The organism is Geodermatophilus arenarius, from assembly GCF_042654585.1.
GTDB classification, from domain to species: domain Bacteria; phylum Actinomycetota; class Actinomycetes; order Mycobacteriales; family Geodermatophilaceae; genus Geodermatophilus; species Geodermatophilus arenarius.
This window is the reverse complement of sequence record NZ_JBHSGR010000014.1, coordinates 56,605-114,059: the sequence shown is the minus strand read 5'-3', so window position 1 is coordinate 114,059 and position 57,455 is coordinate 56,605. Positions and strand designations below refer to the sequence as shown.

Here is a 57,455-nt window from a genome sequence, read left to right as displayed (position 1 = left end):
ACCGTCGCTCCCCGTGACCACCCCGGACCGCCCCGCCCTGCTGCGCTCGCTCTACCGGGCGTTCACCGCCCGCGACCTGGACGCGGTGGTGGCCGCCATGGCGCCGGACGTGGACTGGCCCAACGGCTGGGAGGGCGGCCGGGTGCACGGGCACGACGGCGTGCGGGACTACTGGGAGCGGCAGTGGGCGCAGGTCCGCCCGCTGGTGCGGCCGACCGGCGTCGAGGAGCGCCCGGACGGCTCGGTCGCGGTCACCGTGGCGCTGACCGTGCGCGACCCCGGCGGCACCGTGCTCTCGCGGGAGACGGTGCGCCACGTCTACCGGTTCAGCGGCGACCTGGTGTCGCGGATGGACCTCGAGCAGGTGGGCGGGGAGGGGTAGACGCGGCCCCCGGCCGGGGCGGGCCGGGGGCCGCGCCCGCTCACGGCACGAGGATCGCGCGTCCCCGCACCTTCCCGGCCTCGAGGTCGCGGAGCGCGTCCACGGCCCGGTCCAGCGGGTACCGCTGGGTGTGCAGGGTGACCTTCCCGGCCTGGGCGAGCACCATCAGCTCGGCCAGGTCGGTGTAGGTGCCGACGATGTTGCCGACGACGTTCTTCTCCCCGGCGACGAAGTCCAGCGTCGGGATGCGCAGCTCGCCGCCGTACCCGATGACGTAGTACGAGCCGGCCGGGCGGGTCATGCGCCAGCCGTCCATCTCCGCGCCCTGCTCGGCGACGAAGTCGAAGACGACGTCCGCGCCCCCGCCGGTCAGCTCCTGGACGGCCTGCACCTGGCCGCCGTCGGCGACGACGGTCTCGTCCGCGCCGATCTGCCGGGCGAGCGCCAGGGCGTCGGGGTTGCGGTCGACGACGACGACCCGGGTGGCCGAGAGCGCGGCCAGGCACTGCACGCCGATGTGGCCGAGGCCGCCGGCGCCCAGGACGACCGCCGTCGTGCCCGGGTACAGCAGCGGCAGGGCCTTGCGCACCGCGTGGTAGGCGGTGATGCCGGCGTCGGCGAGCGCGGCGACGCCGGCCGGGTCGGTCGACGGGTCGAGCTTGACGCACGCGCGGGCGGTGGTGCGCAGGTACTCGGCCATCCCCCCGTCGTCGTTGCTCAGCCCGGGGAAGAACGCGTTCTCGCACTGCATGTCCCGGCCGGCGCGGCAGGCCGCGCACAGGCCGCAGCTGGGCTGCGGGTGCAGGATCACCGTGTCGCCGACGGCGACGTTGGTGACCCCCTCCCCCACGGCGTGCACCCAGCCGGCGTTCTCGTGCCCGATCACGTAGGGCAGGTCCGGGTTCTGCAGGTCGGCCCACTGGCCCTCGAGGATGTGCAGGTCGGTGCGGCACACCCCGGCGCCGCCGATCTTCACGATCACGTCGAGGGGGCCCCGGAGCTGCGGTTCGGGGATCTCGTCGATCGAGGGGTCGGCGTGGTACTCGTGCACGCGCACGGCCTTCATCTAGCGCACCTCCAGCGGGAGCGGGGGACGGTCGTACTGCTCGCCGTCCCTGGTGTACATCCGTCGGCCTCCGTCGGCTCCGGGCGTGAGCTGGGTCACGTGCTCGCCGCCGACGCTAGCGCGGGACGCGACCGCCGCGAGCGGGCCCGGCGTCTCACCTGGAGACGCCGCGCCCGCCGCCGCGGCGGGTACCTCCCCGTGGCACGGGACACCGGCGTCCTGCCGTCCGGAGGTGCCCGTGGACGAGCTGGTCCGGCACCGGAGCCGCTGCCCGACCCCGTGCCGGCCGGCCGGGGCAGCGCCCCGCGGGTGCGCGCGTCGTGGCGGCGCAGCCAGGGCTACGGCGTGCCGTCCGACGAGGTCGTGCCCGTGTTCACCGGCACGCCGGACACCGGCCCCCCGCTGTACGAGTGCGCGCACCGGGTGCTCACCGACCTGCAGACGACGATCGCCGACAAGCCGGTGGGCCTGATGCTCGCCGACCCCGCCGGGTTCGTGCTGGCCCCGATCGGCGACGACACCTCGGGACGTCGCCCCGCGGCTGGAGCTGTGGACCCCCGAGCTGCGCGACGGCGACACTGCGTGATCGTCTCCGGGCTGCACCGGCTGCCGGCGTGGGCCGCGGGCGAGCTGGCGCAGGGGCTGGCCACGGTCCGCCGCGCCGGGCGCCCGCAGCCCGCGGTGCTCACCGCGCCGGAGTACCGCGCGGCAGGAGCGGCACCGGGACGTGTCGTTCACCCCGCGCGCGGCCCGGGCGCTGGCCGCCTGCGGCTGGCCGGGCAACGTCGCCCAGCTGCGGCGGGTGTGCGGGAGGCGGTGGCCCGCGCCGACGTCGTCGACGTGCGCCACCTGGCGCCGGAGGTGCTCGACGGCGGCGCGCGGGCGCTGTCCCGCCTGGAGCGGCTCGAGCGCGACGAGATCGTGCGGTGCCTGACCGAGCCGGGCACCACGATGACCCGCGTCGCCGAGGAGCTCGGCATCGGCCGGGCGACCCTCTACCGCAAGATCGCCCAGTACGAGATCACCGTCCCCCAGCGCTGACCCCGCGACGTGCCGGAACGGCCCCGGTGCAGCACCGGGACGGCCCCGTCCCGGGGCTCGTCCCGAGCGTGCGGGCGCTGAGGAGGACGGGGGCCTTCGTCAGTCGTCGTCGGTGCGGTAGCCCAGGTTGGGGGCGAGCCAGCGCTCGGCCTCGGCGAGCGTCCAGCCCTTGCGGCGGGCGTAGTCCTCGACCTGGTCGCGGCCCAGCCGGCCCAGGTTGAAGTACCGCGCCTCCGGGTGCGAGAAGTACAGCCCGCTGACCGCGGCGCCCGGCCACATCGCCATGGACTCGGTCAGCTGCAGCCCGATCGAGGCCTCGACGTCGAGCAGGTCCCAGATCGTCTGCTTCTCGGTGTGCTCGGGGCAGGCCGGGTAGCCGGGCGCGGGGCGGATGCCGCGGTAGCGCTCGGCGATCAGGGCGTCGTTGTCCAGCCGCTCGTCGGCCGCGTAGCCCCAGAACTCCCGGCGCACCCGCTCGTGCAGCCGCTCGGCGAACGCCTCGGCCAGCCGGTCGGCGAGCGCCTCGAGCATGATCGCCGAGTAGTCGTCGTGGGCGGCCTTGAACGCCGCGACCCGCTCGGCCGAGCCGAGGCCCGCGGTGACGGCGAAGGCGCCGACGTGGTCGCGCAGCCCGGTCTCCTTCGGCGCCACGAAGTCGGCGAGCGACCTGCGCGGGGTGCCGTCGCGGCCCTCGGTCTGCTGCCGCAGCTGGTGCAGCACCGCGCGCACCCGCGTGCGGGACTCGTCGGTGTAGACCTCGATGTCCTCGCCGTCGACCCGGGCCGCCGGGAACAGCCCGAACACGCCGGAGGCGGTGAGCCAGCGCTTGGCGACGATCCGGTCGAGCATCGCCTGCGCGTCGGCGTACAGCCGCCGCGCGGCGTCGCCGGTGGCCGGGTTGTTCAGCAGGTCGGGGAACCGGCCGCGCATCTCCCAGGCGGTGAAGAACGGCTGCCAGTCGACGTAGCCGCGCAGCTCCTCCAGCGGGTAGTCGCGCAGCACGCGGGTGTAGCCGACCTCGGCGTGCGCGTGGTCGCAGGAGGGCCCGGTGCACACGTCGCGGGTCTGCTGCAGCAGCATCCGCGGCCGCGGCGGGGTGTAGGCCGACCAGTCCAGCGCCGGGGCGGCGGCGCGGGCGGCGGCCAGCGGCAGCAGCGTCCGGGTGTCGGTGCGCGCGGCGTGCCGCTCGCGCAGCGTCTCGTACTCGGTCTCGGTGGCCGCCAGCAGGCCGGGGCGCTGCTCGTCCGACAGCAGCGCCGCGACGACGGGCACCGACCGCGACGCGTCCTTCACCCAGATGACCGGGCCGTGGTAGCGCGGGGCGACCTTGACCGCGGTGTGCGCCCGCGACGTCGTGGCCCCGCCGATGAGCAGCGGCACCTCGAAGCCCTGCCGCTCCATCTCGCCGGCCAGGTTGACCATCTCGTCCAGCGAGGGCGTGATCAGCCCGGACAGGCCGATGACGTCGGCGCCGACCTCCTTGGCGGTGTCGAGCACCTTCTGCGCCGGCACCATGACGCCGAGGTCGACGACGTCGTAGTTGTTGCACTGCAGCACGACGCCCACGATGTTCTTGCCGATGTCGTGGACGTCGCCCTTCACCGTCGCCATGACCACGGTGCCGTTGGTGCGGCGCTCGTCCCCGCTCCCCGTGTCGCCGGGCTGCTTCTCCGCCTCGATGTGGGGCACGAGGTGGGCCACGGCCTTCTTCATCACCCGCGCGGACTTCACCACCTGCGGCAGGAACATCTTCCCGGCGCCGAACAGGTCGCCGACGACGTTCATCCCGCCCATCAGCGGGCCCTCGATGACCTCGATCGGCCGGCCGCCGCGCGCGGCGATCTCCCGCCGCAGCTCCTCGGTGTCGGCCTCGACGAACTCGTCGATGCCCTTGACCAGCGCGTGGGTGATCCGCTCCTCGACCGGCAGCGCCCGCCACTCCTCGGCGGCGGCCTCCTCGGCGGCGCCGGAGGCGGCGTACTCGCCGGCGATCTCCAGCAGCCGCTCGGTGGCGTCGGGCCGGCGGGCCAGGACGACGTCCTCGATGCGCTCGCGCAGCCGCTCGGGGACCTCCTCGTACACCTCCAGCGCGCCGGCGTTGACGATGCCCATGTCCATGCCGGCGGCGATCGCGTGGAAGAGGAACACCGCGTGGATGGCCTCGCGGACGCGGTTGTTGCCGCGGAAGGAGAACGAGACGTTGGAGACGCCGCCGGAGACCAGCGCGTGCGGCAGGTTCTCCTTGATCCAGCGGGTGGCCTCGATGAAGTCCAGGCCGTAGCGGGCGTGTTCCTCGATGCCGGTGGCGACGGCGAAGACGTTGGGGTCGAAGATCACGTCCTCGGCGGGGAAGCCGACCCGGTCGACGAGGATGTCGTAGGCGCGGCGGCAGATCTGCTGCCGGCGCTCGAGGGTGTCGGCCTGCCCGTCCTCGTCGAAGGCCATGACGACGACGGCCGCGCCGTACCGGCGGCACAGCCGGGCGTGCTCGACGAACTCCGCCTCGCCGTTCTTCAGCGAGATCGAGTTGACGATCGACTTGCCCTGCAGCTGCTGGAGGCCGGCCTCGATGACCTCCCACTTGGAGGAGTCGACCATCACCGGCACGCGGCAGATGTCGGGCTCGGCGGCGATCAGGCGGGTGAAGCGGGTCATCGCCGCGACGCCGTCGATCATGCCCTCGTCCATGTTGACGTCGATGACCTGCGCGCCGGCCTCGACCTGCTGGCGGGCGACGGCCAGCGCCGTCGGGTAGTCGCCGTCGCGGATCAGCCGGCGGAACCGGGCCGAGCCGGTGATGTTGGTGCGCTCGCCGATGTTGACGAACAGCGAGTCGGCGTCGACGGTCAGCGGCTCCAGGCCCGACAGCCGCAGCGCCGGGCGGACGGCCGGCGGCGTGCGCGGCGGCAGCCCGTCCACCGCCGCGGCCACTGCGGCGATGTGCTCGGGCGTGGTGCCGCAGCAGCCGCCGACGACGTTGACGAAGCCGTCCTCGGCGAAGCCGTGCAGCACGCCGGCGGTGTCGGCGGGCGCCTCGTCGTACTCGCCGAAGGCGTTGGGCAGCCCGGCGTTGGGATAGCAGGAGACGAACGCGTCGGCGATCCGCGCCAGCTCGGCGACGTAGGGCCGCATCTCCGCGGCGCCCAGCGCGCAGTTGAGCCCGACCACCAGCGGCCGCACGTGGCGCACCGAGTGCCAGAACGCCTCGGTCGTCTGCCCCGACAGCGTCCGGCCAGACGCGTCGGTGATCGTGCCGGAGACCATCACCGGCCAGCGGCGGCCGCGCTGCTCGAACAGCGTCTCCAGCGCGACGATCGCGGCCTTGGCGTTGAGCGTGTCGAAGACCGTCTCGACCAGCAGCACGTCCGCGCCGCCGTCGACCAGGCCGCCGGCCTGCTCGAGGTAGGCCTCGACCAGCTCGGGGAAGGTGACGTTGCGGGCGCCGGGGTCGTTGACGTCGGGCGAGATGGACGCCGTCCGGGTGGTCGGGCCCATCGCGCCGGCGACGTACCGCGGCTTCCCCGGGGTGCGCGCGGTGGCCGCGTCGGCCTCGCGGCGGGCCAACCGGGCCGCCGCGACGTTGATCTCCCGCGCGAGCGCGGCCATGCCGTAGTCGGCCAGCGAGACGGCGTTGGCGTTGAAGGTGTTGGTCTCGACCAGGTCGGCGCCGGCGTCGAGGTACTCGCGGTGGATGCCCGCCACCAGCTCCGGCCGGGTGAGCACCAGCAGGTCGTTGTTGCCCTGGACGTCGACCGGCCAGTCGGCGAAGCGCTCCCCGCGGTAGCCGGCCTCGCTCGGGCGGTCCCGCTGGATCGCGGTCCCCATCGCGCCGTCGAGCACGAGGATCCGCTGCTCCATCAGGGAGGTGAGCTCCGCCGTCGCGTCGGGCCGGAGGTCGGGGGCGTCGGTCACGGGCATCCTCGGGGTGCGTTCGGAACGGTGCCGGGATCTCCTGTGCGAGCGTGCCCGACACCGACGCCGGGTGGTCCGGGGAGCAACCCGGGACGTCCGGGACATCTTCCCATCCCGCGCCACCCCGGTCGGGCGGCCCGACCGACGTAGGCTCGCAGGGGTGATCGACCCGAAGTCCGCTCCCGAGGACCTGCCCCAGCTGAACCGGCCGGTGGCGGTGGTCGCCTTCGAGGGCTGGAACGACGCCGGGGACGCCGCCACCGGGGCGCTCGAGCACCTGGAGCTCATCTGGGACGCCACCCCCCTCGCGGCGCTCGACCCCGAGGACTACTACGACTTCCAGGTCAACCGGCCCACCGTCTCGCTCGTGGGCGGGGTGAGCCGGCGCGTCGAGTGGCCGACGACGCGCATCTCCGTGGCCCGCCCGCCGGGCAGCGACCGCGACGTCGTCCTGATCCGCGGGATCGAGCCCAACATGCGCTGGCGCGGGTTCTGCGCCGAGCTGATCGAGCTGTGCGAGGAGCTCGGCGTCCAGACGGTGGTGGCGCTGGGCGCCCTGCTCGCCGACACCCCGCACACCCGGCCCACCCCGGTCTCCGGCTCGGCCTACGACCAGGAGTCCGCGCGCACCTACGGTCTGGAGACCTCCCGCTACGAGGGACCCACCGGCATCCTCGGCGTCTTCCAGGACGCGTGCGTGCAGGCCGGCCTGCCGGCGGTGAGCTTCTGGGCGGCGGTCCCCCACTACGTCTCCCAGCCGCCCTCGCCGCGGGCCACCGTCGCGCTGCTGCAGCGGGTCGAGGAGGTGCTGGAGCTGGCGGTGCCGCTCGGCGCGCTCCCCCAGCAGGCCGACGACTGGGTGAAGACCGTCGACGAGATGGCGCAGGAGGACGCCGAGGTCGTCGAGTACGTGCGCTCGCTGGAGGAGCGCGCCACCGAGACCGACCTGTCCCAGGCCGACGGCGACCAGATCGCCCGCGAGTTCGAGCGCTACCTCCGCCGCCGCGGCTCCTCCCCCAACTGAGCGCCCCCTCCCGGCAACCGACTCCGCCCACGGCGGCGCCCACCGTCCGTTAGCGCACCAGAGTTGGGGATAACGGTCGCGGCGACGGCCGTGCGGGCGTTCCCCGTGCCCTGGCGGTGCTGCCCGCCCGGCAGGGCACGAGGGAACCCGGCGACGGCCCGCTCCCCGGGCCGCAGGGTCACTCGCGGCGCAGCAGCGGGGCCATGCGGGCGGCGGCGTCGTCGCCGAAGAGCCGGTCGTGGGTGGCCAGCGCGTACCGGTCGGTCATCCCCGAGACGTAGTCGACGACCTGGGTGACGACATCGGCCTCGGTGTCCCGGTAGGACGCCGGGATGAGGCCGGGCGCGGCGAGGTGGTGGTCGACCAGCCGCCGGATGACGTCGACCGCCAGCTGCTTCTGCCCCGCGGCGGTCTCGGACAGGTAGACCCGCCGGAACATGAAGGTCCGCAGCTCGTCCATCGCGGCCAGCGGCTCGTCGGCCATGACCACCGCGCCGCCGTCGGCCAGGGAGCCGGCGACGACGGCGTCGACCATCGCGCCCACCATCGCGCTGCCCGGCTCGCCGAACAGCTCGCAGGCACGGGCGGGCAGGTCGGGCACGCGCAGCACCCCGGCGCGGACGGCGTCGAGCGCGTCGTGGGAGAGGTAGGCGATCCGGTCGGCGTACCGCACGCACTCCCCCTCGCGCGTGGCCGGCGGCGGGGTGATCTTCCAGCTGTGCGCGCGGATGCCGTCGCGCACCTCCCAGGTGAGGTTCAGGTGCTCCAGCACCTCGACGATCCGCACCCCCTGCGCCGCGTGGTGCCACCCGCCGGGGACGTAGGGGTCGAACGCGTCCTCGCCGATGTGGCCGAACGGCGAGTGGCCGACGTCGTGGCCCAGCGCGATCGCCTCGGCGAGGGTCTCGTTCAGTCCCAGTGCGCGGGCGATGGCCCGGGCGACCTGGGTGACCTGCAGCGTGTGGGTGAGCCGGGTGACGAAGTGGTCGCCGTCGGGGTTGAGGAAGACCTGGGTCTTGTGCTTGAGCCGGCGGAAGGCCTTGGCGTGCAGGATGCGGTCGCGGTCCCGCTCGAAGGCGGTGCGCAGCCGGTCCTCGGGCTCGTCGACGGCGCGGCCGCGGGTGGCCGCCGACCGGGCCGCGGCCGGGGCGAGGCCCTGCTCCTCCCGCTCGCGCGTGGCGCGGTCGGTGAAGCAGAAGCCCCCGCCCATCAGCCCTCCTGCAGCGCGGTGTCGAGCTCGATCCCGAGCAGCGCGTCGACGGCGTCGGCCACCACCGCGGGGGCGCCGTCGTCGCTCTCGCCCTCCCCGGCCAGCGTGGCGGCCGCCCAGGCGTCGACGGCGGCGATCGCGCCGGGGCTGTCGAGGTCGTCGGCCAGCCGCTCGCGCAGCGCGGCCAGCACCGGTGCGGCGGGCGCGCCGGCGTCGCGGGCGGTGGCCCGCCGCCAGGTGGCCAGCCGCGCCTCGGCGGCGGACAGCAGGTCCGGCGTCCAGGCGCGGTCGGTGCGGTAGTGACCCGACAGCAGCGCCAGCCGGATCGCCATCGGGTCGACGCCCTCGCCGCGCAGCTTGGAGACGAACACCAGGTTGCCCCGGCTCTTGCTCATCTTCTCGCCGTCCAGGCCGATCATCGCCGCGTGCACGTAGGCCCGGGCGAACGGCTTGGTCCCGGTGAGCGCCTCGGCGTGGACGGCGGAGTACTCGTGGTGCGGGAACACCAGGTCGCTGCCGCCGCCCTGGACGTCGAAGCCCATGCCGATGGTGTCCAGCGCGATCGCGGCGCACTCGACGTGCCAGCCGGGCCGGCCGTCGATGCCGCGCGGGCCGGGCCACGACGGCTCGCCCTCCCGGGCGCCGCGCCACAGCAGCGGGTCGAGCCGGTTGCGCTTGCCCGGGCGGTCGGGGTCGCCGCCGCGCTCGGCGGACAGCGCGAGCATGGTGGCCTCGTCGTAGCCGGACTCCTCGCCGAAGCCCGGTGCCTGCGCCACGTCGTGGTAGACGTCGCCGGTGCCGTCGTCGAGGACGTAGGCCAGGCCCGCGTCCAGCAGGGTCTCCACGTGCGCGACGATCAGCGGGATCGCCGCGACCGCGCCGACGTAGTCCTCGGGCGGCAGCACCCGCAGCGCGGTCATGTCCTCGCGGAACAGCGCGGTCTCGCGCATGGCCAGGACGACCCAGTCCTCGCCGTCGCGCTCGGCGCGCTCGAGCAGCGGGTCGTCGATGTCGGTGACGTTCTGCACGTAGTGGACCGCGTGCCCGGCGTCCCGCCACACCCGGTTGACCAGGTCGAAGGCCAGGTAGGTGGCGGCGTGGCCGAGGTGGGTGGCGTCGTAGGGGGTGATCCCGCAGACGTACATCCGCGCCACGGCGTCGGGCTCGGTGTCCACGACCTGCCCGCGCGCGGTGTCGTAGAGCCGCAGGACCGGACCGGGGCCCGGGAGGGTCGGCAGGAGCGGGGCGGGCCAGCTGAGCACGTCAGCGAGCCTAGTTGCGCTCCCGGCGCGCCCGCGGGCGCCGTCCCTCCCTGGGGAACGGCGCCCGCGGGGCCGGTCGCCTACTGGTCGTCGTCGTCGTCGTCGACCCACTCGAGGGTCCGGGTCACCGCCTTCTGCCACTTGCGGTAGTAGCGGTCGCGGGTGGCCTGGTCCATCTCCGGGCTCCACCGCTTGTCCTCGGCCCACTGGCTGGTGAGCTCGTCCTCGTCGGCCCAGAACCCGACCGCGAGGCCCGCGGCGTAGGCCGCGCCCAGCGCCGTCGTCTCGGCGATCTTCGGGCGGACGACGTCGACGCCGAGGATGTCGGCCTGGAACTGCATCAGCAGCTCGTTGACCACCATGCCGCCGTCGACCCGCAGCTCGGTGAGGGCCACCCCCGAGTCGGCGTTCATGGCGTCGACGACCTCGCGGGTCTGGTAGGCCGTGGCCTCCAGCACCGCCCGGGCCAGGTGGCCGCGGTTGACGTACCGGGTGAGCCCGACCAGCGCGCCGCGGGCGTCGGAGCGCCAGTGCGGGGCGAACAGGCCGGAGAACGCCGGCACGAAGTAGGCGCCGCCGTTGTCGTCCACCGACCGGGCCACCGCCTCGATCTCCCCGGCGCCGCCGATCAGGCGCAGGTTGTCCCGCACCCACTGCACCAGCGAGCCGGTGACGGCGATCGAGCCCTCCAGCGCGTACACGGGCTTGCGGCCGCCGATCTGGTAGCAGACCGTCGTCAGCAGGCCGTTGCGCGAGGACACCGCCTCCTCGCCGGTGTTGAGCAGCAGGAAGTTGCCGGTGCCGTAGGTGTTCTTGGCCATGCCCTTCTGGAAGCAGACCTGCCCGAAGGTGGCCGCCTGCTGGTCACCGAGCGAGCCGGCGATCCTCACGCCGGCCAGCGCGCCGGCCTTGCGGCCCTCGCCGTAGACCTCGGAGTTCGAGCGGATCTCCGGCAGCATCGACACGGGGATGCGCATGTCCGCGGCGATCGACTCGTCCCACGCCAGGGTGCTGTAGTCCATGAGCATGGTGCGCGAGGCGTTGCTGACGTCGGTGAGGTGCAGGCCGCCGTCGGTGCCGCCGGTCATCTGCCACAGCAGCCAGCTGTCGATCGTGCCCATGAGCAGGTCGCCGCGCTCGGCGCGCTCGCGGGCGCCCTCGACGTTGTCGAGGATCCAGGTCACCTTCGGGCCGGCGAAGTAGGTGGCCAGCGGCAGGCCGACCTTCTCCTTGTACCGGTCCGCTCCCCCGCCGAGCTCGCCGAGCTCGGTGACGATGCGGTCGGTGCGGGTGTCCTGCCAGACGATCGCGTTGTACACCGGCTCGCCGGTGTTCTTGTCCCACACGACGGTGGTCTCGCGCTGGTTGGTGATGCCGACGGCGGCGAGGTCGGAGCCGACCAGGTCGGCGCGGGCCAGCGCCTGCCCGACCACCTCGCGGACGTTGCTCCAGATCTCCAGCGGGTCGTGCTCGACCCAGCCGGCGCGCGGGAAGATCTGCGCGTGCTCCTTCTGGGCCACGGCGACGACGGCGCCGTCGTGGTCGAAGACCATGCAGCGGGTGCTGGTGGTGCCCTGGTCGATGGCGGCGATGTAGCTGCTCACGGTTCCTCCGGGTGCGACGGTGCAGGGGGACGGTGCAGGGGACGGGTGCGGACGGCCGGTGCGGGTGGCCGGCGGGCGGTCAGAAGCCCTGGGCGAGCAGGCCGGCCAGGGCACCGCCGACGAGCGGGCCGACGACGGGGACCCACGCGTAGCCCCAGTCGCTGCCGCCCTTCTTCGCGATGGGCAGCACGGCGTGCGCGATCCGCGGCCCCAGGTCGCGGGCGGGGTTGATCGCGTACCCGGTCGGTCCACCGAGCGAGTTGCCGATGCCGACGACCAGCAGCGCGACGGCGAGCGGCCCGATCTGGCTCGGCGTGTCACCGAACTTCAGGATGATGTAGACCAGCACGAAGGTGCCGATGGCCTCGGTGAGGGCGTTCCACGGGAGGCTGCGGATCGCCGGGCCCGTGGAGAAGGTCGCCAGGATCTCGCCGGGCTCGTCGTGCGCGGCGTAGTGCTTCTGGTAGGCGAGCCAGGCGACGACCGCGCCGAGGAACGCGCCGACGAACTCGCCGGCGAAGTAGACCAGGGTGCTGCCGAACGTGACGTCGACACCGGGGGCGTACTCGTCGGCCCCGAACGCCCACAGCCCGACGGTGACCGCCGGGTTGAGGTGGGCACCGCTGCGGTAGGCCGCGTAGACGCCGGCGAAGACGCCCAGGCCCCAGCCGAAGTTGATGAGCAGCCAGCCGCCGCCGTGCCCCTTGGAGTCGGTGAGCAGGACGTTGGCGACGACGCCGACGCCGAAGAGCAGCAGGATCGCGGTGCCGAGCACCTCGGAGAAGAAGACGGAGGTCAGTGACACGCTGAGACACCTCTCTGTGTCCGGTTGTGCCGTGATGGGGGCCCGCCCGGTCCGGGCGGGTGGTGCGGGGTGCCTGCCTCCACCTCCTTCGTGCGTGCTCTCGGTCTGCGGCCGGGCCGGCGGGACCGCTCGCCGGCCGGCTGCCTCAGGCGGGGCTCACGACGCGTCCGCGAAGGGCCGGATCTCCGGCGCCCGCAGCCGCGCCCGCTCGGCCGAGGTGTCGTCGGGCATGGCCTCGGCGGCGCGCTCGGCCTCCACCCGCGCCAGGTAGGTGCTGATCTCCCGCTCGCGCTGGGCGTCGTCCCAGCCGAGCAGCGGCGCCATGAGGTCGGCCGCGGCGCGGGCCGAGGCGGTGCCCCGGTCGGCCTGCTCGTAGGACAGCCGGGTGCGGCGGGTGAGCACGTCCTCCAGGTGCAGGGCACCCTCGGAGGTGACCGCGTAGACGACCTCGGCCGGCAGGTAGTCCGGCGCGCCCTCCAGCGGGCGCCCGAGCTCGGGGTCGGCGTCGACCAGGGCGAGGACCTCGTCGACCAGGCTGCCGTAGCGGTCGAGCAGGTGCTCCACGCGCTTCTCGGTCCAGCCGTGCGCGGCGGCGAGGTGCGCCTTGCGGTTCCAGCGGACCCGGTAGCCGTCGGCGCCCACCAGCGGCAGCTCCTCGGTGAGCGACTGGGGGATCGGCGCGTCGGGGTCCTCGCCGGGCGCCCGGTCGCGCAGGGCCATGTCGACGACGTCGCGGGCCATGACGCGGTAGGTCGTGTACTTGCCGCCGGCGATCATCGTCAGGCCCGGCCGCACGGTGGCGGCGGTGTGCTCGCGGGAGACCCGGGTGGTCCCCCCGGCCTCCTCGTCGACCGGCTGCAGCAGCGGGCGCAGGCCGGTGTAGACGCCGAGGACGTCGTCGCGGGTGAGCGGGCGTTCGAGCACCGCGTTGGCGTGGTCGAGCAGGTAGTCGACGTCCGCGGCCGAGGCGACCGGGTGGTCCTTGGTCAGGTCCCACGGGGTGTCGGTCGTGCCGATCACCCAGTGCGTCGGCCACGGGATGATGAACAGCACGCTCTTCTCGGTGCGCAGGATGAAGCCGTCCTCGCCGGCGATCGCCTCGCGCGGCACGGCGATGTGCACGCCCTTGGAGGCGCGCACGGTCAGGCCCTGGGCGCGGAAGAGCTCCTCCGTCTGGTCGGTCCACACCCCGGTGGCGCCGACGACGTGGCGGGCGCGGACGGTGATCTCGCGGCCGGTCTCGAGGTCCACCGCCCGCACGCCCGCGACGCGGCCGTCCTCCTCCAGGTAGCCGGTGACCTGGGTGCGGCTGGCGGCCAGCGCGCCGTGCCCGACCGCGGTGCGCACGAGCACCTGCACGAGGCGGGCGTCGTCGACCTTGGCGTCCCAGTAGCGGATGGCGCCGACGGCGACGTCGTCCCTCAGCGAGGGCGCGACCCGGCGCAGGCCCTTCTTCGACAGGTGCCGGTGCAGCGGCACGCCGTGGCCGTCGCGGCGGCCGAGCAGGCCGCCGAGGGCGTCGTAGAGGGCGATGCCCGCGCCGATGTAGGCGCGCTCCCACACGCGGTGCCGGATCGGGTAGAGGAAGGGCACCGGGTGCACCAGGTGCGGGGCGAGCCGGCCGACGAGCAGGCCGCGCTCGTGCAGCGCCTCGCGGACCAGCGCGAAGTCGAGCATCTCCAGGTAGCGGAGCCCGCCGTGCACCAGCTTGCTGGCCCGGCTCGAGGTGCCCGAGGCCCAGTCGCGCTGCTCGAGCAGGCCGACCGTCAGGCCGCGGCTGGCCGCGTCGAGCGCGGCCCCGGCCCCGGTGACACCGCCGCCGATGACCAGGACGTCCAGCACGTCCCGGGACATGCGGTCGAGGGCGGAGGTGCGGACCTCGGGCGAGAGGGCTGTGGACACCGGGCACTCCTGGGGGTGGTGCGGGGGCGGTGCGGGGCGCCGGCGGGGTGCCGGCACCCGGGGACGAGGGTCAACCTGCACCCGTTGGCCGCGCAGGGCAACCACCTGCACGTCCGTGCACGGCGGCGTTAGCGTGGGAGCCGGACCGCGGGGTCGCCCGCGCCGGGAGGGAGCGGGACCGTGGCGGCCGACGAGGACCTCGAGCGGGTGGCCCGCCGGTACTGGCTGGACCGCGTGCGGATGGAGGACATCGCCGCCGAGGAGGGGGTCTCGCGGTCCACGGTGTCCCGGATGCTGGACGCCGCGCGGGCGCTCGGCATCGTCACCGTCTCGGTCAGCGCCGTGCACGGACGTGCAGCCTCGATGGCGAGCGAGCTCGGCGCACGGTACGGCGTGACGGCGCGCGTGGTCGCGGTGCCCGAGGACGCGCCCGACGTCGCCCGGCTGCAGCTGGTCGCCGGCCGAGCCGCGGCGGTCCTCGACGAGGCGATGGGCGACGGGATGACGCTCGGGCTGGCGTGGGGCACCACCACCAGCGCCGTGGGTCAGCACCTGCGGGCCCGGCCGCTGCGCGACGCGCACGTCGTCCAGCTCAACGGCGCGATGAACACCCACAGCAGCGGCGTCGGGTACGGCAGCGACGTGCTCGGCCGGTTCGGCACCGCCTGGGACGCGCAGGTGCACCACTTCCCCGTGCCGGCGTTCTTCGACCGGTCCGAGACCCGCCAGGCGATGTGGCGCGAGCGCAGCGTGCGCCGGGTGCTGGCGATCCAGCAGTCCGCCGACGTCGCGCTGTTCGGCGTCGGCGCGATGGCCGGCCCGGTGCCGAGCCGGGTCTGGGCGGAGGGCTACCTCGGCCCCGCCGACCGCGCCGACCTCGCCGCCGCCTCGGTGGTCGGCGACGTGTGCACCGTCTTCCTGCGCGGCGACGGGACCTGGGAGGGCATCCCGATCAACGCCCGCACCAGCGGCCTGGTCCCGCCGGCGCTGCGCCGCATCCCGCGGCGGGTGTGCGCGGTCGCCGGCGTCAACAAGGTCACGGCGCTGGCCGCGGCGCTGGCCGGCGGGCTGGTCACCGACCTGGTGCTCGACGAGCGCACCGCCGCGGCGCTGCTGCTGCGCCGCACCGCGCCCCGCCCGGTGCCCGCCCTGTGGGCCCGCTGACGGGCTAGCGTCGGGGCCCGTCCCCGCGCGAGGAGGCCGCGATGGAGCTGTCGGGCTACCTGCCGGTGCTGCGCCGCACCGACGCCCGGTTCGCCGACGCCGCCGCCGAGGCCGTGCTGGCCGGCGGCTGGACCGCCCCGGTGCCCGGGTGTCCCGGCTGGACGCTGGCCGACCTGGTGTGGCACCTCGGCGAGGTCCAGCACTTCTGGGCCTGGGTGGTGCGCACCCGCGCGCCCGACCCCGGCGGGTACGTGGCGCCGCGCCGCCGTCCCGACGACGAGCTGCTGGGCTGGGCGGCCGGGCAGTCCGCGGAGCTGGAGACCGCGCTCGCCGGCGCCGACCCCGCCGAGCGGGTGTGGACCTGGGCGCCCCGGCAGGACGTCGGCTTCGTGCTCCGGCGCCAGGTGCAGGAGGCCGTCGTCCACACCGTCGACGTCGAGCAGGTGCTCGGCGACGTGCGGCCCATCCCTCCCGACGTCGGCCTCGACGGCATCGACGAGTGGCTGGAGGTGATGGTGCCCGGCGCGCTGCCCGACGGCCCGCCCGAGGGGGCGCACCCGGTGGTGCTGCACGCCGTCGACGCCGGCGTCGAGCGGACGCTGTTCGCCGGCACCCGGCCCCAGCCGGTCGCCACGCTGCGCGGCACCGCCGGGGACCTGCTGCTGGCCTGCTGGCGGCGGGTGCCGCTGGAGGTGCTGACCGTCGACGGCGACGGCCTCCAGGCGGCCGCGATGATCGCCGCGGTCGACCTGTCCTGAACCCGGTACGGGCAACGGCCCGGCTGCCGGTGGGTCAGAAGGGGGGCCAGGGCAGCGCAGGCCAGTCCCCCGACGGCTCGGGGTGCACCTGGGTGCGCAGCAGCTCGGCCACCCGCTGCTGCGTGCACCGGACCTCGCGGCGGGTCAGGTGCTCGTGCAGCGCCTCGCCGAGGTCGCCGCGCAGGTCGTCGGCCAGCCGCTCGAGCACCGCGAGCGCCTCCAGCAGCAGCGGCTTGCCCGCCCAGCGCCACAGCAGGGTGCGCAGCTTCGGGTCGGTCGAGAAGCAGATGCCGTGGTCGACGCCGTACACGTGGCCCGACGGCGTCGGGATGATGTGCCCGCCCTTGCGGTCGGCGTTGTTGACCACGGCGTCGAACACCGCCATGCGGCGCAGCCCCGGGTGGTCCGAGCGCACGAACGCGGCCAGGTCGACGTCGGGGTCGCCGTCGACCCACAGCTGCACCATGCCGGGGCCGAACGGGCCCTCCCGCAGCACGGTGGGCGGGACGACGTCCCACCCGGTGGCCTCGCTGACCAGCGCCGCCGACACCTCGCGGCCGGCGAGGGTGCCGTCGGGGAAGTCCCACAGCGGCCGCTCGCCGGCAACCGGCTTGTAGACGCACTCGGCCTCGAGCGTGCCGGTGCGGACGGTGCCGAACAGCGTCACGTTGCTCGCGTCGAGCATGCGGCCCTCGACGTCGATCTCGCCCTCGCGCAGCAGGGCGCGCGCCTCGGCGGCGCCGGCCGGGGCGCGGAGGTCCTCCGCGGGCTCGCTCATCGCCGTCGTCCGCGGATCAGCGGCGGTAGCCGTTCTGCCGGGGGCAGACGTGCCCGGTCGGGTCCAGCGGCAGCGAGCACAGCGGGCACGAGGGCCGGCCGGCGGCGACGACGCGGCGGGCGCGGGCCACGAAGGAGCGGGCGGCGCCGGGGGTGATGGTCACCCGCAGCGCGTCGGGGCCCTCCTCGGCGTCGGACAGGATCGCGTCCTCGTCGACCGGCTCGTCGGTGGCGGCCACGGCCTCGACGACCACCGCCTGCGCCTCGCCGTCCCAGGCCAGGCCCATGGCCGCGACGCGGAACTCCTCGTCGACGGGCGCGGTGAGCGGCTCGAGGTCGTCGACGTCGGCGGTGGCGGGGACGGCGGTACCGGGGCGGGTGGCGATCTCGTCGAGCAGCTCGTCCATGCGCTCGGCGAGGACCTGCACCTGCGACTTCTCCAGCGCGACGCTGACCACGCGCCCCTCGGCGTCGGACGCCTGCAGGTAGAAGGTGCGGTCCCCGGGCTGGCCCACCGTGCCGGCGACGAACCGGGACGGGCGGTCGAAGCGGAAGACCTGGCGAGGCACGCGCCCAGGTTACGCGGGGAGGCGGACGGTTGCGTTCAGGTCGTGGCCGCCCCGGCGCCGCCGCCCACCACGGCGTCGGAGTCGGTCGAGCCCTCCTTCGGCAGGAGCGCGGCGACGTCGCCGCCGGTGTCGTTCATCCGGACGACGAAGGGCCGGGTCTCGGTGTAGGTGACCACCGAGATCGACGCCGGGTCGACGACGATCCGCTGGAAGGCGTCCAGGTGCAGGCCGAGGGCGTCGGCGAGGACGGCCTTGATGACGTCGCCGTGGCTGCACGCCAGCCACACCGCGTCGGGCCCCAGCCGGGCGTTCCACTCGCGGACCGCGGCCACCGCGCGGGCCTGGGTCTGCGCCAGCCCCTCCCCCTCCGGGCCCGGGAAGACCGCGGCGGAGGGGTGCTGCTGCACCACCTTCCACATCGGCTCCTCGGCCAGCTCCTTCAGCGGCCGGCCGGTCCAGTCGCCGTAGCGGGCCTCGCCGAGCCGGTCGTCGGACCGCAGCTCCAGGTCGCGGCCGGCGAGGACGGCCTCGGCGGTCTGCCGGCAGCGCTCCAGCGGGCTGCTGACCACCGCGGCCAGCGGCACCGGCGCCAGCCGCCGGCCCACCGCGGCCGCCTGCTCCTGCCCGGTCTCGTCGAGCCGCACGCCCGGGGTCCAGCCGGCCAGCACGCCGCCGGCGTTCGCCGTCGTCCGGCCGTGCCGCAGGAGGATGACGGTGGTCACGACGCCCAAGCCTAGGCGCTAGCGCGGGGCGAGCACCCCCACGCCGACCAGCGCCAGCAGCGCCAGTCCGAGCACCACGCGGTAGACGACGAACGGCGTGAACGTGCCGCGGTCGAGGTAGCGCAGCAGCCAGGCGATCACCGACAGGCCGACGCCGAACGCGATGACCGTGGCCAGGACCGTCGGCCCCCAGGAGACGGTCTCCCCCGCGACGTCGCCGGTGAGCGCCTCGTACACCTGGAAGAAGCCCGACCCGAGCACCGCCGGGATCGCCAGCAGGAACGAGTACCGGGCGGCGGCCGCGCGGGTGTAGCCGAGGAACAGGCCCATGGTGATCGTGCCGCCGGAGCGGGACACGCCGGGGACCAGCGCCATCGCCTGCGCCAGCCCGAACAGCAGCCCGTCGCGGACGCTGAGGTCGGCGAGCTCGCGCTTCTTCCGGCCGACCCGGTCGGCCCAGTACAGGACCAGCGAGAACGCGACCAGCGAGATGGCCACGATCCGCAGGTCGCGGAACGTCGTCTCGATGTCGTCCTGGAACAGCAGGCCGAGCACGACGATCGGCACGCTGCCGACGATGATCAGCCAGCCCATGCGGGCGTCGGCGTCCGAGCGGCGCGTCCGGTCGACCAGGGCCCGCACCCAGGCGACGACGATCCGCGCGATGTCCTTGCGGAAGTAGAGGAGCACCGCGGCCTCGGTGCCGATCTGCGTGATCGCGGTGAACGCCGCGCCCGGGTCACCCCAGCCCGCGGCCTCCCCAACGACGCGCAGGTGCGCGCTGGAGGAGATCGGCAGGAACTCCGTCAGCCCCTGCACCAGCCCCAGGACGACGGCCTCGAACCACCCCACGGGCGCTCAGCCCCGGGTTCCGGGGGTCGGGCGGGACGCGGTGCGCGGGTTCCGTCGGAGCACGGGAGGACAGCCTAGGTCGGCCCGCCGGGGCCGGCCCGGCACCACGCGGGTCGCCGTCCTCACACCGCCGCGCCCACCGGCCGCTGTCGGCCCGCGACGGTAGGTTGGCCGGTCGTGGAACAACGGGCGCTGGGACGCAGCGGCCTGGTCGTCTCCCGGCTGGCGCTGGGCACCATGACCTGGGGCCGGGACACCGACGAGGACGAGGCGGCGCTGCAGCTCACCGCGTTCGTCGACGCCGGCGGCACGCTCGTCGACACCGCCGACGTCTACTGCGACGGCGACAGCGAGCGCACGCTGGGCCGGCTGCTGGCCGACGTCGTCCCGCGGTCGGAGGTGCTGGTCGCGACCAAGGCCGTGGGCCGCACCGGACCGGGGCCGCTGGGCCGCGGCGCCTCCCGCGGGCACCTGCTGGCCGCGCTCGACGCGTCGCTGGCCCGCCTGGGCGTCGACCACGTGGACCTGTGGCAGCTGCACGCCTGGGACGACCACACCCCCGTCGAGGAGACCCTCGCCGCCTGCGACACCGCCGTGGCCAGCGGCCGGGTGCGGTACGTCGGGGTGAGCAACTACACCGGCTGGCAGACCGCGCAGGCCGCCACCTGGCAGCGCGCCTGGCCCGGCCGCGCGCCGCTGGTGAGCACCCAGGTCGAGTACTCGCTGCTGCAGCGCGGCGTCGAGCGGGAGGTCGTGCCCGCCGCCGAGGCGCTCGGGCTCGGGGTGCTCGCCTGGTCCCCGCTGGGCCGGGGGCTGCTCACCGGCAAGTACCGGGCCGCGACGCCGGAGGGCTCGCGGGGCGCCTCGCCGCAGTGGGCCGGGTTCATCGACGACCTGCGCTCGGCCACCGCCGACCGGATCGTGGAGGCCGTGGTCACCGCCGCCGACGGCCTGGGCACCACCCCGCTGGCGGTGGCGCTGGCCTGGGTGCGCGACCGCCCCGGCGTCGCCGCGCCCGTCGTCGGCGCCCGCACCGCCGTCCAGCTGCAGGCCTCGCTCGACGCCGAGAGCGTCCGGCTGCCCGCGGCCATCCGCACGGCGCTGGAGGACGTCTCCGCGCCGCACTTCTCCTACCCGGACCAGCGCACCGCCCGATGACGACGACCTCCGTGAGCACCGCACCCGCCCCCGACCCCGTCTTCGCCGCCTTCGTCGCCGCCGGCCTGTGGCCGGGCCTGGGCAAGCGGGCGGCCGCCGAGCTGCCCGCGGCCGGCATCACCTCCCCCGACGACGTCACCGCCGCGAAGCTGCTGAAGATGCCGCGGGTCGGCAAGCAGCGCGCCGAGCGGCTGTTCTCCTCGTTCCTGGCAGCAGGGCCCACCTACGGCGTGGTCGAGCTGCTGGTGCGGGCCGGGCTGGAGGCGAAGCTGGCGTCCTCGGCCGCCGACGCCCTGGGCGAGGACGCCGCGCGGCGGCTGCGCGACGACCCGTGGGCGCTGCTGGGTCTGCACGGCGTCAGCCTCACCGACGCCGACCGGCTGGCGATCTCGCTGCTGCCCGGCGCCGACCGGCAGGACTCCCGCCGCGGCCGCGCGATCGTCGTCATGACCCTGCGCACGGCCGGCCGCGACGGGCACACCGTGCTGCCCGCCGACCTGGTCGTCGCCGCGCTGCGCGCCGAGGGCGTCACCGACCCGGCGGCGGCGATCGTCGCGGCGGTCGAGTCCGGCGAGGTGCTCGACCACGAGCCGCCGGAGCCGGAGTGGGACGAGTCCTCCGACAGCGATCCTGACGCCGAGCCGCCCGAGCCCGACCCGGCGCTGCGGATGCTGTCGCTGGCCCGGTTCGGCATGGCCGAGGAGGCCGTCGCCGAGGGCGTGGCCCGGCTGGCCGCCACCGCCGAGCGGATCGCCGACCCGGCCGCCGTCCGCTCGGTGTCCAAGGGCCTCGACGAGGCGCAGAAGCAGTCCGTGGCGCAGGTGCTCGGCGCCGGGGTCTCGCTGCTCACCGGCGGCCCGGGCACCGGCAAGAGCCGCACCGTGGCCGCCGTCGTGCGCCTGCTGCGGGCCAAGGGCACCGAGGTCGCGCTGGCCGCCCCCACCGGCCGGGCGGCCAAGCGGCTGGAGGAGCTCACCGACCACCCCGCGGTCACCGTGCACCGGCTGCTCGGCGCGCAGGGCTTCGGCGGCGGGTTCGCCCGCAACGAGGAGTGGCCGCTCGACGCCGACGTCGTCGTGGTGGACGAGGCGTCGATGCTCGACGTCGAGCTGACCGCGGCGCTGATCGAGGCCTGCCCCGACGGCACCCACCTGCTGCTGGTCGGCGACCCCGCCCAGCTGCCCTCGATCGGCCCCGGCCACGTGCTCGGCGACCTCATCGACTCCGGCGTCGTCCCGGTGACCGAGCTGACCACGCTCTACCGGCAGGCCGAGGGCGGCGCGATCGCCCGGCTGGCGTCGGCGGTGCGCACCGGGCAGCTGCCGCCGGTGGACTCCCCCGACCGCGAGGTCGTCATCGTGCCCGCCGCCGGCAGCGGCGAGGCGGCCCGGCGGGTGGTGCAGCTGGTCACCGACTCGATCCCGCGGGCGCTGGGGATCGACCCGCGCAACGTGCAGGTCGTGACGCCGGTGCACCGCGGGCCGGCCGGGACGATCGAGCTGAACAAGGCGCTCAAGGAGCGGCTCAACCCCGGCGACGGCACGGTGTTCGGCTTCGACGTCGGCGACCGGGTGGTGGCCACCGCCAACCACCTCGACCTCGAGCCGATCGGGTTCGCCAACGGTGAGGTCGGCGTGGTCACCGGCACCGGTGAGGGCTCGCTGACCGTCGACTTCTCCTCGGGCCCGGTGACGGTGACCGGGGACGCGCTGCCCGACCTGCGGCACGGGTGGGCGATCACCGTGCACCGGGCGCAGGGGTCGGAGTGGCCGGGCGTCGTCGTGGTGCTGCCGCCGGAGGCGGGCGGGATGCTGTCGCGGCCGCTGGTCTACACCGCGCTCACCCGCGCGCAGCAGCACCTGTCGATCGTGCACGCGTCCGGCGCGGCGCTGGCGCGGGCGGTGCGGGAGGTCGACGTCCGCCCGCGGCGCACCCGCCTGGCCCGGCTGCTGCGCGAGAACCTGGACGCCTGAGCGCCGCCTGCCGCGCGAGAGCGTGCTAGTCGCGGCGGGGGAGGCCGGCGCGGAGGGCGCACAGCAGCTGGGACGTCGCCGCGCGCAGCTGGCCGGGGCAGGTCAGCGGCCGCGGGAACGGCACCCGGACGTCGCGGTGCCCGCCCGGCCGCTCCACCCGCAGCCGGTAGCCGAACCGGTCGATGCCCAGCGGGCGCACGGTCTCCCCCGGCCCGGCCGGCACGCGGCTGCGCAGGACGGCGAGCACGTCGGGGTGGTCGCGGTCGAGGTGCTGCAGCATCCGCGCCTCGACGGCGGCGAGCGGGTCGGGGCGGGCGGCGGCGAACCCGCCCGGCGAGACCTCGGTGCAGGCGTCGCCCTCGCGCAGCACGACCTCGGCGAGGTCCAGGCGCAGCAGCGTGGCCGACGTCCCGACGTCGAGCAGCGCGCCCTCGGGCCGGACCTCGGCGAAGGCGACCGCGGCCGCCCGCCGGTCGACCTCGGGCACCGGGGTCAGCCAGCCGGCCAGCCACAGGGTCGCCCGCACCGGGTCGCGCAGCGGCACCGGCGCGCGGTCGCTGACCATGAGCAGCGCCGAGACCTCCCGGTCCGGCGCGTCGTCGAGGGCGGCGGTGACCTCGCCGTCGGCGGGGACCAGCACGAGCACCTGCCCGGCGGCGGTGGTGGCGTGCGCGAGGGGACGGCTCGGCTCGCGGCCGGCGACGCACAGCGCCGCGGCGCGGCGGGTCGCGGCGGTGCGGGCCCGTTCGGGGGCGCCGGCGACGGAGAGCGCCGGAGAACCCGGGCAGGTGGTCATGGCTCCCCCTCGAGACGACGGTAAGGGAAGCCTAACCACACCCACCGGCGGAGGGAAGCGGGCGTCATCCCCCGTTGGCGGCGCGCGCCCGCCGCAGGTTGCGCCGGACCGTCGCCGGGAGCAGCGCCAGGTTGGCGACCGCCCCGGCGGCGAGCAGCACCAGCAGGTGGACCACCGCGCCGGCGTCGAGGACGACGGCCAGCACCACCGCGGCCAGCAGGCACAGCCCGGCCAGGCCGAGGACGACGGAGGCCGCGCGGTCGCGACCGGCGTGCGCGGCGTGCTGCCCGTCGAGGACGGTCAGCGTGGTGCCGGCCCAGTCCGCGGCCGCCGGCCGCAGCCGCGCGTCGTCGACCGGCCGGCCGCGGGTCACCGCCGTCTGCACGGTGTCGGCCTCGGCGCCGCTGAGCCCGTGCCGGGCGACCACCTCGGCGCGCAGGTCGCGGGTGCCCGGGCCGCGCAGGTCCGCCCAGAACCGGCGGCCGGCGAGCGACCAGGCCAGCAGCGGCAGCACGAGCGCGACGAGGAGCAGGAACACCAGCACGAGGGGCACCCGGCGAGCATGCCGGGCGTCCGCCCGCCCCGGGGCGCGGCCGTCCCGGACGGGGACGCGTGTGCGCGGCGCCTCCGCGGGGCACGGGGGCGCCGTCCGGACCGGGAGGGGGCCGCGTGCACGCGCTGGTGACCAACGACGACGGGATCGACAGCCCGGGGGTGCACCTGCTGGCCCGCGTGGCGGCGGAGGCGGGCCTGGAGGTGACGCTGGCCGCGCCCGACCAGGACCACAGCGGGTCCAGCGCGTCGATGACCGCGCTGCTGCACGGCAACCGGCTGGCGGTCCGGGAGCGCCGGCTGCCCGGCGTGGGCGCCGTCCGCGCCCTCGCCGTCGGGGCCTCCCCCGCGCTCATCGCCTTCGCCGGGGCGCGCGGCGCGTTCGGGCCGCGGCCGGACGTCGTGCTCTCCGGCGTCAACCGGGGCCCCAACACCGGGACGGCGGTGCTGCACTCGGGCACCGTGGGCGCCGCGCTGACCGGCACCCTGCACGGGCTCCCCGGCCTGGCGGTGTCGCTGGCCGGCAGCGCCGACCCGGCCGCGGAGCACGCGTGGGCCACCGCCGAGGAGGTCGCCCGCCGGGCGCTGCGCTGGACCCTCGGGCTCGCGCCGGGACCGGTGGTGGTCAACGTCAACGTCCCCGACGTCCCGCCGGAGCGGCTGCGCGGGCTGCGCCCGGCCCGGCTGGCGCCCTTCGGCGCGGTGCAGGTCGAGGTCGGCGAGACCGGCGAGGACTTCGTGGCGCTCACCTTCCGCGAGAGCCCCGACGGGCCGGCCCCGGGCACCGACGACGCCCTGCTGCGGGAGGGGTGGGCCACGGTGACCCTGCTGCGGCCGCCCGCCGAGGCGCCCGGGGCGGACTACCCGGGGCTCGACGGCGCCTGAGCCTCCCCGAGCGCTGCGGCCGCGGCGGCCGGGTCGCCGGCGCCGGTGGGCGGGCAGACCCGGTCCAGGGCGGCGGCGCCCCCAGGGGCGCGCAGGACGGCGTCGCGGTCGGTGAGGTCGGCGGGGACGGCGTCCCCGTGGTCGCGCAGCCCGCCGTCGAGCCGCGCGGGGTCGCGCGGCAGGACCCGCGGCCGGACGCCGGCCTGCACCAGCAGCCGCGTCAGCCGCGGGCCGACGTCGCCGGTGGGCGGAGTCACCCCGACCGCCGTGCCGGGGGTCCGCTCGCCCCCTTGACGATCCCCCGGTCAGGCGGTGCGGTCGTCGTCGTCGAAGGGGACGTCCGCCTCCTGCTCCAGCACGTCGGCCTCGTTGGCGTCGACGTCGCCGACCGGGCGCAGCGGGCCGGCCGAGCCCGGCGCGGTCGACAGCTGCTGCTCCAGCGCGTCGGCCTCGTTGGCGTCGAGGTCGCCGACCGGTCCCGCGTCGCCGGCCCCGGCGGGGGCCACGGGCTCGAGGAGGGCCTCCTGCTCGGCGCGGTCGGCGTCGGTGGCGGAACCGGGATCGGTCACGTCGTCCTCCCTCGGGTGCGGATCGGGTCGCCGTCCATCCTGCCGCCCGTCCCCCGCGGCGGCAGTCCGGGGACCGGCGCCCGGGTGACCGGCAGGTGTCCACCGTGGCAACATCGGGCGGGTGAACGCCGCCGACTGGGAGTACGCGCCGCTGCGGATCCCCCCGGGCACGTCCCGTTCCGCAGCGGCGACCATGTTGAGCCTCCAATCCGACGTCGGTGGGTGGGAGCTGGCCCGCCTCCAGCTGCACGCGGACGGCACCCGCAAGGTCGTCCTGCGGCGCCGCGCGCGGCTGTCCTACCTGCCGATGCCGGTCACCTGACGCCGACTCCCGTTTGAGTCGACGTCAAGAACTCGCTTGACCACAGGTCAAACGAGGGCCACGCTCTGCCTGTGACGCAGAGCACGTCGGGGGCGCGGGCGGGAGCCGTCGAGCGCACCCGGGAGCGCGTCCTCGCCGTGGCCCGCGACCGCTTCGTGGACCGGCCCTACGACGAGGTCCGCATCGCCGAGGTCGCCGCGACCGCGGGCGTGACCCAGCAGACGCTGCTCAACCACTTCCGGTCCAAGGAGGGGTTGTTCCTCGCCGTCGCCGAGGTGCTGCGGCCCGAGGTCGAGGCGCTGCGCGGCCGGGTGGTCCCCGGGGACGTCCCCGGGTTCGTCCGCGGGCTGATGCGCCAGTACGAGGCGCTCGGCGACGCCAACGTCCGCCTCGAGGCGGTGGCCGAGCGCATCGCCGACCTCGCTGAGGCGGTCGCGCGCGCCCGCGCCCACCACCGCGCGCTGCTCGAGCAGGCCTTCGCCGCGGACCTGCCGGACGAGCCGCGGGCGCGCCGCCGCGCCCTGGCCGCGCTCTACGCGGTCACCGACGTCCACACGTGGAAGCTCCTGCGCCGCGACCTCGGTCACTCCCGCGCCGAGACCACGGCGGTCCTCACCCACCTGCTCCGGGCCGCCCTCGCGACGGCCCCGTCCTGAGGAGGCGTGCCGTGCACGTCCAGGTCGCGCTGTGGGACGGCGGCGGCACCGTGCCGGCGGAGGTGGGGGTCGTCCGGCGGCTGGTGTCCCGGGGCCACTCGGTCAGCGTCCTGGGCGATCCCACGCTGGAGCCCGAGGTCCGCGCGGCCGGCGCCGCGTTCCAGCCCTGGCGGCAGGCGCCGCACCGCCGGTCCGCGGCCGACCGGGACCTGGTCGACGACACGGCCTGCCGGACGCCGCTGCAGGTGCTCGACCGGCTGCTCACCCGGGTCGTCACCGGCCCCGCCGCCGCCTACGCCGCCGAGGTGCGGGCGGCGCTGGCGGCGCGGCCCGCCGACGTGCTCGTGGCCAGCGGGGTGCTCATGGGCGCGCTGGTGGCCGCGGAGGCCTCGGGGACCCCGTCCGTGGCGCTCTGCCCCAACGCCTACAACCGGCCCACGCCGGACCTGCCGCCGTTCGGGTCGGGCCTGCCCCCGGCGCGCGGGCCCCTGGGCCGGGCGCGCGACCGGTCGCTGCACCCCCTGGTCCGGCGCGCGTGGGACCGGGGCCTCCCCGACCTCGACGCCGCCCGCGCCGGGCTCGGCCTCGCCCCGCTGCGCGACGTGTGGGAGCAGTGGGACCGCGCCGCGCGGGTCCTCGTGCTCACCTCCGCGGCCTTCGACCTGCCCGCGCGGCTGCCGCCGAACGTGCGGCACGTCGGGCCGGTGCTCGACGACCCGGTCTGGGCGGCGCCGGTCGAGCCGCCGCCCGGGGACGGGCCGCTGGTGGTCGTGGGGTTCTCCAGCACCTACCAGGCCCAGGAGGACGTGCTGCGCCGCGTCGGGGTCGCCCTCGGCCGCCTGCCGGTGCGCGCCGTCGTCACCACCGGCCCGATGGTGGACCCCGCGTGCGTCCCGCGGACCGGCGGTGTCGTGGTGGTGCGCTCGGCGGCACACGCCCCGCTGTTCGCGGCCGCCGACGTCGTCGTCACCCACGCCGGGCACGGGACGCTGCTGAAGGCCCTCGCGGCCGGCGTCCCCGCGCTGTGCCTGCCCATGGGCCGCGACCAGCGGGACAACGTGGTCCGGGCCCGGCGGCACGGTGCGGTCCTGGGCCTCCGGCCGGGCGCCTCACCCGACCGGATCGCGGCCGCCGTGCGGCGGCTGCTCGCCGATCCCCGCTACCGGCGCGGCGCCCGGTCGCTCGGCGCCCGGATCCGCGCCGAGGCCGCCGGCTCCCCGCTGGTCGACGAGATCGAGCGCAGCGCCGGGACCGGCACCTCCGACGACCGGCGGACGCCGGCCTGACCCCTCACCCACCGGAGGACGCCATGTCCACCACCACCCTGGCCCCGCAGCGACCCGCCCCCGGCCGGCTCCGCCTCCCCGGCCAGGCCGACGCGCCGGACGGCCCGGTCGACCTCACCCTCATGTGGGTGATGCACCACGGCTTCCGCCGTGACCTCGCCGCCTTCGGCCGCGCGGTCGAGCGCACGCCGCTCGAGGACCGCCGGACGTGGGAGCTGCTGCGCCGGCGCTGGGACTACTTCGCCTCGGTCCTCCACCACCACCACACCGGGGAGGACGCGGGGCTGTGGCCCCTGCTGCTCGAGCGGGCGGCCGCGGCCGGGGACGCGGAGGGCCGGGCGATCCTGGAGGCGATGGCGGCGGAGCACGCGGCGATCGACCCGCTGCTCGGGGAGTGCTCGCACGGCTTCGCGCGGCTGGCGGGCGTGGCCGACGGGCCCGCGCGGGAGGCGCTGGCCGCGGCCGTCGCGGCCGCCCGCGTCCACGTCGACCGGCACCTGGCCCACGAGGAGCGCGACGGCATGCGGGTGCTGCAGGACCACCTGCAGCCGGCCGACTGGGAGTGGGTCGGCGCCCGGTTCTTCGACACCGCGTACACCACCCCGCGGCTGCTGGAACTGGTCGCCTGGGTCCTGCACGAGATGCCCCCGGAGGGCGTGGCCGCCCTGGAGCGGCAGGAGCGCGGCCGGGCCCTCGTGGCCGTCTGGCGCCTCGCCCTGCGGCGCCCGTTCCGGCGGCGGGAGCGGGCGGCCTTCCGCCACGCCTGACCCCGGTGCGCCGGGCGGTCCACGGCCGCCCGGCGCGGCCGGTCAGGGGACGAGCACGACCTTGCCGACGGTGCCGCGGTCGGCCAGCGCGGCCAGCGCCTGCGGCGCCCGGTCCAGCGGCAGGACCTGGCCGACGAGCGGGTCGATCGCGCCCGCGGTGACCAGCCGGACCAGCTCGTCGTGGGTCTGCCCGATCACGGCCGGGTCCTTCTTCTTGTACAGGCCCCAGTGCAGGCCGACGACGCTGTAGTTCTTGACCAGCGCGTGGTTGGCGGGCGCCTCGGGGATCCGCCCGCTGGTGAACCCGACGACGACCAGCCGGCCCTCGAAGGCGATGCACCTCCGTGACCTGTCGAACACGTCGCCGCCGACCGGGTCGTAGACGACGTCGGCACCCTCGCCGCCGGTGAGCTCCTTGACGACGGGGACGAAGTCCTCGGCCGTGTAGTCGACGACGTGGTCGGCGCCGAGCTCGCGGCACACCTCGACCTTGTGCGGGCCGCCGGCGGTGGCGATGACCCTGGCGCCGGCGGCCTTGCCGAGCTGGATCGCCGCCGACCCGACGCCGCCCGCGCCGGCGTGCACCAGCAGCCACTCCCCCGCCCGCAGGTGTGCCCGGCGGTGCAGGCCGACGTGGCCGGTCTGGTAGGTGATCCACAGCGCCGCGGCCTTCTCGTCGGACAGGCTGTCCGGCACCGGCCAGGCGTCGCGGGCGTCCATCAGCGCGTACTCGGCGAAGGCGCCGGGGCCGCCGGCCGGCGGGCCGATCACCCGCCGGCCGTCCTCGGTCTCCCCGCACAGCTCCATGCCGGGCGTGTAGGGCAGCGGCGGGCGCTCCTGGTACCTCCCCTGCGCCATGAGGACGTCGGGGAAGTTCAGCGCCGCCGCGCGGACCCGGACCTTGATCTGGCCCTCGGCCGGGGTCGGCTCCTCGACGTCCTCCAGCCGCATGACCTCCGAGGGGTCGCCGAGCTCGTGTACCCGCCATGCACGCATGCGCCGACCCTGCCAGAGGCCGGGGAACGGCGGTCACCGGCCCCGGCAGGAGCGGTCAGAGCATGGACGGCGGCCGCAGCGCCTCCGGGACGACGGCGGTCTCACCGGTCGCGGTCTTCGCGCTCGGCACGCCCTTGAACTTGTAGGGCACCGTGCCGACGCCGGGCTGGATGACGTACGCGGCGCCGGGCTCGCCCGACGTCCAGGCCATGACCATCGCGTCGGCGACCTCGGCGGCGGGGATGACCGGGAAGTCCGCGGCCTCGAACTCGTGGCGGATGCGGTCGATGATCGCGGTGTCGGCGAAGCCGGGGCAGATCGCGGTGATGGTGATGCCGTCGCGGGTCAGCCGCGGCGCCATCGACCGGACGAACGCGATCGCGCCGCCCTTGGCCACGCTGTAGCCGGGGTCGGTGGGCATCGGCGACAGGCCCGCCAGCGACGCCGTCACCACGATCGCCCCGCCGCCGGCCCGCTTGATCGCCGGGCGCGCGGCCTGCACGCCGTAGACGACGCCGAACAGGTCGATGTCGACCACGCGCATGAACTCGTCGAGGTCGAGGGCGTCGTCGCTCTTGGCGGCGGAGATGCCGGCGTTGAGGTAGGCGGCGTCGAGCCGGCCGTGCTCGGCCTCCACCTGCGCGACGACGGCCTCGTTGGCGGCGCGGTCGGTGACGTCGAGGGCGACGAAGTGCGCGCCGAGCTCCTCGGCCACCGACCGGTTGCGCTCGGAGTCGAGGTCGGCGGCGACGACGGTGACGTCCCGCTCGCGCAGCTTCTGCGTGAGGGCGCGGCCGAAGCCGCCGGTCCCTCCGGTGATCAGCGCGACGGAACCGGGGCCGGGAGGTGTGGGAGAGGTCACCCCGGCATCACACCACGGCGGCCGGGACGCCGAGCGCGAGGTCGACGGCGGCGGTCGCGTGCAGCCGGGCCGAGGGCAGGAGGGGCACCGCGGAGTCGTCCGGGCCCAGCAGCAGCTCGAGCTCGGTGCAGCTCAGCGCCACCGCCTGCGCCCCGCGCCCGGCGAGCCGGGCCACCACGGCGCGCAGCTCGGCGCGGGTGCCGTCGGAGAGCACGCCGCGGCACAGCTCGCCGAAGATCGCGGCGTCGACGCGCGCGACGTCGTCGCCCGGCGGGGTGAGCACCGTCAGCCCCCGCGCCGCCAGGCGGTCCCGGTAGAACGGCTCGCGCACCGTGCCGGCGGCGCCGAGCAGGCCGACCACCGGCCCGGGCGCGGCCGCGGCCACCGCGTCGGCGATGTGCAGGAACGGCACCGTCAGGGCGGCCTCCACCGCCGGGGCCACCTTGTGCATGTAGTTCGTGCACAGCAGCACGAGGCCGGCGCCGGCGTCCTCCAGCGCCCGCGCCTCGGCGGCGAGCAGGGCCGCGGCGTCGTCCCACCGGTCCTCCACCTGGCAGGCGCGCACGGCGCGGAAGTCGAGGCTGCGCACCAGCAGCGAGGCGCTGGCCAGCCCGCCGAGCCGGTCGCGGACCAGCTTGTTGACCACCCGGTAGTACAGCGCGGTCGACTCCCAGCTCATGCCGCCCAGCAGCCCGATCGTCCTCATGCGGTCAGGCTCCCCGGCGCCGAGCTCCCCCACCAGAGCGCGGGGTCGACCGGCCGACCCAAGCGCTGCTTTCATGTCGGCGTGGACTCCCGCCGGCTGCTGGTCTTCCGCGAGGTGGCGCACGCCGGCTCGCTCGCCGGCGCCGCGCGCGCCCTGGGCTGGACCCAGCCGGCGGTGAGCCAGCAGGTCCGGCGGCTGGAGGCCGAGACCGGGACCCCGCTGGTGGTGCGGGAGGGGCGCGGGGTGGCGCTCACCGAGGCCGGCCGGCGGCTGCTGCGCCACGCGGAGGCGATCGCCGACCGGCTGGCGGCGGCCGAGCAGGACGTGGCCGCGCTGACCGGGCTGGCCACCGGTGTCGTCCGGATCGCGGCCTTCCCGACCGCCGCCGCGGTGCTGGTCCCGCCGGCGCTGGCCGCGCTCCGGGAGCGGGCGCCGGCCCTGGAGGTCCACTTCACCGAGCTGGAGCCGCCGGAGGCCGAGGCGGCGGTCCGCGAGGGCGCCGCCGACCTGGCCGTCGTCTTCCGGCACGAGGACGACGGGGAGGACGTCCCCGGCGACCTGCTGCGCGAGCCGCTGTCCCGCCACGCGGTGCAGGCGGTCGTGCCCGCCGGCCGGCCGGCGCCCGCCCTGCTGGCCGACCTGCGCGACGAGCCGTGGATCGCCGGCTGCCCCCGCTGCCGCCGGCACCTGCTGCGCTGCGCGCGGCGGGCCGGGTTCTCCCCCGACGTCCGGTTCGCCACCGACGACCACGTCGTCGTGCAGCGGCTGGTCGCCCGCGGACTCGGGGTGGCACTGCTGCCGGCGTGGGCGCTGGCGATCAGCGCGCAGCCGGGCGTGGCCGCCGTCGACCTGCCCGACGTCGACGGGCGGGTGGTCGAGACCCTCGTCCGCCCCGACGCCCGGCGGGTGCCCGCGGTGGCCGCGGCGCTCGAAGCGCTTCGGGCCGCCCGCTGAACCGCGCTCAGACGCCGCGCAGGAAGCGGTCGAGCACCCGGACGCCGAAGCGCAGCGACTCCACCGGCACCCGCTCGTCGATGCCGTGGAACAGCGAGGCGAAGTCGAGGTCGGCGGGCAGCCGCAGCGGCGAGAAGCCGAAGCAGCGCATGCCCAGGCGCTCGAAGCTCTTGGCGTCGGTGCCGCCGCTCATCGTGAACGGCACCGGCCGCGCACCGTCGTCCTCGGCCTTCAGCGCCTCGACCATCATGTCGACCAGCGGGCCGTCGAACGTCGTCTCCACGGCCTGGTCGTGGACGATCCACTCGCGCTGGACCCCCTCGCCGACCAGGGAGGCGAGCTGGCGCTCGAACTCCTCCTCCTGGCCGTGCAGGAAGCGGCCGTCGACGGTGGCGCTCGCCGTCCCGGGGATGACGTTGGTCTTGTAGCCGGCGTCGAGCATCGTGGGGTTGGCGGTGTTGCGCAGCGCCGCGCCGATCATCCGGCTGATGCTGCCCAGCCGGGCCAGCGCCTCCTCCGGCTCGTCCGGGTCGATCTCTATGCCGTAGGCCTCCTCGACCGCGGCGAGGAACTGGCGCATCGGCGGGGTGAGCACGGTGGGCAGCCGGGTCGAGCCCAGCCGGGCGACGGCCTGGCACAGCCGGGTGACGGCGTTGTCGTCGTGGACGAACGAGCCGTGCCCGGGCCGGCCGCCGGCGGTCAGGCGCATCCACGCGAGGCCCTTCTCCGCCGTCTGGACGAGGTAGAGGCGCAGGTCGTCGCGGACGGTGATGGAGAAGCCGCCGACCTCGCTGATCGCCTCGGAGCAGTCGGCGAACAGGTCCGGGTGCTCGTCGACCAGCCAGCGCGCGCCGAGCCTGCCGCCGGCCTCCTCGTCGGCGACGAAGGCGAGGACGACGTCGCGCGGTGGCTGCACGCCGGTGCGGGCCCACTCGCGCACCAGCGCCAGGACCATCGCGTCCATGTCCTTCATGTCGACCGCGCCGCGGCCCCACACGTAGCCGTCGCGCTCCTCGCCGGAGAACGGGTGCACGCTCCACTCGGCGGGGTCCGCGGGGACGACGTCGAGGTGCCCGTGCACCAGCAGGGCGGGGCGGCTGCGGTCGGCGCCGGGGACGCGGGCGACGAGGCTGGCCCGCCCGCGCTCGGACTCCAGGACCTGGGAGGCGATGCCGACCTCGTCCAGCTTGCCGGCGACCCACTCGGCGGCCGTCCGCTCGCCGGCGCTGGTGGCGGTGTCGCCGGTGTTGGTCGTGTCGATCCGGATCAGCTCGCCGAGCAGCTCGGCGACCTCGGCCTGGGCCTGGACGGGACCTCGGTTCTCCACCCCGGCGACACTACGGGCCCGCCCCGGCCTCCGACGGGCACGGACGACCGGGCGATGCGACACGGCGGGGTACCCGTGCCGGGCGGCGGAGTGCGTCGGGTAGTCTTGGCCCCGCACTCGTCCGGGTGGCGGAATGGCAGACGCGCTAGCTTGAGGTGCTAGTGCCCTTTATCGGGCGTGGGGGTTCAAGTCCCCCCTCGGACACAGCACCGCCCCGGTGTTCCTGCAGGTCAGGAGCCCGGGGCGTCTCCGTGTTGGGGCCTGGGATGCCCCCGTGGCGGGCCGCTGCCCGGTCCGCCGTCGAGCAGTGCGGCACCTGGGTCCGCGCACTCCGCGCTACCGCACCACCGGGAACCGACGGTCGACAGGTGGGACCGTGGAGTGCGCCCGTGCCCGCCCGCAGCAGTGAGACCACGACGGGCGGGACGACGGGACACTCCGGGACCGACATGTCGGACGCCGACGTGGCGTGGAGCCCGGACCGGAGGCGGACCGCCGACACGGGCAGCCAGTTCGACCGAGGCGGCCGGGAACGGGCGCCTGCGCGCGCTACCCGTCGGACGATCGGCTCGCCGCTGATCCCCGGTAACCTGGGGATCCGGTCAGCGGGTCACAGGAGGACGACACCTCATGCCCTTCGCGCCGCGCCGCCGTCGCCCGCCGGCTGACGTGCCGGACGAGCAGCAGCGGACCGACCGGGAGTCCTCCCGGCGCACGTCGCGGCCGGTGGCCGACGACCCGCTCGCGCGGTACGGCGATCCGTGGCCAGGACCTCCGCCGTCCGACCCATGGGCTGCGCCCCCTCCTCGGTCCCGACCGTGGCCGCCGCCACCGCCGCCCGGTCCGGGGACCACGCCTCCGCACCAGCGCCGTCGGCCGGGCACCCGGCCGGGAGCGGACGAGGTCCCACCCCGGGAGGACCCGAAGCGCGAACGGCGTCGTCGCCTGCGCCGCTGCACCGCCCGCGTCCTGGTGATCGCCTTCCTGCTCCAGGCGCTGGTCCTGGTGTCACTGCGCTGGATCGACCCGCCGACGACGGCGTTCATGCTGGCCAACGACCAGGGCGCCGTCCAGCAGTCGGTGCCGGTCGAGCACGTGTCGCGCAACTTCCTCGCCGCCGTCATCGCGCACGAGGACCAGCCGCTCCCCTACCGCGACGGTGCCTTCACCTGGGACGAGCTGTCCGGCCGCGCCGAAGCGCACCTGCGCGGGGAGGAGGACCCGTCCGGGTCGACGATCCCGCAACAGGTGGCCAAGAACCTCTTCCTGAACCAGGAGATGAGCGCCTGGCGCAAGGCCGTCGAGGCCGGCCTGTCGGTGGAGCTGGCGCTGGTCCTCGACGACCGCCGCATGCTCGAGCTGTACGTCAACCACGCCCAGCTCGGTCCGCAGGTCTACGGCATCTGCTCGGCCAGCTGGTACTACTTCGACACCCCTCCGTCCACGCTGTCCGTCGATCAGGCCGTCCAGCTGGTCGGGCTCCTGCCGTCTCCGGGACACGTCCAGCGAGCGCCCGGCGGCGGGCTCGACTTCGACGTGGACGACGGCCTCGGCTGGCTGTCGCGCTCGCACGTCGTCAACGCGCAGAACCGGGTGCCGCGGCACATCGCGGAGAGGGGCTTCCAGCCGGTCGAGGACGCCGGCGTCGAGGGGCTCGCCCAGGACCAGCCGGACACCGACGACGACTGCTCGCAGATGCCCGAAGACGTCGCCGAGCTCATCGCCGCGGAAGGCAGTCGGTAAGACCCCGTCCCGGCAACGGTCCCTCCCCCGCCGTGGCGTGGACCGCCACCTCGTCGATCCACGCTGCCCGCCGTCGTCCGGATCCCGTGCGCCGCCCGGCCGTGTCGGAGCTCGCCCGCGGGCCGGCACGCGCGACGCCGTACCCGCTGGTCCGGCCCGGCGGGCACCGCCTCACCGCACAGCAGCTGCCGTCCGGTGAGGCCGGCTTCCCCGGAGGAGCGACGTCCAGCCCATCCAGGCTCGGCGCTCCCTCCGGCCGGACGAGGACGGAGGTCGCCGGCCCGGAGCAGCGCAACCGCACTCCCCGGCCGGCGTGCGCAGGCACGGAGCGTCTCACTGCGGGACCCTCGGACCGTCCGTGCCCGACGTGCCGGAAGGACTGCCCTGTGGGCGGCCGAGGAGGCGGCAACCGAGCGATCCGCGTGGTCGCCGCCCGTCTGCCAGTGCGCTCTGGCCCATCCCGGTCATGGGCGTCCTGCTGGCGGTCGGTTGCGGCATCGGGCGTGGCGGCAGCTGCCGTACGCGGGTCCAGCGCCGGTGTCGGTCGGGGCGGACGTCATCGCCGAGCCCCACGGCGTCGCCGCGGGGCGGGCTCATCCTCGCCGGCCGGACTGGTGGACGTCCGGGACACCGTCGGCGTCCACGTCCCGCGTCTCGGCCTCGGCGATGCGCCGGTAGCGGCGGTCGCGCAGCCGGAGCAGCACGGTGGCCAGCAGCGCCGCGAGCAGGGTGCCGGCCAGCACGCCCACCTTGACGTGCTCGTCGCGGAGCGTGTCGGCGCCGAAGGCCAGCTCGCCGATCAGCAGCGAGACGGTGAACCCGATGCCGGCCAGCAGCGACAGCCCGACGACGTCGGGCCAGCCGAGGTCGCGGTCGAGCTCGGCGCGGGTGAACCGGGCGACCAGCCAGGTGGCCCCGGTGATGCCGACCACCTTGCCGACGACCAGGCCGACGACGATGCCGACCGCGACGCTGTCGGTGAGCGCCGCGCCCAGCCCGGACAGCCCGCCGACGGTGACCCCGGCGGAGAAGAACGCGAACACCGGCACGGCGACGCCGGCCGAGAGCGGGCGGAACCGGTGCTCGAAGTGCTCGGCCAACCCGGGGCCGGCATCCGGTCCGCCGGCGGCCTGGCTGCGCACCACCGGCACGGTGAACGCCAGCAGCACGCCGGCGACGGTGGCGTGCACCCCGGACTCGTGCACCAGCACCCAGGTCACGACGGCCAGCGGCAACAGCAGCCACCACGAGCGGATCCGCTTCTGCACCAGGACTCCGAAGACGGTCAGCGGGATCAGGGCCAGCAGCAGCGGCGCGACCGCCAGCGCGGAGGTGTAGAAGATCGCGATGATCGTGATCGCCAGCAGGTCGTCGACGACGGCGAGGGTGAGCAGGAAGGTGCGCAGCGCCGCGGGCAGGTGCGTGCTGATCACGGCGAGGACGGCGAGCGCGAAGGCGATGTCGGTGGCGGTCGGGATCGCCCACCCGGCCAGCGCCCCGCCGCCGGCGCCGGCGTTGATCGCCCAGTACAGCAGCGCCGGCACGGCCATGCCGCCGAGCGCGGCGGCGACCGGCAGCGCGGCCCGGCGCGGGTCGCGCAGGTCGCCGGCGACGAACTCGCGCTTGAGCTCCAGCCCGGCGACGAAGAAGAAGACCGCCAGCAGCCCGTCGGCGGCCCAGGTGCCCAACGTGAGGTCCAGGTGCAGGGCGGCCGGGCCGACCCGGGTGTCGCGCAGCGTCTCGTAGGCCGCCGACCAGGGGCTGTTGGCCCAGGCCAGAGCGAGGACGGCGCCGCTGATGAGCAGGATGCCGCCGACGGTCTCCTTGCGCAGGATGCCGGCGATGCGGCGGGTCTCGGGCCACGAGCCGCGGTCGAACAGCCGGAACGAGGTGGGGGCAGGGGCGGACACGAGATCAACTCCGGAGAGGCGGTGGGGTCGGCGGCGAGCTCGCCGACCGGACTTCCCGGCACACCTGCCCTCGGAGGTACCGGGCCAGGCCGTCCGGGCCTGGGTCGGCTCGGCCGGTCAGGGCCCGGCGGGCGCAGCGGTGGCATCCCGCCACCGCCGGCACCCGGCGGTGAGCCGGAGCGCGGGGACCCGACCGGTCCGGGCCCTCACGGGGCGGTGTCCCGGTCGCCGCTCAGGTACTGCTCGGGAGCGTCGTCGTCGCCGGTTCGCAGCCACCGGGCCACTCCCGCCGGATCCCGGCGCGTCATCTCCTCGAGCAGGACGGTGCGCACCAGGAGGCCCCGGGCCCGGCGGTCCGGGTCCGCGGCCGTCCGGACGAGTTCGCCGGTCGACCGCCATTCCCGCACCAGCACCGAGGTCGGCAGGGCACGCAGGAGCCGCTGCAGCTCCTCGACGTCCACCTCCGCCTCGTCGTCCCGGCCGGCGGAGCCGAGGGACCGGGTGATCCAGGCCTCGGCCAGGAGGCAGCTCAGGAACAGCAGGACGAGCCCGGCGACCGTTCCGGCGTCGCCCAGCTGCGCCAGGCCGGCGAGGCACGGCACGACGAGGGATGCTCCCGCTCCGGCGAGGACCGCTCTGCGCTTGGCCGACGGGGCCTTCGGAAAGGCCGGGTCCATGAGGCCGACCAGGCCGGCCACGAGGAGCCCGAAGGCCGGCGTCACCGCCAGGACGACGTAGGCAGGTGCGCTCAGCGCCCCGACGAGGGCGCAGCAGACCGCTCCCACGAGGAGCACGCCGCGGCAGATCCGGAGGGTCGGGGGCCACAGGGAGCGGGGGAGCCGGCGCGCGGCGCCGCTCCCCGCGCGCGGGACCGAGGACACGCCGGCGCCTGCGGTCACAGCCGGCCGCGGGACGCCCCCGGGGGCATCCGTCGGCGGGCGGCCAGCCGGTTGTGGACGACCAGCACGATCACCGCCCCGATCACCGAGCCGACGAGCCCGGCGGGACCGAAGCCGCGGTCGCGCAGCCCGCCGGTGAGGAGGCCGAGCAGCAGTCCGCCGACGACCGACCCGGCGACCCCCAGCAGGATCGTGGCCGGCCATCCCATCGAGTCCCTGCCGGGCACGATGGCGCGGGCGAGCAGCCCGGCGACCAGCCCGACGACGAGCAACCAGAGCAGTGAGAACACGCCTACCTCCGGTGAGGACGGGGAGTCGGTGAGGCGCTCCGCCGGGCCCCGGCAGGCGGTCGGCGGGCTCGCCCGACCCGGCCGGTTGCCGCCTGCGCGCGCCTGGTGAGGTCGAGCAGGACCTCGTCGACCGCTGGTGAGGTGTCCGTGAGGACCACGTCGGCCGTGAGGACCGGGGTCAGGGCGCGCTGATCGGTCCGGGAGACACCGTGCAGGTCAACCACGATCGGTTGCCCTACCTGCTCGCGCACGTGGTCGAGCACCGCCGCCAGGAGGGCGTGACCGTGGCCCTCCAGGGCGCCGACGACGGACACCACCGGAGGCCGCGGGTCGGTGTCGACGTACACGGTCAGGTCGCCCTCACGTCCGACACCGTCGCCGGTGGGCGGATCGGCGGGCTCGACCTGCGCTGCGAGCGCCGCGTCGCCGGGCGCGGGAGCGTCGGGGATCGGGTACAGGGCAGGTCGGGAGCGCATGGCCAGGAGGCTAGGAACCGGTCCCCTTCGCCGGCAGCGCCCGCCTGCGGACGAGTTGGGACCCGCCGATTGCCGGGTCCCGGCAATCGGCGGGTCAGTCGGCGACGAGCGGGCGACGCGGCCAGTCGAGCAGCCGGGCCCCGGTCACGGCGACGTGCAGGGCGAGCCGGTGCTCCGCGTCACCTGCTGTGTGGCCGGTGAGCTCCGCGACCCGCTGCAACCGGTAGGTGACGGCACGGACGCTCAGGTGCAGTCGGCGCGCCGCCTCGGCCGTGTTGCCGCCGCTGGCGAACCAGGCCTCCACCGTGCGGAGCAGCGGCTCCGCTCCGCCCCGCGCGGTCGCCAGCGGGCCCAGGACAGCCTCGACGAGGTCGGCCATCGCGGCCTCGTCGCGGACGAGGACCCGGTAGACGAGCAGGTCACGGGCGTGGGCGACCCGCTGCGGGAGGGACAGGCGCTCGGCCAGGTCGATGGCCTCCAGCGCCTCGCGGTACGAGCGCCGGACCCCTCCCGGGCCCGGGTGGACGCGGCCGACCCCGACCCGCCAGTCGGAGCGGCGGGTCAGCCGGGCCGCGGCCCGACCGACCAGCTCCGCCAGGTCGTACCAGTCCGGCCCCGGAGGGTGGCCACCGGCCCTCGGGGGGAGCGAGAACACGCACACGAGCTGCCCGTCCTTCGCGGCGGTGAGCAGCCCGCGGTCCCCGAAGCGGGAGCGGACGTCGTCGGTCAACCCGCCGGTCAGCTGCATCCCCGAGTCGACCGGCCGGTCGGTGGCCGCGACCGCGACGAAGTGTGGAGCGGTCAGAGTGAGCCCGAACGGTCCGGCACGCTCCACCAGTGATCCGACGTCGGCGTGACCGCTGAGGAGGTCCTCGACGAACTCCCGCCGGAACGCCTCCTCGCGCCGCACCACCTGGCGCTGGGCCTCGACGTACCCAGCGGCCAGTGCTGCCAGAGCGGTGTCCGCGGCCCGCCACACCGCCTCGCCGATGCTGATCAACTCAGGAGGCCGCAGCGGTCTGCGCCGGACCTCCGCCACCAGGTCCGGGAGACGGGGCCACAGGCGCCGGGACGCCGTCATGTAGATGTCCACGAGGGCCGGCAGCGCCAGACCGGTGGCCGCTGCCTCTCCACCGAGGCGTCGGCACGCCGCCTCCTCGTCCCGGCTCAGCCGACGACCGGTGCACGCCACCGCCCAGAGAGCGGTCAGGTAGCCGTCCAGGAGCGCGGCCGGCATCCCGTGCTCGCCGGCCGACGCGGCGGCGACCTGCGCCACCACGGCGTCCACGGCCCGGGGGTCGGGTCCCGTCCCACCGGAGGCGGTCGTGGTCACGGCCATCAACTCCGGCGGTCGGGGTCGGCTGAGGAACCGCCGACCAGACTTCCCGGCACACCTGGACGAGATGGTACGAAGCCCGGCCACCTCAGCGCGAGACCGCGGCCGACGGCCTGGCACGACCACCGGTGATCCGCTCCGCGCTCCGGCGGTCTCGTCCGGGTCCCAGCTCCCCGCGGACCGTTGGGTGTCCACTCGCGCAGCCGGGGCAGGCCCGAGCGGCGGGGAGAGTTCGCCGCGCATGACCAACCGCCGACCGCGGCGGCATCCTGCCGGGCAGGCCCCGCTCGTCGTCCCGCTTCCCGTTCCGGCCGGGGTGGACACCACTGCGCACGGGCTGACCGTCGTCCTCGCGCCTTCGCCACCCACTCCTACCAGCGCGTACGGGCTCCGCGAGGACCCGTCCCTGACCCGGGCCGCCTCCGACCGGGTGGTGTGCCAGGAGTGCCCGTGCCGACCTCCCTCCACACTGCCACGGCCGACGTCCAGGTCGCCCGGGATCGTCGTCCTCGACGGCGCGAGATCTCGATGTTCCGACCACGGCCGACCACGACCCTGCCGCTGGACCGAACCCGACCACTTCGCCCCGTCCCGCAACGCGTCTGCCCACCTGGGCTTCGCGTTCGGACCGCACTGGGGCGTCTGCGATCACGTCGCCCCGCTGAGAGCCGAGGCATCGCTCACCGCCCCGGCCGCGCGGGTCGAGACGCTGGAACTCGCCGGCCGGACCGTGCGCGACCACGACAACACGCTCGCGCTTGCTTCGGCCCCGCGTTCGGCCGGCCCAACGGCACGAGCCTTCGGCTGTCGTCGGACCGGCACTGGGTCCGCGAGTCCGAGCGTGCCGAGCGTCGGACAGCGCGCACTGACGGCATCTGGTGTCGGGAGCAGGTGCACCCACGTGTGGCTGCACCGCCGTCGGCCTGACAGACGATCTCGTCCGTGCGCCGCGCCGCGTTCCGACGATGACCACGAAGTCGCGCACACCGCGCTCCACTCCCCCGGTGGGAGACGCCGGTGGGACGGCTCGCACTTCGCGGTGCCCGAGCCCCCCTCGGACACAGCACCGCCCCGGTGTTCCCGCAGGTCGAGAGCCCGGGGCGCGTCAGGTTCGGGTCTCCGGGGCCCTCGTGGTGCCCGTTCGACACCCATCGCCCGGTCTCAGCCCTCCAGCAGGGTGGTGAAGCGGTCAGTGGCCTGCCGGCCCATGCCGGGGTGCACGTGCCGGTGGACGGTGAGCGTGACGGTGGCGCTGGCGTGCTCCAGCCGCTCCCGGCCCAGCCGCGCCGGTGACCCCCGGACGGCGGGCAGCGCCTGCGGTCGGCCGGCCCTCGACCGCAGCTCGGGGAGCGCCGGCTCTAGGGTGCCGGCGCGGGTACCGAACTCCCGCGCGGCCGAATAGCGTTCCGGCTGCACGCCGACGACGTCGTGCCGCACCCCTCGACCCCGGGGAGCTGGTTCCGGTGCCGGCAGAGACGGCCGTCGTACGGGTTCTCGTGCTCGACGAGCAGGAGGTGGTCCGCCGCGGCGTGATCCAGGTGCTCGAGGGCGACGCCGGGTTCGCCGTCGTCGCCGAGGCGGCCTCGGTCGACCAGGCGGTGGTCCGCGGCCGGGCCGTGCGCCCGGACGTGGCCGTGATGGGGATGCGCCTGCCCGACGGCACCGGGGCGGAGGCCTGCACCCGGCTGCGCGCGGACGTCCCCGGGGTGCGGTGCCTGGTGCTCAGCCAGTACGCCGACCCGGAGACGGTGGCAGCAGCCGTGCGGGCAGGGGTGTCGGGATACCTGGTCAAGCACGTGCGGGGTCCGGCCCTGCGGGCGGCCGTGCGCCGGGTGGCGGCGGGCGGCACCGTGTTCGCCCCCGAGGTCACCGCGGTGCTCGACGCCGACGGCGGCGCCGGGCGGCCGGATCCGCTGGCCGACCTCACCGAGCGGGAGCGTGCCGTGCTGCAGCTGATCGGGGACGGGCTCACCAACCGCCAGATCGGCAACCGGCTGGGTCTGGCGGAGAAGACGGTGAAGAACTACGTCAGCAACCTGCTGCCCAAACTGGGCCTGCAACGCCGCACCCAGGTCGCCGTCCTGGTCACGCGTCTGCGGAGCCGTCAGGCCGACGGGATCCTGCCGTCCCCCGACGACACGACTCCCTCGCGCATCACACCGAGCGGGTAGTGCCCGACCGGCGGCCCACCCCGGACAGCGGGGCGACGAGCCCGCCGAGCCGTCCGTGCAGGAGCGGACCGGTGGGTCTGTCGTGCCGCGTCCGGGCTCGTCGCCCGGTCCTCTCGGAGGGGAACGGGATCACCCGTTTCTCGGGTGGGCCGTGGTAGACGATGTCGCGTTCCCCCCGTAGGCGAGGTGATAGAGCAGGGTGTCGCTGAGCAGGTCGACGGCGGCGCGCAGTCCGGCTGTGCTGTCGGCGGTGGCGACGAAGGCGACCAGCGCGCGGTCGACGCCCTCGAGGACGTCGTGGATGGCGTGGTGTTCCTGCTCGAGCCGGTCGATGACCGGGGTCAGCTGTGGGTCGGCGTCCAGCAGGTGCGGGGACACGGACCGGTCTTCGAAGGTGTGGTGCCCCAGCGGGCACCGTCAGGAGCCCGACGCGGGAGTCGCCACCGGGGCACGACTGACCTGCCCCGAGTGCAGCGTCGTGCTCGATCTCCCGGCCGCCGAGAACCTCGCCCACGACAGCGCCGGCGCCTGCACCACCTGCCAGGGGACCGGGTTCGTCCGCGAGATCGACGCCGCCGCCCTCGTCCCGGACGAGGTCCGGAACAGCTCCCGTCGGACCGGGCGTCCACACCTCCGGCAGCGCCGCCCGCGACGAGGGCACCGGCCGGCCCGTCTCCGCCCAGCGCCTGGAGGACCTGCACGATCTGGGGACCGGAGCGGCGGGAGAACCGGTCGGGGCGCGGATGCGCGCCGTCGGTGCCGCCCACCACGCGCGGGTCCCGGACGGTGACGCTCCGGCCGACGGTGCGCGGATCCGCAACCGCTCCGGCCGCCCGTAGTCTGGTGGGCGTGGCAGGTATCGCACGCTGGCGGCGCTGGGTGCCCGCCCCGCGGACGGACCCCGATCCCCTCCCCACCGCCACTCCGGCCTCCGCCACCGACGTCCTGTACGCGGTCCCCCTGCCCGGCCGGGGCCCCGACCCGGACCGCGTCGACCTGCTCGCCGGGCTGCTGCGCGAGCACCAGGACGTGCTGACGGCCGAGCGGCTCGCGGCCGGCGCCGAGGCCCAGACGTTCTGGCTGCAGCACCTCGACGAGGCGGACGTCCTGCTGGTCCACCTCCGCGCCTGCGACCCGTGGACCGTGGCGCGCCGGCTGGCGCAGCCCACCGACGAGGTGACGGCACGGGTGCACGCCCGCATCACCGCCGCCCTCGGCACGGATCCGTGGGATCCCGGGGACGCCCTCCCCGTGGAGGTGCGCCGGTTCTCCGCCGCCGGCACCGCGGACGGGTTCCCGGAGGTCATGGCCTTCGCCACCGTGCTGCTGCCCGGGGTCTCCGCCGGCATCGCCGAGCGCCGCCTGACGATCGACCGGTTCGACGACGTCCGCCACGAGCTCACCGGCTCCCGGCGGGAGGTGCACCTCGTGCAACGCACCCGGATCGGCGAGCTCTACCTCATCTACGTGCGCGGCGAGGTGGCCCGGCTCCTGGAGACCATCCGCACCTCCGACCACCCGCTGCTGCAGGCCGAGCGGGACATGAGCGTCTTCCTCTACGGCATCGACCTCACGCAGCACTCCATGCCGATCCCCTCGCCCCTGCACGCGTGGACCGCACCGGTGCCGCAGGCGCTCCCCCGCTCCTGACCCGACGCACACCGGGGCGCCGTCCGGCCACGGACGGCGCCCCGGCGCGACGGGTCAGTCCCTGCTGAGGGCCAGGGCCTGCTCCTCCTCGGGGTCCCGAGGAGCGGGTACGGAAGCCGGCACCGGGAGCGGGTCGACGTCGTGCCGCAGGGTCGGCAGCCAGCGCAGCCACCGGGGCAGGTACCAGTTCGCGTCCCCGAGCAGCCGCATGACCGCCGGCAGCAGGACCGCGCGGACGACGGTGGCGTCCAGCAGCACCGCGATGGCCAGCCCGAGCCCGATCTGCTTCATGCTAGTCAGCGACAGCGTCACGAAGGTGAGGAAGACGAACACCATGATCACCGCGGCGCTGGTGACCACTCCCGCGGACCTCGTGATGCCCTGGGTGATCGCCTCCCGGGTGTCCGCGCCGCGGTCGTAGCCCTCCCGGACCCGGCTGAGGATGAACACGTGGTAGTCCATCGACAGCCCGAAGAGGATGACGAAGAGGAACAGCGGGATCCAGTTCACGATCCCCCCGGTCCGGTCGAGCCCGATGAGGCCGGCGCCCCAGCCCTCCTCGAACACCAGCACCAGCGCGCCGTAGGCGGCGGCCACGCTGAGCAGGTTGAGCACGATCGCGGTCAGGGCCACGACGACCGACCGGAACGACACCAGCAGCAGCACGAAGGCCAGCAGCAGCACGAACCCGAAGACCCACGGGGTGCGCTCGGCCATGAGCTGGTCGAAGGCCACCGAGTACGCGGTGTTGCCGGAGACGACCACGGTGACGTCGTCGAGCGCGCCGACCGTCGCCGGGACGACGTCCTCGGTCAGGGTGGCGAGGGCGTCGCGGGAGGCCTGTTCCTCGCCGTCGCCGACCAGCGGCACGCTGACGACCGCCACCGTGCCGGCCTCGTCGGTCTCCACCCCGACCGGCTCGTTCATCCGCCCGGTGGCCAGCGCCCGTTCCCGGAGGTCGGCGATCGCCCCCTGCACCTCGGGAGCGGTGACGTCGGCCGCCTCGATGACGACCTCGGCCGGCGCGGGGCCGCCGGGGAAGGCCGCGGTGATCCGGTCGTAGGTCTGCATGACCGCGAGGTCCCGCGGCAGGTCCTCGATGCCCTCGCTGCGCAGGTCCATCGACAACGCCGGCACGGCGAGGGCGACCAGCGCCGCCCCGGCGGTCACCACGGCGACCAGCGGCCGGCGCAGCACCGCCCCGAGCACCAGCGGCCAGAACCGGCCGGGGCCGGCCTCGCGGCGGCGGAGGAACGGCAGGCGCCCCTTCTCCACCCGGTCGCCCAGCCAGCTCATCAGCGCCGGGAGCACGGTCAGCGAGCCGACCACGGACGTGGCGACGACCAGGATCGTGGCCGAGGCCATGCCGGTGAAGACCGAGAAGCCGGTGAGGAACATGCCGGCCATCGCCACCACCACCGTGATGCCGGAGACCAGCACCGACCGTCCGGAGGTGGCCGCGGCGACGTCGAGGGCGTCGACCGACCCGAGACCCCGCGCGCGTTCCTCGCGTTCCCGCTTGAGGTAGAAGAGCGAGTAGTCCACGCCGACGGCCAGCCCGATGAGCAGCATGACGATCTGTGCGCTCTGGTCGACGTGCCAGATCTGGCTGGTCAGGCTGAGCAGCCCGAGCGCCCCGACGAACGCCGTGAGCGCGAAGACCAGCGGGAGGACCGCGGCCACCAGGGCGCCGAAGGTCAGCAGCAGCACGGCCAGCGTGATCGGGATCGACAGCAGCTCCGCGCGCTGGAAGTCGCCGGCGATGGTCTCGTCGAGCGCCACCCCCGCGCTGGTGCCCCCGAACTGCTCCACCCGGACGTCGTCGTGCTCGGCGGCCACCGCGGCGACCGCGCCCTGGATGGGACCGATCCTCGCGTCGGCGTCCTCGGGGTCGCCCGCGACGTCGAAGGTCACCAGGGCGGACCGGCCGTCGGCGGACACGAGTGGCGCGCCGTCCAGCGGGCTGTGCACGCTCTCCACCGACGGCGTGTGCTGGAGGACCGCGACCAGGTCGGTCAGCGCGGCGGTCGCGGCGGCCTCGGACACGCCGTCCTCCCGCTGCACCAGGACCATCTCCGACGCCGGCTCCTCCCAGCCGTTGTCGTCGAGGATCCGCTGCGCCTGCGCGGGCGCCCCCAGCAGCTCCTCCGCAGGAGTCAGTTCCCCCCGCGGCAGCAGGCCGCCGAGGACCACGGCCAGGACCACGAAGGCCAGCCAGCCGAGCACCGCCGTCTTCCGGTGCCGGGCGCTCCACCGCCCCATCCGGCCGGCGAGGTTGCGCGATACGTCCACTGTCGTCTCCCGGTGATCGAGTTCGACGACAGACCCTGCCGATCCGCGGCCCGGCGCGCGTCGCCCCCGCGGTTGATCACGAAGGGCGTCGCCCTGCCTCCGGAGGTGTACGACCAGCGGGTGACGGCGGTCGGATCGCGTCCTACCCGCCCTGCGAGCCGGCCCTCACCAGGCCGCTCTCGTAGGCGACCACGACGGCCTGTGCGCGGCTGGACAGGTGCAGCTTGGCCATGACGCGGCCGAGGTGGGTCTTGACCGTGGCCTCGCTGACGAACAGCTCGGCGGCGATCTCCTGGTTGCTGCGGCCGGTCCCCACCAGCCGCAGCACGTCGACCTCGCGCTCGGTGAGCTCCCGCAGCTGCCCCCCGGTCGGCCGCGCGGCGGGAGCCGGCTGCCGGGCGAACTCGGCGATCAACTTGCGGGTGATCCCCGGCGAGAGCAGGGCCTCCCCGCGCGCGATGACCCGGACCGCGTCCAGCAGCTCGGCCGGCCGGGTGTCCTTGAGCAGGAACCCGGCGGCGCCGGCGCGCAGCGCCGCGAACACGTAGTCGTCCAGGTCGAAGGTCGTCAGCATCATGATCCGGGGCGGCTCGCCGTCGGCGGCCGGCCAGTTGCCGAGGATGGTCCGGGTGGCCTCGATGCCGTCCATGACCGGCATCCGCACGTCCATCAGGACGACGTCGGGCCGGTGCCGCTGCGCCAGCTCCACCGCCTGCCGCCCGTTCCCGCCCTCGGCGACGACCTCGATGCCGTCGTTGCGCAGCAGCGCGCTGAAGCCGGCGCGCACGAGTTCCTGGTCGTCGACGACGAGCACCCGGATGGTCACGAACCGCTCCCGGAGGTGGTCGCGCTCTCCGCCTCCAGGGGCAGCCGGGCGCGGATCCGGAAGCCCCCGCGGGGCTCGGGCCCCGCGTGCAGCTCGCCGCCGACGGACGTGGCGCGCTCCCGCAGGCCGATCAGCCCGTAGCCACCGCCGGGGGTCCGGCTCCTCCGCCCACCGACCGGGCCGCGTCCGTCGTCGCTGACGTCGATGACCAGGTCGGTGCCCTGCCAGTCGAGGACGACCCGGATCTCCGCCGGGCCCGCGTGCTTGGCGGCGTTGGTCAGCCCCTCCTGCAGGATGCGATAAGCGGCGAGGTCCAGCTGCGGCGACAACGACCGGGCCGTCCCGGTCACCGTCAGCGTCACCACCAGCCCGGTCGCCCGCGCACCGGCGAGGAGCTCCTCGAGCCGGTCCAGACCCGGCTGCGGTGCGCGGTCGGCCGGGGCGGGCACGGTGCCGCCGGACCCCGCCACCGATCCGTCGTCGACACGGAGGACGCCCAGCAGCTGCCGCATCTCGGTGAGCGTGCGGCGGCTGCTGTCCTCGATGACACCGAGCGCCTTGCGGGCCGTCTCCGGGTCCCGGTCCATCACGTGCCGGCCGACCCCGGCCTGGACGGCGATGACGCTCATGCTGTGCGCCATCACGTCGTGCAGCTCCCGGGCGATGCGCAGCCGCTCCTGGGCCACCGCCTCGCGACCGTGGGCCTCGCGGTTCAGCTCCGCCTCCCTGGCCCGCTCCGCCAGCGCGTCGGCCTGCAGCCGGCGGGTCCGCGCGGCGTCGCCCAGCGACCAGGCCGCGCCGGCCAGCAGCGCGTCCTGGAGCGCCGAGCCCCAGGTGTACTCCGCGCTCCACTGCAGGTACACGACGAGCATCGGCAGGGCCGCGAACAGCACCGCGGGCACGGACAGCCGCCGGGGACACTGCGCTGCCACGCCGTAGAGGGCGACCAGCACCGCGTACCCGGACAGGGAGGGCGGGTAGCCCAGCGCGACGAAGCCGACCATCGCCGAGGACGTGAGGACCAGGACGGTCCACGGCACCCACCGACGGGCCAGGACGGGCAGCGTGGCCGCCGCCCCCAGGACCCAGGCGAGTGCGTCGATCGGCCGCTCCCCCACCGCGGCCGTCGGCGCGCCGAGCAGCCGGCCGGCGTGCAGGACGGCCAGGGCGGCGGTGAGGACCCCGTCCACCGCCCAGGGCAGCGCCCGGCGCACACGATCGGGACGTCCTCCGGGCACCCGGCCACTGTAGGAACGCCGGCGGGCGCTCTGCCTGCCCCGCCGGGAGGAGATCGGCGTACGCCGCGGGTCTGACCCGTCGCGGTTCACCGGCTGCCCGCGCAGGTGTCCGGGCCGGCGGAGGAGCGAGGGCTACGACCGCCGGGGCAGTCCGAGCGCCCGGCTGCTCCCGTCGGTGACCCCGAGGACCCGACCGCTGGACGATGCCCCGTCGTCGGCACCGCTCCTAGCGTTCCCGGCCGTTGACGGACGAGCGACGAGCGGGAGGAGCGCTGCGATGGCGGTCATCGAGGTGCGCGGGCTGACGAAGCGGTACGGCGAGCTGACGGCGGTGGAGGACCTCACGTTCACCGCCGAGGCCGGGCGGGTCCTCGGCTTCCTCGGCCCCAACGGCGCGGGGAAGACCACCACGCTGCGCATGCTGATGGGCCTGGTCACGCCGACGTCGGGCCGGGCCACGGTCGACGGTGTGGCCGTCCGTGACCTGCCCGAGCCGGTGCGCGCGGTGGGTGCGGTGCTCTCGACGGGGGCCTTCCACCCGCGCCGCACCGGCCGGGGACACCTGCGCGTGCTCGCCGCGATGGCCTCCCTCCCCGCCGAGCGGGTCGACGAGGTCCTGGAGCTGGTCGGACTGACCGACGCCGCCGACCGGCGGGCGAGCGGCTACAGCCTCGGCATGCAGCAGCGCCTCGGTCTGGCCGCGGCCCTGCTCGGCGACCCCCGCGTCCTCGTCCTGGACGAACCGGCCAACGGCCTGGATCCCGACGGCATCCGCTGGCTGCGCGGCTTCCTGCGCCACCTCGCCGCGGAGGGACGCACCGTGCTGGTCTCCAGCCACGTGCTCGCCGAAGTGGAGTCCACCGTCGACGACATCGTCGTCATCCGCTCCGGCCGCCTGGTCGCCCAGGGACCGCTGGCCGACCTGGTGCGGGCTCCGGAGACGGTCGTGACCGTCCGGACACCGCAGGCCGGCCGGCTCGTCCCCCTCCTCGCGACCGCGGGGGCGATGGCCACCTCGCCGGCCGAGGACCGGATCGAGGTCCGCGGTCTCTCCCAGGAGGCGGTGGCCGAGGCAGCGGCCGCAGCCGGGATCCCGCTGTACGCGCTGGGGTCGTCGACGGCGTCCCTCGAGGACCTCTTCTTCTCCCTCGTGTCCGAGCACGGCACCACCCGGACCGGAGACCCCCGATGACCGCTCTCCTGCGCGCCGAGCAGATCCGGCTGCGCACCGTCCCCGCACCGCTGATCGCGGTCGCCGTGGTCCTGACGCTGACCGGCCTGCTGGTCGGCCTCGCCTTCGGGACGGCCCCGCACGACGTGGCCGAGGACCTCGCCGAGGCCGTCCGGATCCCCGGCGTCCTGGCCGCGGTCACCGTGCTCGTGCTCGGCATCCTGGGCGGCTCCAGCGACCACCAGCACCGGACGGCGGAGTCGACCTTCCTCGTCCGCCCGCGGCGCCTCGACGTCTTCGCCGCCCGGCAGGTGACCTACGCGGCCTTCGCCGCCGTCACCGGCGCCCTCACCGGGGTGCTGTCCTGGGTCCTCGCCTCCGCGATCGGCGACGCCCGCGGCCTGCCGGCCGGACCGACCGCCGACGCGGTGGGGCTGGTCGCCACCCCCGCGCTCGCCGCCCCCCTCGCCGCCGTCCTGGGCGTGAGCGTCGGCTACGCGGCCCGGTCGACCGTCGCCGGGATCGTCGGGCTCATGGTCTGGGCGGTGGTCGGCGAGAACCTCGCCGGCCTCCTCGTCCCGTCCACCTACCTGCCGATGGGCGCCGTCAACGCGACCGTGGGCCTGGCCGGCAGCGGGGACCCGGTCCACGGCGCGATCGCCCTGGCCGCCTACGCGGTGATCGCCACCGTCGTCGCCGGCCGGTTCGTCCTCCCCCGGGACATCCCCTGACCGGCGGGCGCGCCGACGCAGCGACCTCCCCCGGGTCCGCCGTCCGGCGCGCCGGCCCGGAGGACGCCCCGGCGCTGCCGGCACGGCTGGCACTGCTGGCACTGCAGCTCCGCCGGGACCGTCAGTCGCCGTGCATGCTCCTCGAACCGGGAGAACGCGAGGAGTCCCCGGGGCCCCTGGCCGAACGGCTCGCCGGCCACACCGCCGGAGGTTCCTTTGACCTCGGGGCCGCCGTCGGCTCGGACCTCGGGGGCTGACTCCCGTCGACGTCCTCCCTCCCGACGCGCCGTCCGGCTCCACCCGGCGGGCGGGTCCCACGTCGAGGGACTGCGCCGCCGCGCCCTGGACCGCGGTGGGCAGGCGGTCGACGAGTACTACCGGTCGACGAGTACTACATCGCCCGCCTGCTCGTGAGCTGGTCCCGTCGCCCGCCCGTCCCACGCCCCGCGGGCCTCCCGGCAGGAGCGGGGAGCCACGACCCGCGCGGTGAGCAGGACGAGGTCGAGGACCGGGGCGCCGGCCGGGATGGCGGCGCTGGTGCGGCGCAGGCGCAGGACGTACCGGGCCGCAGGAGCACGACGTTCACCGGTCCCGTCCGTCCGGGAACCCCACGGATGAGGTCCCCTGGGCAGCGGCAGACGCGCGGGGCGGACGGCGCATCAGCCAGGTGCGCGGACCCCCGTCGGGGAGGTCGACGGCGTCGACCACCGCGAAGCCGAGGCGGCGGTAGAAGCGCACGTTGGGCTCCGCGCTGGTCTCCAGGTGCACCGCCAGTCCCTCGTGGTCGGCCCACGCGAGTCCCGGGGCCAGGGTCGCGGCACCGAGGCCCCGCCCCTGCCGACGCCGCGCGACGCCGAGGCTGGCGAGGGCCACGTGCGGCTCGTCGAGGCGGCGTCCGGCGAGCACCGCCTCGGCCTCGGCCGCGGCCGCTGCCCGGTCCCCCGCCAGCTCGGTGGTCGCCCGACCGACCCGTGCCCACACGTCCGCGGGTACCGCGGTGCCGCGGATCCAGACCGCGACGCTCACGAGCCCGTCCGCCGTCTCGCCGAGGTCGACCCGGCCGAAGGGCACCGCGACGGCGGAGAGATCGAGGCGGAACAGCGTCCTCAGCCGCCCGCCGTGGTCGTCGGCGTCGACCGTCCACCGGGTCCAGGGGTAGTCGGTGAACGCGTCGGCGAGCACCGCGGCGGCGGCCGGGACGTCCTCGGGTGTCGCCGGGCGCACGTGCACGGTCATCCGTTCCTCTCTCGGTGAGCGGGGCCCGTCCGGTCCTCCGGTCCTGCCGTGCGCGCGGTCCGCGGCCGACGCGACGGCACCGACGTCGTCAGCAGCCGGTCCGTCGGCGAGCCGCTGGACCAGCGGCTGGTCGCGCCTGCCGATCACCCGCGACCGGGGGTGCCGCGCCCGAGCCGGGCGGGGCGTCGGGGTGGGCGTGCTCATCGGGTGCTCCTCCGGTCAGCGGGCCCGGACGGTGAACGGGGCGGTGATGACGTCCCCGTCGGCGAGGCGGAACTGCGCCCACAGCCGGTAGACCCCGGCGGTGGGGAACTCGGCGTGCACGTCGAGCTCCGGACCGAACGTCTGGCCCGGCAGCGCGAACACCGGCCGGCCGTTCCCGTCGTCCACCTCCGCGTGCTCGTGGGCGAAGGTCTGCCCGTCGGCGCGCATGACCACGACGTGCCCGGCGGCGGCCAGGTAGGGCTGCAGGTCGTCGACCGGCCGGCCGGTCCCCGCGTCGGTGAACGTGAAGTGCAGGTCGCTCACGCCCCCGGCCTCGGCGGTCCCTCCCAGCTCGACCCGCACGCCGTCGACGACGACCGTCCGCGGCCCGGCCGTCAGGGCCACCGGCTCCGGCGCGGTACCGGCCACGGTGAGCACCTGCCGCGAGTGCACGTCGGCCATCTCGCCCTGCCGCCGGAACTCGGTGTCGACGACGTACCGGCCGGCGGTGGGGAACGTGACGTCGACGGCGAGCTGCCCGGGCCGGCCGGTGGGCTGCGGGTGGACGTGGGCGAAGGTGCCCAGGTCCTCGCGGGTGGCGATGAGGTGCATCCACGCCTCGTGGCTGCGGGTGAGGTCCTCGACGGGTTCCCCGGTGCCCGTGTCGACGACGGTGGCCACCAGCCGGGCCGGCTCCCCCGGGCGGACGGCGGCGGGCAGGTCGAGCCGGACGTCGAGCCCGGCGTCGGCGGCCTCGGTCGGCGGCACCTCGGCGGTCATCATGTCGCTCATCGCCGGCCGCATCGGCATGCCGGTGCCCTGCATCCAGGCGAGCGTCCCGTTCATGCCGCGCTCGGCGAAGTCCATCCGGGACACCGCGGTCAGCCCCGCGCCCAGGGCCAGCGCGACGACCGCGATGCCGGTCAGGTAGGCGTACTGGCCGATCCGGGCACGCAGCGGCGGGCGCAGGATCTCCGCGACGGTGGCCGGGCGGCGGAAGCGGCGCAGCCGCAGCGCGTTGGTCACGACGCTGACCGAGCTCATCGCCATCGCGGCGGAGGCCAGCACCGGGTCCAGCAGCAGGCCGTTCCACCAGTACAGGGCGCCGGCGGCGACCGGGATCAGCAGCAGGTTGTAGCCGAACGCCCAGCCGAGGCCCTGCTTCATCGTGGTCACGGTGCGCCGGGACAGCGCGATCGCCGAGACGATGCCGCGCAGGTCGCCGCCGACGAGGGTGACGTCGGAGGCGGCGATCGCGACGTCGGCGCCGGTCCCGATGGCGATGCCCACGTCGGCGGCCGACAGGGCCGCGGCGTCGTTGATGCCGTCGCCGGCCATCGCCACGACGTGGCCCTGCTCCTGCAGCCGGCGCACCTGCGCCGCCTTGTCCGCCGGCAGCACCTCCGCCAGCACGTGCTCGATGCCGACCTGCCCGGCGATCGCGGCCGCGGTGGCGGCGTTGTCACCGGTGAGCATCCACACCTGGACGCCGAGCGCCTGCAGCTGGGCGACCGCCTCGGCCGACTCGGGCCTGACCGTGTCGGCGACCGTGAGCACCGCGGCCGCGGCCCCGTCGACCGCGGCGAACATGGGCGTGCGGCCGGCGGCGGCCTCGCGGGCGGCGGTGGCCTGCAGCGCGGAGACGTCGGTCCCGCGGGCGGCCATCAGGGCGGCGTTGCCCACCAGGACGTGCCGGTCGTCGACGACGGCGTCGATGCCGTGGCCGGGCACGGCGTCGAAGGAGCGCAGCGCCGGCAGGACCAGCCCGCGGTCGGCGGCGGCGGCCAGGACCGCCTCGCCGACCGGGTGCTCGCTGCCGGTCTCCGCGGCGGCCACCAGCGCCAGGACGTCGTCCTCGGCCCACCCGCCGGTGGTGGTGACGCCGGTGAGGGCCGGCCTGCCGCGCGTGATCGTGCCGGTCTTGTCCAGCACGACGGCGGTGACCCGGCGGGCGGTCTCCAGCGCGTCCCCGTTGCCGATCAGGATGCCGAGCTCCGCGGCCCGGCCGGTGCCGACCATGACCGCGGTCGGCGTGGCCAGGCCCAGCGCGCACGGGCAGGCGATGATCAGCACCGCGATCGTCGTGGTGATCGCCATCGTCAGCCGGCCGCTGTCCGGGCCGAACAGCGCCCAGGCGAGGAAGGTGGCCGCGGCCAGGCCGAGCACGATCGGGACGAACCAGGCCGAGACCCGGTCCGCCAGCCGCTGCAGCGGGACCTTCGCGCCCTGCGCGTCCTCCACCAGGCGGACGATCTGCGCCAGCGCGGTGTCGGCACCGACCGCGGTGGCCCGGACGACGACGGTGCCGGTCCGGTTGAGCGTGGCGCCGATCAGCTGGTCGCCGACCGTCTTGTCCACCGGCAGGCTCTCGCCGGTCAGCATGCTCTCGTCGACCGCGGTGGCGCCCTCGGTCACGACGCCGTCGACGGGGACCTTCTCGCCGGGCCGGACCCGCACGAGGTCCCCGACGGCGACCTGCTCGACCGGGACGTCGACCTCGGCGCCGTCGCGCAGCACGCGGGCCGTCCTCGGCGCGAGGCCGACCAGGGCGGTGATCGCCGCGGCGGTCTGCTTCTTCGCCCGGGCCTCCATCCACCGGCCCGCCAGGACCAGGGCGAGGATCACCAGGGACGTCTCGAAGTAGACGTGCAGCGGCAGGCCCCAGCGCTCGGCGGCGGCCGGCCACAGGGTGACGAAGGCGCTGTAGCCGTAGGCGACGCCGGTCCCGAGGGCGACGAGGGTGTTCATGTTCGTCGAGCGGTGGCGGGCGGCGGCCCAGGCGGCGCGGTAGACGTCCCGGCCGGCCCAGAACTGCACGACGGTGGCGACCACGAGGACGGCCGGCATCAGCCAGTCCATCGTGTCCAGGTACAGCGGCACGTACATCAGCACCATCAGGCCCAGGCCGGTGGCGAGGGTGATCTGCCACCGGCGCCTGAGCGCGGTCAGCCGCGTCTCGTCGTCGCCACCTCCGGCCGCCGTCCCGGGACCGGTGCCGGTGTCCTGGTCGGCGGGCGGGGTCTCGCGGCGGGGGGTGGCGGTGTAGCCGGCGCGGGCGACCGCGGCGGTCAGCTCCTCGAGTCCGACCCGTGCCGGGTCGAAGCGGACGGTGGCGACCTCGGTGGCCAGGTTCACCTCCGCGGCCGCCACGCCGTCGACCCGGTTCAGCGCCTTCTCGACCCGGCCGACACAGGAGGCGCAGGTCATGCCGCCGATGTCGAGGGTGCAGCTGGCGCTCGGTCCGGCGGCGGCGGTCGGCGCGGCACTGCCAGGCGCGGTGGTGGTCATCCCGGACTCCTGGGGTCGATCGGGTCGTCGGCTACGGCTGACTGTCGGCGGTGGCGCGCAGGCTCGGACCGGTGGATTCGCCGGGTTCTCCGACCCGGCGGATCCCCGGACCAGCGGGTTCAACGGCCGGGGACCAGCGCGCCGTACACGGCAGGCGTCCAGGCGGCGAGGATCTTGGGCCGGAGGGTGGCGCCGAGGCGGCGGTAGAACCGCTGGGCGTCGATGTTGTCGACCTCCGTGCCCCACCGGATGAGCAGCTGCTCGGGTGCGGCCAGGGTGGCGAGTGCAGCCATCAGCCGCCGGCCGACGCCGGTGTCGCGGTGTCCGGGCCGGACGTAGAGGTCGTCGAGGTCGAGCACGTCACCGCCCGTCCACAGGTGCAGCCGCCGGATCGCCGAGACGTAGCCGACGGCCGCGCCGTCGCGCTCGGCGAGCAGCACGACCACCTCGGGCCGCTCGAGCAGCCCGTGCCACTGGTCGTCGGGCACGTGCACGGACGCGGCCTGGTCCTCGTGTGCGGCGATCTCGCGGACCATCGCCGCCACCTCGGTGGTGTCGGCCGGGGTGGCCCGGCGGATCACGACCGCGGCGGTGGGGGCGGTCATCGGGGCGTCGGTCATGGCAGCTCCTGGTCGGACGGGCGGTCGGGGGCAGGCGGGGGCGTGAGCGCGGACCACTCCGGGGCGCCGGCCCGCCCGGTGGCGGGCCGGCGCGCCGAGTCACTGGGTGGCGATCGCGGTGAGCACGTCGAGCCGGGCGGCGCGTCGGGCGGGCACGAGCCCGGCGACCAGACCGGCGAGGACTGCGGCGGCGACGACGGCCACCACCTGTCCGACGGGCACCTCGATGACCAGGGGCTCGTCCGCGGACAGTCCGGCCAGGGTGGCCGCCGCCAACCCCAGACCGAGGGCGACGCCGGTGACCACGGCGACCGCGGCGATGAGCAGCGCCTCGGCGCGGACCATCCACGACAGCTGCGCCCGTGTCATACCGACCGCCCGCAGCAGTCCGATCTCCCGGGTCCGCTCGACGATGGACAGCGCCAGGGTGTTGGTGATGCCCAGCAGCGCGATCAGCACCGCGAACCCGAGCAGCACGGTGATCAGCCCGAGCACCTGGTCGACGGCGGCGGCGCGGTCGGCGGCGGCCTCGGCCTGGTCGAGGACCTCGGCGTTCGGGAAGTCGGCAACCGCGGCCTCCACCGCCGTCCGCGCCTCGCCCGGGTCGACCCCGTCGGCGAGGGCGACGTAGACGGTGGCGTCGACGTTCTCGCTGTAGTGCGCGGCGTAGGTGCCGAGGGAGAGCACGTAGCTGGTGGACAGCGCCCGGGCCGAGTCGTCGGCCATCAGCCCGACGACCGGCAGCAGCTGTTCGCCGTCGCGCGAGAAGGTCATCGCCAGGGTGTCGCCGACGGACAGGCCGCGCTCGGCGGCGACGTCGGCAGCGAGCACGATCCCCCCGCCGTCGAGCGCCGCCAGACTGCCGGCGGCCATCTCGACGTCGGCGACCGACGGGAGGGTTGCCGGGTCGACCGCGGTGAGCGCGCTGGTCGTCCCGGCGTCCAGCCAGTGGCCGAAACGGACCGGGGAGGTCGCGGCGACCTCCGGTCGGGCGGCGACGCGCGCGGCGACCTCCGGGGAGAGCCCACCGAGCATCTCGTCGCCGCTGCTCTGCACCAGCAGGTCGGCGGTGATCGCCTCGCCCGAGCTGGCGCCGATCGCCTTCACCGAGCTGCCGACCACCGTGACGAACACGATCAGCGCCAGGCCCAGGGCGAGAGCCGTCGCGGTGGCCGCGGTGCGCCGCGGGTCGCGCACGGTGGACTCCCGGGCCAGCCGCCCGGGCACGCCCAGCCCGTCGAGCGGTCGGCCGACCGCGCGGGCCAGCCGTGGCGCGAGCACGGGAGCGAGCACGACCAGCGCGGCCAGCAGCGGCACCGCGCCGAGGCCGACGCCGGTGACGTTGCCCAGCAGCGCGGCCGCGACCAGCTGCACCAGGCCCAGGCCGAGCAGCACCCAGCCGGTGACCAGACGGCCCCGCCGCGGACCGGCGGGCACCGGCGCGGCGGCCCGCATCGCCTCGACGGGGGCGGTGCGGGCCGCGCGGCGGGCCGGGCCGAGCGCCGCCAGCAGCGTGATCAGCGTGCCCGCGGCCAGACCGACGACCAGCGTGCGGGCGGTGACGGTGAGCGGGCCGTCGGGCAGCGCCAGTCCGGCGCCCCGGGCGAGGCCGCGCAGCGCGTGCGCGGCACCGATGCCGGCCGCGGTGCCGCCGGCCGCGCCGGTGAGGCCGACCAGCAACGCCTCGCCGAGCACCGAGCCGAACACCTGCCGGCCGGTGGCCCCGGCGGCACGCAGCAACGCCAGTTCCCGGGCCCGCTGGGTGAGCACGATGGCGAAGGTGTTGGCGATCAGGAACGCCCCGACCACCAGCCCGGCGGCGGCGAGCGCGAGGAGCACGATGCGCAGGTAGCCGATGCTCTCCTTCGCCGCGTCGGCGCTGGCGGCGGCGGCGTCCTGGCCGCCGGTGACGGCGTACTGCGCGCCGAGCGCGGCGGCGAGGTCGCCGCGCAGGTCGGTCACGGCAACACCGTCGGCGGCGATCACGTCGACCGAGGTGAGGCCGGTACCGAGGTCGAGCAGCGTCTGGGCGGTGGGCAGGTCGACGAGCACCACGGTGCTGTTGGCCAGCCCGTCGCGGTCGCCGACGCCGGTCAGCCCGACCACGCGCAGCTGCCGGGTCGCGGTGGCCGAGACGGTGACCGTGTCACCGAGGGCGATGCCCTGCTCATCGGCGGTGGCGGCGTCCAGGACGACCTCGTCGGCCGCACGGGGGGCGTGCCCGGACCTGAGCTCGTAGGCGGTGAACGGGGCCTCGGCCCAGGTGCCGAGGATCGTCGGCCCGGCGGGTTCCACGGCGGTGCCGCGGACCTGCAGCTGCCCCGGTCCGGAGGCCACCGGGCGGATCCGGCCGACGCCGGCGACGGCGGCGATCCGGTCGGCCAGGTCGGCCGGCAGCGGGTCGCGCGCCACCTCCACGCCCATCGCGGCGTCGAAGGCGGCCGCATCCCGGACGGTGAGGTCCACCCCGGCGGCGGTGGTGCGGAACTGCTCGTCGAGCAGGCGGGTGCTGGTG

At 75.7% G+C, this 57,455-nt stretch carries 51 protein-coding genes and 1 tRNA gene (1 of these 52 running past the window's edge); 19 read left to right on the top strand and 33 right to left on the bottom strand.

Going from position 1 to position 57,455, the window contains the following annotated elements; all coding sequences use genetic code 11:
• Positions 1-13: 13 nt before the first annotated feature.
• Positions 14-382, top strand: a complete 369-nt coding sequence (locus ACFO3M_RS13960; protein ID WP_387989643.1) for a nuclear transport factor 2 family protein — start codon at positions 14-16, stop codon at positions 380-382.
• Positions 383-422: 40 nt separating this feature from the next.
• Here the strand turns inward: ACFO3M_RS13960 and ACFO3M_RS13955 are convergent, their stop codons facing one another.
• Positions 423-1,448, bottom strand: coding sequence for an NAD(P)-dependent alcohol dehydrogenase (locus ACFO3M_RS13955; protein ID WP_387989641.1), 1,026 nt, complete (start codon positions 1,446-1,448; stop codon positions 423-425).
• A gap of 279 nt (positions 1,449-1,727) precedes the next feature.
• Here ACFO3M_RS13955 and ACFO3M_RS13950 point away from each other — a divergent pair, with 279 nt between their 5' ends.
• Positions 1,728-2,489, top strand: coding sequence for a helix-turn-helix domain-containing protein (locus tag ACFO3M_RS13950; RefSeq protein WP_387989639.1), 762 nt, complete (start codon positions 1,728-1,730; stop codon positions 2,487-2,489).
• A 99-nt stretch (positions 2,490-2,588) separates the two neighbouring features.
• On the opposite strand, the gene metH is transcribed toward ACFO3M_RS13950, so the two are convergent.
• Positions 2,589-6,401: a methionine synthase gene (gene metH / locus ACFO3M_RS13945; RefSeq protein ID WP_387989636.1), complete on the bottom strand. Its 3,813-nt coding sequence runs from the start codon at positions 6,399-6,401 to the stop codon at positions 2,589-2,591.
• A gap of 160 nt (positions 6,402-6,561) precedes the next feature.
• On the opposite strand from metH, the gene ACFO3M_RS13940 reads away from it, so the two are divergent.
• Positions 6,562-7,425, top strand: a complete 864-nt coding sequence (locus tag ACFO3M_RS13940; RefSeq protein WP_387989633.1) for a PAC2 family protein — start codon at positions 6,562-6,564, stop codon at positions 7,423-7,425.
• Between the two features lie 178 nt (positions 7,426-7,603).
• Here ACFO3M_RS13940 and ACFO3M_RS13935 read toward each other — a convergent pair whose 3' ends face one another.
• The 5 genes from ACFO3M_RS13935 to ACFO3M_RS13915 all read right to left on the bottom strand — a co-directional run bounded on the left by ACFO3M_RS13935 (position 7,604) and on the right by ACFO3M_RS13915 (position 14,208).
• Positions 7,604-8,635, bottom strand: a complete 1,032-nt coding sequence (locus tag ACFO3M_RS13935; RefSeq protein ID WP_387989630.1) for an HD domain-containing protein — start codon at positions 8,633-8,635, stop codon at positions 7,604-7,606.
• Positions 8,635-9,897: a cysteine--1-D-myo-inosityl 2-amino-2-deoxy-alpha-D-glucopyranoside ligase gene (gene mshC, locus ACFO3M_RS13930; protein WP_387989627.1), complete on the bottom strand. Its 1,263-nt coding sequence runs from the start codon at positions 9,895-9,897 to the stop codon at positions 8,635-8,637. Before mshC ends, ACFO3M_RS13935 begins: the two co-directional genes overlap by 1 nt.
• Before the next feature lie 80 nt (positions 9,898-9,977).
• Complete coding sequence (gene glpK, locus ACFO3M_RS13925) at positions 9,978-11,501, bottom strand: glycerol kinase GlpK (RefSeq protein ID WP_387989624.1); 1,524 nt, start codon at positions 11,499-11,501, stop codon at positions 9,978-9,980.
• 79 nt (positions 11,502-11,580) lie between these two features.
• A complete protein-coding gene (locus ACFO3M_RS13920; RefSeq protein ID WP_387989621.1) occupies positions 11,581-12,306 on the bottom strand; it encodes an MIP/aquaporin family protein in 726 nt (241 codons plus the stop codon).
• Positions 12,307-12,462: 156 nt separating this feature from the next.
• Positions 12,463-14,208 (bottom strand): glycerol-3-phosphate dehydrogenase/oxidase, encoded by a 1,746-nt coding sequence (locus tag ACFO3M_RS13915; RefSeq protein ID WP_387989619.1) that lies wholly within the window; start codon positions 14,206-14,208, stop codon positions 12,463-12,465.
• 180 nt (positions 14,209-14,388) lie between these two features.
• On the opposite strand from ACFO3M_RS13915, the gene ACFO3M_RS13910 reads away from it, so the two are divergent.
• Entirely contained in the window at positions 14,389-15,372 is a 984-nt protein-coding gene (locus ACFO3M_RS13910; protein ID WP_387989616.1) for a sugar-binding transcriptional regulator, read from the top strand.
• A 41-nt stretch (positions 15,373-15,413) separates the two neighbouring features.
• On the top strand, positions 15,414-16,130 hold the full coding sequence (locus tag ACFO3M_RS13905) for a maleylpyruvate isomerase family mycothiol-dependent enzyme (protein WP_387989613.1): 717 nt from the start codon (positions 15,414-15,416) through the stop codon (positions 16,128-16,130).
• A gap of 34 nt (positions 16,131-16,164) precedes the next feature.
• On the opposite strand, the gene ACFO3M_RS13900 is transcribed toward ACFO3M_RS13905, so the two are convergent.
• The 4 genes from ACFO3M_RS13900 to ACFO3M_RS13885 are packed head-to-tail and all read right to left on the bottom strand — an operon-like array spanning position 16,165 to position 19,050.
• Positions 16,165-16,908 (bottom strand): SCO1664 family protein, encoded by a 744-nt coding sequence (locus ACFO3M_RS13900; RefSeq protein WP_387989610.1) that lies wholly within the window; start codon positions 16,906-16,908, stop codon positions 16,165-16,167.
• 16 nt (positions 16,909-16,924) lie between these two features.
• Entirely contained in the window at positions 16,925-17,476 is a 552-nt protein-coding gene (locus tag ACFO3M_RS13895) for a DUF3090 family protein (protein ID WP_387989607.1), read from the bottom strand.
• A gap of 35 nt (positions 17,477-17,511) precedes the next feature.
• Complete coding sequence (locus ACFO3M_RS13890; protein WP_387989604.1) at positions 17,512-18,198, bottom strand: histidine phosphatase family protein; 687 nt, start codon at positions 18,196-18,198, stop codon at positions 17,512-17,514.
• Positions 18,199-18,216: 18 nt separating this feature from the next.
• Positions 18,217-19,050 (bottom strand): undecaprenyl-diphosphate phosphatase, encoded by an 834-nt coding sequence (locus ACFO3M_RS13885; RefSeq protein WP_387989601.1) that lies wholly within the window; start codon positions 19,048-19,050, stop codon positions 18,217-18,219.
• A gap of 177 nt (positions 19,051-19,227) precedes the next feature.
• On the opposite strand from ACFO3M_RS13885, the gene ACFO3M_RS13880 reads away from it, so the two are divergent.
• Together ACFO3M_RS13880 and ACFO3M_RS13875 are read left to right on the top strand one after the other, a co-directional pair.
• On the top strand, positions 19,228-20,208 hold the full coding sequence (locus ACFO3M_RS13880; RefSeq protein WP_387989598.1) for an aldo/keto reductase: 981 nt from the start codon (positions 19,228-19,230) through the stop codon (positions 20,206-20,208).
• 11 nt (positions 20,209-20,219) lie between these two features.
• On the top strand, positions 20,220-22,181 hold the full coding sequence (locus ACFO3M_RS13875; RefSeq protein WP_387989595.1) for an AAA family ATPase: 1,962 nt from the start codon (positions 20,220-20,222) through the stop codon (positions 22,179-22,181).
• Positions 22,182-22,206: 25 nt separating this feature from the next.
• Here the strand turns inward: ACFO3M_RS13875 and ACFO3M_RS13870 are convergent, their stop codons facing one another.
• Positions 22,207-22,977, bottom strand: a complete 771-nt coding sequence (locus ACFO3M_RS13870; protein ID WP_387989593.1) for a DUF2470 domain-containing protein — start codon at positions 22,975-22,977, stop codon at positions 22,207-22,209.
• A gap of 64 nt (positions 22,978-23,041) precedes the next feature.
• Entirely contained in the window at positions 23,042-23,530 is a 489-nt protein-coding gene (locus ACFO3M_RS13865) for a hypothetical protein (RefSeq protein ID WP_387989590.1), read from the bottom strand.
• Between the two features lie 116 nt (positions 23,531-23,646).
• On the opposite strand from ACFO3M_RS13865, the gene surE reads away from it, so the two are divergent.
• On the top strand, positions 23,647-24,414 hold the full coding sequence (surE, locus tag ACFO3M_RS13860; RefSeq protein WP_387989587.1) for a 5'/3'-nucleotidase SurE: 768 nt from the start codon (positions 23,647-23,649) through the stop codon (positions 24,412-24,414).
• Here the strand turns inward: surE and ACFO3M_RS13855 are convergent.
• Together ACFO3M_RS13855 and ACFO3M_RS13850 are read right to left on the bottom strand one after the other, a co-directional pair.
• A complete protein-coding gene (locus ACFO3M_RS13855; protein WP_387989584.1) occupies positions 24,390-24,671 on the bottom strand; it encodes a hypothetical protein in 282 nt (93 codons plus the stop codon). The two genes, surE and ACFO3M_RS13855, sit on opposite strands and share 25 nt — an antisense overlap.
• A gap of 48 nt (positions 24,672-24,719) precedes the next feature.
• Entirely contained in the window at positions 24,720-24,983 is a 264-nt protein-coding gene (locus tag ACFO3M_RS13850; protein WP_387989581.1) for a hypothetical protein, read from the bottom strand.
• 121 nt (positions 24,984-25,104) lie between these two features.
• On the opposite strand from ACFO3M_RS13850, the gene ACFO3M_RS13845 reads away from it, so the two are divergent.
• From ACFO3M_RS13845 to ACFO3M_RS13830, 4 genes are all read left to right on the top strand, one after another.
• Complete coding sequence (locus ACFO3M_RS13845) at positions 25,105-25,305, top strand: DUF5703 family protein (RefSeq protein WP_387989578.1); 201 nt, start codon at positions 25,105-25,107, stop codon at positions 25,303-25,305.
• 71 nt (positions 25,306-25,376) lie between these two features.
• On the top strand, positions 25,377-25,961 hold the full coding sequence (locus ACFO3M_RS13840; RefSeq protein WP_387989576.1) for a TetR/AcrR family transcriptional regulator: 585 nt from the start codon (positions 25,377-25,379) through the stop codon (positions 25,959-25,961).
• Positions 25,962-25,972: 11 nt separating this feature from the next.
• Positions 25,973-27,247 (top strand): nucleotide disphospho-sugar-binding domain-containing protein, encoded by a 1,275-nt coding sequence (locus ACFO3M_RS13835; protein ID WP_387989573.1) that lies wholly within the window; start codon positions 25,973-25,975, stop codon positions 27,245-27,247.
• Between the two features lie 23 nt (positions 27,248-27,270).
• Positions 27,271-28,014: a hemerythrin domain-containing protein gene (locus tag ACFO3M_RS13830; protein ID WP_387989570.1), complete on the top strand. Its 744-nt coding sequence runs from the start codon at positions 27,271-27,273 to the stop codon at positions 28,012-28,014.
• 42 nt (positions 28,015-28,056) lie between these two features.
• On the opposite strand, the gene ACFO3M_RS13825 is transcribed toward ACFO3M_RS13830, so the two are convergent.
• Genes ACFO3M_RS13825 through ACFO3M_RS13815 form a run of 3 tightly spaced genes read right to left on the bottom strand, consistent with a single transcriptional unit; the run spans position 28,057 to position 30,578 of the window.
• Positions 28,057-29,010: an NADPH:quinone oxidoreductase family protein gene (locus ACFO3M_RS13825; RefSeq protein ID WP_387989567.1), complete on the bottom strand. Its 954-nt coding sequence runs from the start codon at positions 29,008-29,010 to the stop codon at positions 28,057-28,059.
• A gap of 55 nt (positions 29,011-29,065) precedes the next feature.
• A complete protein-coding gene (locus tag ACFO3M_RS13820) occupies positions 29,066-29,872 on the bottom strand; it encodes an SDR family oxidoreductase (protein ID WP_387989565.1) in 807 nt (268 codons plus the stop codon).
• A gap of 7 nt (positions 29,873-29,879) precedes the next feature.
• Entirely contained in the window at positions 29,880-30,578 is a 699-nt protein-coding gene (locus ACFO3M_RS13815) for an aspartate/glutamate racemase family protein (protein ID WP_387989563.1), read from the bottom strand.
• Positions 30,579-30,659: 81 nt separating this feature from the next.
• Between ACFO3M_RS13815 and ACFO3M_RS13810 the strand changes: the two genes are divergently transcribed.
• Positions 30,660-31,532 carry a LysR family transcriptional regulator gene (locus ACFO3M_RS13810; RefSeq protein ID WP_387989560.1) on the top strand — a complete coding sequence of 291 codons (873 nt, stop codon included), beginning with the start codon at positions 30,660-30,662 and terminating at the stop codon, positions 31,530-31,532.
• Between the two features lie 7 nt (positions 31,533-31,539).
• Here ACFO3M_RS13810 and ACFO3M_RS13805 read toward each other — a convergent pair whose 3' ends face one another.
• On the bottom strand, positions 31,540-32,859 hold the full coding sequence (locus ACFO3M_RS13805) for a M20/M25/M40 family metallo-hydrolase (protein ID WP_387989557.1): 1,320 nt from the start codon (positions 32,857-32,859) through the stop codon (positions 31,540-31,542).
• Positions 32,860-32,978: 119 nt separating this feature from the next.
• Between ACFO3M_RS13805 and ACFO3M_RS13800 the strand changes: the two genes are divergently transcribed.
• A tRNA-Leu gene (locus ACFO3M_RS13800) sits at positions 32,979-33,063 on the top strand.
• A gap of 768 nt (positions 33,064-33,831) precedes the next feature.
• Positions 33,832-34,602 (top strand): transglycosylase domain-containing protein, encoded by a 771-nt coding sequence (locus ACFO3M_RS13795; RefSeq protein ID WP_387989554.1) that lies wholly within the window; start codon positions 33,832-33,834, stop codon positions 34,600-34,602.
• A gap of 593 nt (positions 34,603-35,195) precedes the next feature.
• Here the strand turns inward: ACFO3M_RS13795 and nhaA are convergent.
• From nhaA to ACFO3M_RS13765, 6 genes are all read right to left on the bottom strand, one after another.
• On the bottom strand, positions 35,196-36,512 hold the full coding sequence (gene nhaA, locus ACFO3M_RS13790; protein WP_387989551.1) for a Na+/H+ antiporter NhaA: 1,317 nt from the start codon (positions 36,510-36,512) through the stop codon (positions 35,196-35,198).
• A gap of 206 nt (positions 36,513-36,718) precedes the next feature.
• On the bottom strand, positions 36,719-37,306 hold the full coding sequence (locus tag ACFO3M_RS13785) for a hypothetical protein (RefSeq protein WP_387989547.1): 588 nt from the start codon (positions 37,304-37,306) through the stop codon (positions 36,719-36,721).
• 101 nt (positions 37,307-37,407) lie between these two features.
• Positions 37,408-37,701: a GlsB/YeaQ/YmgE family stress response membrane protein gene (locus ACFO3M_RS13780; RefSeq protein ID WP_387989544.1), complete on the bottom strand. Its 294-nt coding sequence runs from the start codon at positions 37,699-37,701 to the stop codon at positions 37,408-37,410.
• A gap of 2 nt (positions 37,702-37,703) precedes the next feature.
• Positions 37,704-38,177, bottom strand: a complete 474-nt coding sequence (locus ACFO3M_RS13775) for a hypothetical protein (protein WP_387989542.1) — start codon at positions 38,175-38,177, stop codon at positions 37,704-37,706.
• Positions 38,178-38,271: 94 nt separating this feature from the next.
• Entirely contained in the window at positions 38,272-39,465 is a 1,194-nt protein-coding gene (locus ACFO3M_RS13770; RefSeq protein ID WP_387989539.1) for a PucR family transcriptional regulator, read from the bottom strand.
• Positions 39,466-40,674: 1,209 nt separating this feature from the next.
• Positions 40,675-40,950, bottom strand: coding sequence for a hypothetical protein (locus tag ACFO3M_RS13765; protein ID WP_387989536.1), 276 nt, complete (start codon positions 40,948-40,950; stop codon positions 40,675-40,677).
• 26 nt (positions 40,951-40,976) lie between these two features.
• Here ACFO3M_RS13765 and ACFO3M_RS13760 point away from each other — a divergent pair, with 26 nt between their 5' ends.
• Positions 40,977-41,684, top strand: a complete 708-nt coding sequence (locus tag ACFO3M_RS13760; protein WP_387989534.1) for a response regulator — start codon at positions 40,977-40,979, stop codon at positions 41,682-41,684.
• Between the two features lie 129 nt (positions 41,685-41,813).
• On the opposite strand, the gene ACFO3M_RS13755 is transcribed toward ACFO3M_RS13760, so the two are convergent.
• Positions 41,814-42,092 carry a hemerythrin domain-containing protein gene (locus ACFO3M_RS13755; protein ID WP_387989708.1) on the bottom strand — a complete coding sequence of 93 codons (279 nt, stop codon included), beginning with the start codon at positions 42,090-42,092 and terminating at the stop codon, positions 41,814-41,816.
• Positions 42,093-42,533: 441 nt separating this feature from the next.
• Between ACFO3M_RS13755 and ACFO3M_RS13750 the strand changes: the two genes are divergently transcribed.
• Positions 42,534-43,334, top strand: a complete 801-nt coding sequence (locus ACFO3M_RS13750; protein ID WP_387989532.1) for a hypothetical protein — start codon at positions 42,534-42,536, stop codon at positions 43,332-43,334.
• A 54-nt stretch (positions 43,335-43,388) separates the two neighbouring features.
• Here ACFO3M_RS13750 and ACFO3M_RS13745 read toward each other — a convergent pair whose 3' ends face one another.
• The 3 genes from ACFO3M_RS13745 to ACFO3M_RS13735 form a co-directional block, all read right to left on the bottom strand.
• Positions 43,389-45,626 carry an MMPL family transporter gene (locus ACFO3M_RS13745; RefSeq protein ID WP_387989529.1) on the bottom strand — a complete coding sequence of 746 codons (2,238 nt, stop codon included), beginning with the start codon at positions 45,624-45,626 and terminating at the stop codon, positions 43,389-43,391.
• Between the two features lie 142 nt (positions 45,627-45,768).
• Positions 45,769-46,452: a response regulator gene (locus ACFO3M_RS13740; RefSeq protein ID WP_387989526.1), complete on the bottom strand. Its 684-nt coding sequence runs from the start codon at positions 46,450-46,452 to the stop codon at positions 45,769-45,771.
• Complete coding sequence (locus ACFO3M_RS13735; RefSeq protein WP_387989524.1) at positions 46,449-47,690, bottom strand: sensor histidine kinase; 1,242 nt, start codon at positions 47,688-47,690, stop codon at positions 46,449-46,451. Before ACFO3M_RS13735 ends, ACFO3M_RS13740 begins: the two co-directional genes overlap by 4 nt.
• A 277-nt stretch (positions 47,691-47,967) precedes the next feature.
• On the opposite strand from ACFO3M_RS13735, the gene ACFO3M_RS13730 reads away from it, so the two are divergent.
• Positions 47,968-48,882, top strand: a complete 915-nt coding sequence (locus ACFO3M_RS13730; protein ID WP_387989521.1) for an ABC transporter ATP-binding protein — start codon at positions 47,968-47,970, stop codon at positions 48,880-48,882.
• A complete protein-coding gene (locus ACFO3M_RS13725) occupies positions 48,879-49,592 on the top strand; it encodes a hypothetical protein (RefSeq protein WP_387989519.1) in 714 nt (237 codons plus the stop codon). The genes ACFO3M_RS13730 and ACFO3M_RS13725 overlap by 4 nt, the downstream gene beginning before the upstream one ends.
• A gap of 582 nt (positions 49,593-50,174) precedes the next feature.
• Here the strand turns inward: ACFO3M_RS13725 and ACFO3M_RS13720 are convergent.
• The 4 genes from ACFO3M_RS13720 to ACFO3M_RS13705 form a co-directional block, all read right to left on the bottom strand.
• Entirely contained in the window at positions 50,175-50,828 is a 654-nt protein-coding gene (locus tag ACFO3M_RS13720; protein ID WP_387989516.1) for a GNAT family N-acetyltransferase, read from the bottom strand.
• 219 nt (positions 50,829-51,047) lie between these two features.
• Positions 51,048-54,320 carry a heavy metal translocating P-type ATPase gene (locus tag ACFO3M_RS13715; protein ID WP_387989513.1) on the bottom strand — a complete coding sequence of 1,091 codons (3,273 nt, stop codon included), beginning with the start codon at positions 54,318-54,320 and terminating at the stop codon, positions 51,048-51,050.
• 119 nt (positions 54,321-54,439) lie between these two features.
• Positions 54,440-54,940, bottom strand: coding sequence for a GNAT family N-acetyltransferase (locus ACFO3M_RS13710; RefSeq protein ID WP_387989510.1), 501 nt, complete (start codon positions 54,938-54,940; stop codon positions 54,440-54,442).
• A 99-nt stretch (positions 54,941-55,039) separates the two neighbouring features.
• Positions 55,040-57,455, bottom strand: the 3' portion of a protein-coding gene (locus ACFO3M_RS13705; protein ID WP_387989705.1) for an FtsX-like permease family protein. The gene runs 113 nt beyond the window's last position; the window shows 2,416 of its 2,529 coding nt (coding positions 114-2,529); its start codon lies beyond the right edge, outside the window; the stop codon is at positions 55,040-55,042.

Excerpts from the sequence above, each read along its gene's own strand:
- ACFO3M_RS13955 (WP_387989641.1), bottom strand. The coding sequence starts at position 1,448 with ATGAAGGCCGTGCGCGTGCACGAGTACCACGCCGACCCCTCGATCGAC.
- ACFO3M_RS13830 (WP_387989570.1), top strand. The coding sequence starts at position 27,271 with ATGTCCACCACCACCCTGGCCCCGCAGCGACCCGCCCCCGGCCGGCTC.
- ACFO3M_RS13725 (WP_387989519.1), top strand. The coding sequence starts at position 48,879 with ATGACCGCTCTCCTGCGCGCCGAGCAGATCCGGCTGCGCACCGTCCCC.
- ACFO3M_RS13775 (WP_387989542.1), bottom strand. The coding sequence starts at position 38,177 with ATGCGCTCCCGACCTGCCCTGTACCCGATCCCCGACGCTCCCGCGCCC.
- ACFO3M_RS13900 (WP_387989610.1), bottom strand. The coding sequence starts at position 16,908 with ATGAGCGAGCCCGCGGAGGACCTCCGCGCCCCGGCCGGCGCCGCCGAG.
- ACFO3M_RS13870 (WP_387989593.1), bottom strand. The coding sequence starts at position 22,977 with ATGACCACCTGCCCGGGTTCTCCGGCGCTCTCCGTCGCCGGCGCCCCC.
- ACFO3M_RS13815 (WP_387989563.1), bottom strand. The coding sequence starts at position 30,578 with ATGAGGACGATCGGGCTGCTGGGCGGCATGAGCTGGGAGTCGACCGCG.
- ACFO3M_RS13730 (WP_387989521.1), top strand. The coding sequence starts at position 47,968 with ATGGCGGTCATCGAGGTGCGCGGGCTGACGAAGCGGTACGGCGAGCTG.
- ACFO3M_RS13720 (WP_387989516.1), bottom strand. The coding sequence starts at position 50,828 with ATGACCGTGCACGTGCGCCCGGCGACACCCGAGGACGTCCCGGCCGCC.
- ACFO3M_RS13905 (WP_387989613.1), top strand. The coding sequence starts at position 15,414 with ATGGAGCTGTCGGGCTACCTGCCGGTGCTGCGCCGCACCGACGCCCGG.
- ACFO3M_RS13710 (WP_387989510.1), bottom strand. The coding sequence starts at position 54,940 with ATGACCGACGCCCCGATGACCGCCCCCACCGCCGCGGTCGTGATCCGC.
- ACFO3M_RS13825 (WP_387989567.1), bottom strand. The coding sequence starts at position 29,010 with ATGCGTGCATGGCGGGTACACGAGCTCGGCGACCCCTCGGAGGTCATG.
- ACFO3M_RS13715 (WP_387989513.1), bottom strand. The coding sequence starts at position 54,320 with ATGACCACCACCGCGCCTGGCAGTGCCGCGCCGACCGCCGCCGCCGGA.
- ACFO3M_RS13935 (WP_387989630.1), bottom strand. The coding sequence starts at position 8,635 with ATGGGCGGGGGCTTCTGCTTCACCGACCGCGCCACGCGCGAGCGGGAG.